Source organism: Pseudomonas sp. S44 (genome assembly GCF_016624805.1).
GTDB classification, from domain to species: domain Bacteria; phylum Pseudomonadota; class Gammaproteobacteria; order Pseudomonadales; family Pseudomonadaceae; genus Aquipseudomonas; species Aquipseudomonas machongensis.
Genome location: NZ_JACVTY010000002.1, coordinates 1 through 55,416, shown reverse-complemented (window position 1 = coordinate 55,416; position 55,416 = coordinate 1). Strand labels below are relative to the sequence as shown.

The 55,416-nt window shown below is 64.3% G+C and carries 53 protein-coding genes and 2 pseudogenes (1 of these 55 only partly in view); 20 read left to right on the top strand and 35 right to left on the bottom strand.

The window, feature by feature from the left end:
* Positions 1-266, top strand: partial view of a LysR substrate-binding domain-containing protein gene (locus IAE40_RS03370; RefSeq protein WP_153772604.1) — the 3' end only. It extends 652 nt beyond the left edge of the window; 266 of the gene's 918 nt are visible here — the last part of the coding sequence; its start codon lies off the left edge, out of view; it ends in the stop codon at positions 264-266.
* Here IAE40_RS03370 and IAE40_RS03365 read toward each other — a convergent pair.
* Entirely contained in the window at positions 206-790 is a 585-nt protein-coding gene (locus tag IAE40_RS03365) for a D-Ala-D-Ala carboxypeptidase family metallohydrolase (RefSeq protein ID WP_200602667.1), read from the bottom strand. The two genes, IAE40_RS03370 and IAE40_RS03365, sit on opposite strands and share 61 nt — an antisense overlap.
* A 65-nt stretch (positions 791-855) precedes the next feature.
* On the opposite strand from IAE40_RS03365, the gene IAE40_RS03360 reads away from it, so the two are divergent.
* A complete protein-coding gene (locus IAE40_RS03360) occupies positions 856-2,013 on the top strand; it encodes a hypothetical protein (protein WP_153772605.1) in 1,158 nt (385 codons plus the stop codon).
* A 10-nt stretch (positions 2,014-2,023) separates the two neighbouring features.
* Here the strand turns inward: IAE40_RS03360 and IAE40_RS03355 are convergent, their stop codons facing one another.
* The 4 genes from IAE40_RS03355 to IAE40_RS03340 form a co-directional block, all read right to left on the bottom strand.
* Positions 2,024-4,036, bottom strand: coding sequence for a methyl-accepting chemotaxis protein (locus IAE40_RS03355; protein WP_200602666.1), 2,013 nt, complete (start codon positions 4,034-4,036; stop codon positions 2,024-2,026).
* 125 nt (positions 4,037-4,161) lie between these two features.
* Entirely contained in the window at positions 4,162-4,992 is an 831-nt protein-coding gene (gene ampE, locus IAE40_RS03350) for a regulatory signaling modulator protein AmpE (protein ID WP_112897311.1), read from the bottom strand.
* Positions 4,989-5,549, bottom strand: coding sequence for a 1,6-anhydro-N-acetylmuramyl-L-alanine amidase AmpD (gene ampD, locus IAE40_RS03345; RefSeq protein WP_054895216.1), 561 nt, complete (start codon positions 5,547-5,549; stop codon positions 4,989-4,991). Before ampD ends, ampE begins: the two co-directional genes overlap by 4 nt.
* An 83-nt stretch (positions 5,550-5,632) precedes the next feature.
* Positions 5,633-7,783, bottom strand: a complete 2,151-nt coding sequence (locus IAE40_RS03340) for a DUF1631 domain-containing protein (RefSeq protein ID WP_200602665.1) — start codon at positions 7,781-7,783, stop codon at positions 5,633-5,635.
* Positions 7,784-8,000: 217 nt separating this feature from the next.
* On the opposite strand from IAE40_RS03340, the gene nadC reads away from it, so the two are divergent.
* A complete protein-coding gene (nadC, locus tag IAE40_RS03335) occupies positions 8,001-8,849 on the top strand; it encodes a carboxylating nicotinate-nucleotide diphosphorylase (protein WP_200602664.1) in 849 nt (282 codons plus the stop codon).
* A gap of 12 nt (positions 8,850-8,861) precedes the next feature.
* Here the strand turns inward: nadC and IAE40_RS03330 are convergent, their stop codons facing one another.
* Complete coding sequence (locus IAE40_RS03330) at positions 8,862-9,890, bottom strand: SDR family oxidoreductase (RefSeq protein ID WP_200602663.1); 1,029 nt, start codon at positions 9,888-9,890, stop codon at positions 8,862-8,864.
* A 113-nt stretch (positions 9,891-10,003) separates the two neighbouring features.
* Between IAE40_RS03330 and IAE40_RS03325 the strand changes: the two genes are divergently transcribed.
* Entirely contained in the window at positions 10,004-10,924 is a 921-nt protein-coding gene (locus IAE40_RS03325) for an AraC family transcriptional regulator (RefSeq protein ID WP_197892613.1), read from the top strand.
* A 49-nt stretch (positions 10,925-10,973) separates the two neighbouring features.
* Here the strand turns inward: IAE40_RS03325 and trxB are convergent, their stop codons facing one another.
* Positions 10,974-11,936, bottom strand: a complete 963-nt coding sequence (gene trxB, locus IAE40_RS03320; RefSeq protein WP_054895213.1) for a thioredoxin-disulfide reductase — start codon at positions 11,934-11,936, stop codon at positions 10,974-10,976.
* Positions 11,937-12,298: 362 nt separating this feature from the next.
* Here trxB and cysZ point away from each other — a divergent pair, with 362 nt between their 5' ends.
* Positions 12,299-13,027, top strand: coding sequence for a sulfate transporter CysZ (gene cysZ / locus IAE40_RS03315; RefSeq protein ID WP_200602662.1), 729 nt, complete (start codon positions 12,299-12,301; stop codon positions 13,025-13,027).
* 175 nt (positions 13,028-13,202) lie between these two features.
* Here the strand turns inward: cysZ and IAE40_RS25965 are convergent.
* Positions 13,203-13,637: pseudogene (locus tag IAE40_RS25965) on the bottom strand (methyl-accepting chemotaxis protein); the annotation flags it as partial.
* A 159-nt stretch (positions 13,638-13,796) separates the two neighbouring features.
* Positions 13,797-14,429 (bottom strand): annotated as a pseudogene (locus IAE40_RS25960) (PAS domain-containing protein); the annotation flags it as partial.
* A 269-nt stretch (positions 14,430-14,698) separates the two neighbouring features.
* On the opposite strand from IAE40_RS25960, the gene IAE40_RS03305 reads away from it, so the two are divergent.
* Positions 14,699-15,913, top strand: a complete 1,215-nt coding sequence (locus tag IAE40_RS03305) for a glycosyltransferase family 4 protein (RefSeq protein ID WP_197892623.1) — start codon at positions 14,699-14,701, stop codon at positions 15,911-15,913.
* On the opposite strand, the gene IAE40_RS03300 is transcribed toward IAE40_RS03305, so the two are convergent.
* The 3 genes from IAE40_RS03300 to IAE40_RS03290 all read right to left on the bottom strand — a co-directional run bounded on the left by IAE40_RS03300 (position 15,882) and on the right by IAE40_RS03290 (position 18,252).
* Positions 15,882-16,985, bottom strand: a complete 1,104-nt coding sequence (locus tag IAE40_RS03300; protein ID WP_200602661.1) for an NADH:flavin oxidoreductase — start codon at positions 16,983-16,985, stop codon at positions 15,882-15,884. The genes IAE40_RS03305 and IAE40_RS03300 overlap by 32 nt on opposite strands.
* 156 nt (positions 16,986-17,141) lie before the next feature.
* Positions 17,142-17,624, bottom strand: a complete 483-nt coding sequence (locus IAE40_RS03295) for a glutathione peroxidase (protein ID WP_200602660.1) — start codon at positions 17,622-17,624, stop codon at positions 17,142-17,144.
* Positions 17,625-17,766: 142 nt separating this feature from the next.
* Positions 17,767-18,252, bottom strand: coding sequence for an FKBP-type peptidyl-prolyl cis-trans isomerase (locus IAE40_RS03290; RefSeq protein ID WP_200602659.1), 486 nt, complete (start codon positions 18,250-18,252; stop codon positions 17,767-17,769).
* On the opposite strand from IAE40_RS03290, the gene IAE40_RS03285 reads away from it, so the two are divergent.
* On the top strand, positions 18,251-18,553 hold the full coding sequence (locus tag IAE40_RS03285; protein ID WP_054895124.1) for a DUF3565 domain-containing protein: 303 nt from the start codon (positions 18,251-18,253) through the stop codon (positions 18,551-18,553). The genes IAE40_RS03290 and IAE40_RS03285 overlap by 2 nt on opposite strands.
* Before the next feature lie 31 nt (positions 18,554-18,584).
* Complete coding sequence (gene pta / locus IAE40_RS03280) at positions 18,585-20,675, top strand: phosphate acetyltransferase (protein WP_054895123.1); 2,091 nt, start codon at positions 18,585-18,587, stop codon at positions 20,673-20,675.
* Between the two features lie 70 nt (positions 20,676-20,745).
* On the opposite strand, the gene IAE40_RS03275 is transcribed toward pta, so the two are convergent.
* The 9 genes from IAE40_RS03275 to rluD form a co-directional block, all read right to left on the bottom strand.
* Positions 20,746-21,468, bottom strand: coding sequence for an OmpA family protein (locus IAE40_RS03275; RefSeq protein ID WP_065863405.1), 723 nt, complete (start codon positions 21,466-21,468; stop codon positions 20,746-20,748).
* A gap of 95 nt (positions 21,469-21,563) precedes the next feature.
* On the bottom strand, positions 21,564-22,208 hold the full coding sequence (locus tag IAE40_RS03270) for an MBL fold metallo-hydrolase (protein WP_054895121.1): 645 nt from the start codon (positions 22,206-22,208) through the stop codon (positions 21,564-21,566).
* 28 nt (positions 22,209-22,236) lie between these two features.
* Entirely contained in the window at positions 22,237-22,584 is a 348-nt protein-coding gene (locus tag IAE40_RS03265) for a type II toxin-antitoxin system ChpB family toxin (protein WP_063542834.1), read from the bottom strand.
* Positions 22,581-22,835, bottom strand: coding sequence for an AbrB/MazE/SpoVT family DNA-binding domain-containing protein (locus IAE40_RS03260; protein WP_063546635.1), 255 nt, complete (start codon positions 22,833-22,835; stop codon positions 22,581-22,583). The genes IAE40_RS03265 and IAE40_RS03260 overlap by 4 nt, the downstream gene beginning before the upstream one ends.
* Positions 22,836-23,003: 168 nt before the next feature.
* Positions 23,004-23,696, bottom strand: a complete 693-nt coding sequence (locus tag IAE40_RS03255; protein WP_054895119.1) for a sensor histidine kinase — start codon at positions 23,694-23,696, stop codon at positions 23,004-23,006.
* Positions 23,693-25,300 (bottom strand): tetratricopeptide repeat-containing response regulator, encoded by a 1,608-nt coding sequence (locus tag IAE40_RS03250; protein WP_054895118.1) that lies wholly within the window; start codon positions 25,298-25,300, stop codon positions 23,693-23,695. The genes IAE40_RS03255 and IAE40_RS03250 overlap by 4 nt, the downstream gene beginning before the upstream one ends.
* Before the next feature lie 155 nt (positions 25,301-25,455).
* Positions 25,456-28,173, bottom strand: coding sequence for a LuxR C-terminal-related transcriptional regulator (locus IAE40_RS03245; protein WP_153774749.1), 2,718 nt, complete (start codon positions 28,171-28,173; stop codon positions 25,456-25,458).
* 192 nt (positions 28,174-28,365) lie between these two features.
* Positions 28,366-29,106 carry a peptidoglycan editing factor PgeF gene (gene pgeF, locus IAE40_RS03240; RefSeq protein ID WP_063542826.1) on the bottom strand — a complete coding sequence of 247 codons (741 nt, stop codon included), beginning with the start codon at positions 29,104-29,106 and terminating at the stop codon, positions 28,366-28,368.
* The gene (gene rluD / locus IAE40_RS03235) at positions 29,103-30,065 is read right to left on the bottom strand and encodes a 23S rRNA pseudouridine(1911/1915/1917) synthase RluD (protein ID WP_063542824.1); all 963 of its coding nucleotides are present in this window, start codon (positions 30,063-30,065) and stop codon (positions 29,103-29,105) included. The genes pgeF and rluD overlap by 4 nt, the downstream gene beginning before the upstream one ends.
* Positions 30,066-30,212: 147 nt before the next feature.
* Here rluD and IAE40_RS03230 point away from each other — a divergent pair, with 147 nt between their 5' ends.
* From IAE40_RS03230 to IAE40_RS03185, 10 genes are all read left to right on the top strand, one after another.
* Positions 30,213-31,232, top strand: a complete 1,020-nt coding sequence (locus IAE40_RS03230; protein WP_054895114.1) for an outer membrane protein assembly factor BamD — start codon at positions 30,213-30,215, stop codon at positions 31,230-31,232.
* 94 nt (positions 31,233-31,326) lie between these two features.
* Positions 31,327-31,557, top strand: a complete 231-nt coding sequence (locus IAE40_RS03225; protein WP_063542822.1) for a PP0621 family protein — start codon at positions 31,327-31,329, stop codon at positions 31,555-31,557.
* Between the two features lie 202 nt (positions 31,558-31,759).
* Positions 31,760-32,524: a FadR/GntR family transcriptional regulator gene (locus tag IAE40_RS03220; RefSeq protein ID WP_054895112.1), complete on the top strand. Its 765-nt coding sequence runs from the start codon at positions 31,760-31,762 to the stop codon at positions 32,522-32,524.
* A 91-nt stretch (positions 32,525-32,615) separates the two neighbouring features.
* On the top strand, positions 32,616-33,818 hold the full coding sequence (locus tag IAE40_RS03215) for an ABC transporter substrate-binding protein (RefSeq protein ID WP_054895111.1): 1,203 nt from the start codon (positions 32,616-32,618) through the stop codon (positions 33,816-33,818).
* 65 nt (positions 33,819-33,883) lie between these two features.
* A complete protein-coding gene (locus IAE40_RS03210; RefSeq protein WP_151926499.1) occupies positions 33,884-34,744 on the top strand; it encodes a branched-chain amino acid ABC transporter permease in 861 nt (286 codons plus the stop codon).
* 3 nt (positions 34,745-34,747) lie between these two features.
* Positions 34,748-35,752, top strand: coding sequence for a branched-chain amino acid ABC transporter permease (locus tag IAE40_RS03205; RefSeq protein ID WP_153774751.1), 1,005 nt, complete (start codon positions 34,748-34,750; stop codon positions 35,750-35,752).
* Positions 35,752-36,504, top strand: a complete 753-nt coding sequence (locus IAE40_RS03200) for an ABC transporter ATP-binding protein (protein ID WP_054895108.1) — start codon at positions 35,752-35,754, stop codon at positions 36,502-36,504. The genes IAE40_RS03205 and IAE40_RS03200 overlap by 1 nt, the downstream gene beginning before the upstream one ends.
* A complete protein-coding gene (locus IAE40_RS03195) occupies positions 36,504-37,199 on the top strand; it encodes an ABC transporter ATP-binding protein (protein WP_063542818.1) in 696 nt (231 codons plus the stop codon). Before IAE40_RS03200 ends, IAE40_RS03195 begins: the two co-directional genes overlap by 1 nt.
* A gap of 111 nt (positions 37,200-37,310) precedes the next feature.
* Entirely contained in the window at positions 37,311-38,588 is a 1,278-nt protein-coding gene (locus IAE40_RS03190) for a Zn-dependent hydrolase (protein WP_112897294.1), read from the top strand.
* Between the two features lies 1 nt (position 38,589).
* A complete protein-coding gene (locus IAE40_RS03185; protein ID WP_200602658.1) occupies positions 38,590-39,999 on the top strand; it encodes an amidase in 1,410 nt (469 codons plus the stop codon).
* 53 nt (positions 40,000-40,052) lie between these two features.
* Here the strand turns inward: IAE40_RS03185 and thiO are convergent, their stop codons facing one another.
* Genes thiO through IAE40_RS25955 form a run of 5 tightly spaced genes read right to left on the bottom strand, consistent with a single transcriptional unit; the run spans position 40,053 to position 43,076 of the window.
* Positions 40,053-41,150 carry a glycine oxidase ThiO gene (gene thiO / locus IAE40_RS03180; RefSeq protein ID WP_200602657.1) on the bottom strand — a complete coding sequence of 366 codons (1,098 nt, stop codon included), beginning with the start codon at positions 41,148-41,150 and terminating at the stop codon, positions 40,053-40,055.
* A 31-nt stretch (positions 41,151-41,181) separates the two neighbouring features.
* Positions 41,182-41,571 (bottom strand): type IV pilin protein, encoded by a 390-nt coding sequence (locus tag IAE40_RS03175; RefSeq protein ID WP_200602656.1) that lies wholly within the window; start codon positions 41,569-41,571, stop codon positions 41,182-41,184.
* Between the two features lies 1 nt (position 41,572).
* Complete coding sequence (locus tag IAE40_RS03170; protein WP_125930790.1) at positions 41,573-42,055, bottom strand: hypothetical protein; 483 nt, start codon at positions 42,053-42,055, stop codon at positions 41,573-41,575.
* Positions 42,052-42,717 carry a PilW family protein gene (locus IAE40_RS03165; protein ID WP_200602655.1) on the bottom strand — a complete coding sequence of 222 codons (666 nt, stop codon included), beginning with the start codon at positions 42,715-42,717 and terminating at the stop codon, positions 42,052-42,054. Before IAE40_RS03165 ends, IAE40_RS03170 begins: the two co-directional genes overlap by 4 nt.
* Positions 42,714-43,076, bottom strand: coding sequence for a prepilin-type N-terminal cleavage/methylation domain-containing protein (locus IAE40_RS25955; RefSeq protein WP_371105618.1), 363 nt, complete (start codon positions 43,074-43,076; stop codon positions 42,714-42,716). The genes IAE40_RS03165 and IAE40_RS25955 overlap by 4 nt, the downstream gene beginning before the upstream one ends.
* Before the next feature lie 110 nt (positions 43,077-43,186).
* Between IAE40_RS25955 and IAE40_RS03155 the strand changes: the two genes are divergently transcribed.
* The gene (locus tag IAE40_RS03155) at positions 43,187-43,675 is read left to right on the top strand and encodes a GspH/FimT family pseudopilin (protein WP_200602654.1); all 489 of its coding nucleotides are present in this window, start codon (positions 43,187-43,189) and stop codon (positions 43,673-43,675) included.
* Here IAE40_RS03155 and ispH read toward each other — a convergent pair whose 3' ends face one another.
* From ispH to murJ, 6 genes are all read right to left on the bottom strand, one after another.
* Positions 43,676-44,623 carry a 4-hydroxy-3-methylbut-2-enyl diphosphate reductase gene (gene ispH, locus IAE40_RS03150; RefSeq protein WP_063542800.1) on the bottom strand — a complete coding sequence of 316 codons (948 nt, stop codon included), beginning with the start codon at positions 44,621-44,623 and terminating at the stop codon, positions 43,676-43,678.
* Between the two features lie 14 nt (positions 44,624-44,637).
* Positions 44,638-45,075 carry an FKBP-type peptidyl-prolyl cis-trans isomerase gene (locus IAE40_RS03145; RefSeq protein ID WP_054895098.1) on the bottom strand — a complete coding sequence of 146 codons (438 nt, stop codon included), beginning with the start codon at positions 45,073-45,075 and terminating at the stop codon, positions 44,638-44,640.
* A complete protein-coding gene (gene lspA / locus IAE40_RS03140; RefSeq protein ID WP_063542798.1) occupies positions 45,068-45,583 on the bottom strand; it encodes a signal peptidase II in 516 nt (171 codons plus the stop codon). Before lspA ends, IAE40_RS03145 begins: the two co-directional genes overlap by 8 nt.
* Positions 45,576-48,407 (bottom strand): isoleucine--tRNA ligase, encoded by a 2,832-nt coding sequence (gene ileS, locus IAE40_RS03135; protein WP_063542796.1) that lies wholly within the window; start codon positions 48,405-48,407, stop codon positions 45,576-45,578. The genes lspA and ileS overlap by 8 nt, the downstream gene beginning before the upstream one ends.
* Positions 48,404-49,354 carry a bifunctional riboflavin kinase/FAD synthetase gene (gene ribF, locus IAE40_RS03130; protein WP_200602653.1) on the bottom strand — a complete coding sequence of 317 codons (951 nt, stop codon included), beginning with the start codon at positions 49,352-49,354 and terminating at the stop codon, positions 48,404-48,406. The genes ileS and ribF overlap by 4 nt, the downstream gene beginning before the upstream one ends.
* 118 nt (positions 49,355-49,472) lie before the next feature.
* Positions 49,473-51,011 carry a murein biosynthesis integral membrane protein MurJ gene (gene murJ / locus IAE40_RS03125; RefSeq protein ID WP_197892652.1) on the bottom strand — a complete coding sequence of 513 codons (1,539 nt, stop codon included), beginning with the start codon at positions 51,009-51,011 and terminating at the stop codon, positions 49,473-49,475.
* Positions 51,012-51,264: 253 nt separating this feature from the next.
* On the opposite strand from murJ, the gene rpsT reads away from it, so the two are divergent.
* Positions 51,265-51,543 carry a 30S ribosomal protein S20 gene (gene rpsT, locus IAE40_RS03120; protein ID WP_029614579.1) on the top strand — a complete coding sequence of 93 codons (279 nt, stop codon included), beginning with the start codon at positions 51,265-51,267 and terminating at the stop codon, positions 51,541-51,543.
* A 117-nt stretch (positions 51,544-51,660) separates the two neighbouring features.
* Here the strand turns inward: rpsT and IAE40_RS03115 are convergent, their stop codons facing one another.
* The 3 genes from IAE40_RS03115 to IAE40_RS03105 are packed head-to-tail and all read right to left on the bottom strand — an operon-like array spanning position 51,661 to position 55,223.
* Entirely contained in the window at positions 51,661-53,961 is a 2,301-nt protein-coding gene (locus tag IAE40_RS03115) for a PqiB family protein (protein WP_054895093.1), read from the bottom strand.
* The gene (locus IAE40_RS03110) at positions 53,954-54,577 is read right to left on the bottom strand and encodes a paraquat-inducible protein A (RefSeq protein WP_200602652.1); all 624 of its coding nucleotides are present in this window, start codon (positions 54,575-54,577) and stop codon (positions 53,954-53,956) included. Before IAE40_RS03110 ends, IAE40_RS03115 begins: the two co-directional genes overlap by 8 nt.
* The gene (locus IAE40_RS03105; protein WP_200602651.1) at positions 54,564-55,223 is read right to left on the bottom strand and encodes a paraquat-inducible protein A; all 660 of its coding nucleotides are present in this window, start codon (positions 55,221-55,223) and stop codon (positions 54,564-54,566) included. Before IAE40_RS03105 ends, IAE40_RS03110 begins: the two co-directional genes overlap by 14 nt.
* Positions 55,224-55,416: the final 193 nt, after the last annotated feature.

Here is a 55,416-nt window from a genome sequence, read left to right as displayed (position 1 = left end):
AGGCCGCCAGTGCCGGGCTGGGCATGGCCATCGCCTCGGCGCTGATGGTTGGCGATGAACTACGCAGCGGCCAGTTGCAGGCGCCCTACGGGTTTCTGCGCGACGGCTCGGCCTATCATCTGCTCAGCCCCCAGCCCCTGGACGATGACAGCAAGCGCCAGCGCTTCGCCGAATGGGTCTTGCACCAGTGCCAGGGCAGCCTCGATCACCTGGGCCTGGCACAGAACGACGACCCCGCACTGCCGTCGCCACCCCAGGTGCGATAGCCCGCGGTATCGAGATGGATCCGGCCTGACGGATAGCGCCCCAGCCCCATGTTCCAAGCCTGTCCCTGCTGCTGCCAAAAGGTGCACAGCGGATTGGGATCGGCCCAGTCGGGCAGCAACAGGTCGACAGCGAAGGCGCGGGTATGGGCGCTGCCCACTGCGCCCCCGGCACAGGCGTTGAGCTTGGGCTCGCGGTAGGCGGACACCACCTCGAACTGGCGCAGGATGCCCTGCTGCTCGAGGGTGCGGATCAGTGCCAGGGTCGAGCGCACGGTCGGCCATTGCGCGCTCGGCGCCACGGCGAACGGCGAGGCGCGGCACAGACGCCAGTCCGATGCCGAACGCAGCAACTGATGGATCGGCACCACCCCGTACAGCCGCGCATCCACCAGCATCTGGCGAAACGCGCGGGTCTCGTGGTCCCCCGCCCAATTCGCGAACATCCGCACATCACGCTCATCGGCGCAGACCCCTGTCATCGCCAGAAGCGACGTCGCCAACAGCCATGTTCCGACGCTTTTCATCCCCCACCTCTTCATCCAGTATGAGCAGCCCGCCGACCCTGGCGGCCACTGACAAGGAGTTAAGCATGCAAAAGATGGCTGTATCGGGCCTGGCCGCCCTCGCCTTCAGCGGCCTGGCACTGGCGGATGCACAGATCGACCTGGGCGATGCGCAACGGGTCACCCGCTTGTTCGCCTTCCCCAACAACTGCCACGTGATCTGCTTTCGCGACTGGACGCTGGAGCAGACCGTCGAGCACTACCTGACCCAGAGCGTACGCCGCGACGGCTATGCCGACGCCCAGGTGCAGGTGCGTCGCGACAACGACAGGCTGCATGCCCATATCAGCGCCGTTCCAGCCAGCTATGCCGAGCCGTTGCGCAAGCTACTCGACAGCGGCGAACTGGCCTACCAGGGCGCTACCCGTCTGAACAACGATGGCAAGTGGGCCTACGACTGGTACCTGTTCCTGCCACTGGGCATGGCCCTGGAAAATCGCCGCAGCATCGAGCTGCTGCACTTCCCGCCGGATTATTCGCTGACCCAGGCCCAGGACTACCTGCGCTCCAACACCACCGATCGCTGGGCGCAGTTGCTGACCTTCAACGGTGTCGAGGCCAGCCAGACCCCGGCCTACCAGACCATCGTCGACATCGCCCCGATCGCTGCGCCCGCCAGCGCCGGCAAGGACCTGGAAGGCACCTACAGCTACTTCGCCGACTATCAGACGCGCATGGTCAAGGAGATGACCCTGCGCCACGACGCCAAGCCCCTGCCGATGGTGGCTTTCGGCGCACCGGTGCGCAGCTGGATCCAGCAGCAGTACGGGCCGAAGGTCAATGTGCTGGGGCTGGTCAGCATCAGCCCGGAAGCGGGCACCCAAGTGCCGGTGCTGGGCTCCAACCACCCGAGCGCGATCTGGTATGCGGCCGACAAGAACAACACCGGCGGGGATCAGGACAAGGCGGACGCCGCAGGCCTGAAGATGATGGGCCAGGACCTGACCGCCGCCTGCTGGCAGGCCGGCATGGGCCGCAACCCGCAGGCGGACGCCAAGCTGACACTGGAGGCCTGCTCGGCCAAGTGGCAGGTGACCCAGAAAAAACAGACCTGCGAACTGTTCTACCGCACCATCCGCGACATGACCCCGGAGCAGGCGGCGGCCAAGTGCAACACCGGCACCGTGACCCGCAGCCTGAGGGATCTGCGCAAACCCGTGGAGATCACAGCGCCGCAGGGCTGACAGGGGCCATCTAGACTCTAAAGGCCCCGATCAGCCGCTTCAGCTCCACTACCTGGCTCGACAGCGCGCGGCTGGCGTCCTCCGTCTGGCAGGCGCCCTGCGTGGTGTCCTGCGCTGCGCGGTTGATCGCCACGATGTTCTGGTCGATGTCATGGGCCACGGCCGTCTGCTGCTCGACGGCCGCGGCGATCTGCTGGTTCTGCTCGACGATACCGCCCACCGCGCCCAGGATATTGGCCAGCGCCTGCTGCACCTGCCGCGCTTCATCCACGGTACCCGCCGCCATCTGGTGGCTGCTGCCCATGGCTCGCACGGCAGCACCAACCCCTTCCTGCAGGCGCTGGATCATCTGCGCGATCTCCTCGGTGGAGTCCTGGGTGCGGCGTGCAAGGGTACGTACTTCATCGGCAACCACGGCAAAGCCCCTACCCTGCTCGCCCGCACGCGCCGCCTCGATGGCTGCGTTCAGTGCCAGCAGGTTGGTCTGCTCGGCAATACTGCGGATCACTTCCAGCACCCGGCCGATGGCCTGGCTGTCGCCGACCAGCTGGTTGACCGCAACCACCGTCTGGTCGATCTCGCCGGCCAGGCGAGCAATGCTGTCCTGCTGGTGCGCCACCAGGCTGCGCCCGTTGGCACTCTCGCGGTTGACCTGCTGCGCGCCATCGGCGGCCAGCGCCGCGCTGCGGGCCACCTCTAGGGCGGTGGCGCTCATCTGGTTCATCGCCGTGGCCACCTGCTCGATCTGTTCGCGCTGGCCACTCACGGCCTGGTTGCTGCGTGTCGACACCGAAAGCACCTGCCCGGCCTGCTCCTCGACGGTCGCCACGGTACGCCCCACCTGCTCGATCAGCACGCGGATGCGCCGCACGGTCTCGTTGAAACCCTGGCCCAACTCGCCCAGCTCATCCTGGCTGCGCACCTCGAAGCTGACCGTCATGTCGCCACCGGCCACCTTGTCCATGGCCGCACCGAGATTGCCAAGGGTACGCCGGGTCGACACATAGAAGCCGCTGTAGAGGTAGAGGATCGACAAGAACACGATGGCCAGCGCCGCGACCAGCGCCAGCATGTGCAGGCGGTGCTCGCCCAGGCGTGCCTGCAACTGCTGCTGCAGGTGGGCGATCACTGCATCGTTGAGGCGGTAGGTTTCGCCCATCAGGGCACTGACCTGCTCGTAGAAGGCAGGCCAGGGCGCATCGAGGGTCTCGGCCACCACGACCTGGTCCTCGAACAGCGCCGCAGCCCGGCGCACCGTCGCCTGGCTGGCCTGGGCCTGCGCACCGAGGCTGGCCTTGGCCTGGGCATCGGCAGCCAACGCATCCTCCACACGCAGGGCGTAGTCGGCCGACAGACGCTCCAAGCGTTGCAGCAAGTCTTCGAACCGCGCACTCCCCGCCGAATCGATGAAACCGCGCCCCAGGGCAACAGCGCCGATGGCCCGTCCTTCGCCGAGCATCTGGGTGACCTGGGCGGTGCTGGCACCGATCAGGTCGCTCAACTGGCGTACCGACGCCTGATTGTCCTGGCTCAAGCCCGCCTGGCTGGCCACCAGCTTGCCCAGCACCTGAGCCTGGGCCAGCAGCTTGTCGAACAGCGCGGTCTTGTTTTGCAGGGAGGTTTCGGCGCGAGCCTTGGCGAAGGCGTCGGCCAGCTCGACGCGCTTGGCTTCGAGTTGCGGATCCTGGCTCGCCAGGGCCTGGAGCTGGGCCTGGACCTTGTCCTCGAGGGCATCGATACGCGCTTCGACATCCCCGGCCTGGCCCGACTGGCCGAGCACGGCGTTGATCTGCAGAAGATTGCCCAGGCTTTCGAGGTCGCCACGCAGGGCCAGGCTGCCAGCCACAGGGCCAAGGCCGCTCAGCTCGACGCCTGTGACATGGAACTGGCGATAGGCATCGCGAACCAGATAGAAGCTGGTGACCAGCATGGGCAGGAAGAACAGGACGCTGATCAGGCTGAACTTCATGCCGAAGCTCAGCCGGTTCATCAACGCGATGGCCGGATGGAGCAGGCGCTTCATGGGTCACCTCCTTGGATTTTTATTGTTCTGCGGGGTAGCACAAGGCCATAACTGGCCGAGGCTCTGTATAGCGCAGAATCAATCCAAGGTTTGTAACTTAAGGTTAAGCGGCTTCGGCGTTCAGTTCACAGCAGCACCGTCCACAGCGCAAACACCGCGTACCACAGCACCGCGCTGCGCAGCAGCAGTTCCCACAGGCTGTCCAGGCGCGCCAGCGCACTCTGCGCCTCTTCTTCCTCGGGAATGTCATCGGCCACCCGTCCGACACGGGCGATCAACTGCCCCGCGCTGATGTGCCAGTTGAGCACCTCGTGCAGCATCACCCGGGCCACCGAAACGAAGTTGCCGACCAGCGCGAAGCTCAATGCCAACACCCGCACCGGCAACCAGTCCATGGCATGGCGCAGCTGCGCCGCGCGCTCCTTGAGCGCTGGTTGATGGCTGTTTGCTGCACTCAGCGCCAGCAAGCGATACCCCAGTGCTGCGGCCGGGCCGAGCAGGAAATACCAGAAGATCACGGCAAAGAAGCTCTGGTACGCCTGCCACACCAGGTTGCCCTGCACCCGCGCCAGCAGGTCACGCGGATCGTCTGCAGCCAGGCCCAGATCGCGCTCGGCCACATGCAGCGCCGCCTGTTCATCACCCCGACGCCAGGCGTCGCGGAACGGGCCGAGCGCCGCCTTGGCATCTCCGCGCCCAAGGCTGTAGATCAGCACCAGCAGGTGCACTGGCAGCGCCAGCAAGCCGTAGGCCACCGGCTGCAACACATGCAGCAGCAACGCCAGCACCAGCACCGGTGCCAGCACCAGGATCGCCAGGCTCCACCAGGGGTGCACCTTGCCGCTGCGCTCCAGACGCACCAGCTCACCGAGGAAGAACCCGTCACGCTGCAAGCGATGGCGCAGGGACGAGAACTGCTCGACCCACAACACCAGTACCAACACCAGGAAACTCATGCCTTGTCCTCGTTCAGCGCGGCGCGGTAGCGGGGCCAGTCGAAAGCTGGCCCGGGATCGGTCTTGCGTCCCGGCGCGATATCGTCGTGACCCTTGATGCGTTCGGGGCCGATCGCAGGCCAGAGGCTGCGGATCTGCCGCGTCAGCTGTTGCAGGGCCGTGTACTGGGCATCGGTGTAGGGCATATCGTCGGTGCCTTCGAGCTCGATGCCGATAGAAAAATCGTTGCATCCCTCACGCCCGTCGAAGCACGACACCCCGGCATGCCAGGCGCGGTCGAGCAACGACACGAACTGGGTGACCGCACCATCGCGCTCGACGAACAGGTGCGCCGACACGGTCAGGTGCTGGATGCTTTCGAAGTAGGGATGCTCTGCCGGGTCAAGCCGGTTCTGGAAGAACTGCTGAACCTTGCCCGTACCGAAACAGGCTGGCGGCAGGCTGATGTTGTGGATCACCAGCAGGGAAATCGCCTCGCCTTCGGGGCGGGCGTTGAAGTTCGGCGAGGGGCAGTGGGTGACACCGGAGAACCAGCCAGTGGCGCGGTCCAATTGCATGGGCAGATCCTGAAAAACGCCGGATACGAGGCTTCAGTATGCCCCGCCGACAGCGCGCTTGCATGTAAATGATTGTGGGTACCTCAACGTGCCTGGGCAATGCGCAGGCTGTCGAGCACCGCATCGAGGGCGCGCTCGAACAGCAGCCCGTCGTCCAGCACCCGTGCCTCGCCACGATGCAGGGCAAGGGCCAGGCCAATGCTGTTCCACTCGCGCACCTTCATGCCGGTGCGGTTGGCGAAGACCAGCCGATCACTGCTGTCGATACGCGCCACCAGCTTGCAGCGCAGCGGCTCGTCATCGTCGCTGAGCTCGATCCAGGTGCCCAGGCGCAGGCGCTGAACCTGGCGCAATTGCGGGCTGTGCTCGTCCAGGACCGGCGCCCGGCCACCTGCCGACTCCTCGGCGACGGCCAGGACGATATCCGTCTCCACCCGCACATCGTCAGCCTCGTCCTGCCATTGGCCGGGCTCGGCACAGGCGCGCAAGTGCAGACGCTCCAGTTGCAGGAAGAATTCGCGCAGCGCAGCCGAATCCAGTGCCACACCCGCCAGCCCATCACGCAAAGCCTTGAGCAGCCCCGGCACCTGTTCGAGCAGGGCCTGGCGCGCTTGCGGCCCCGGGTGCGGGGCGATGCTGTCCAGCAGCGCGTCCATGGTCGCCAGGCCATCGATCCAGGCCGCGGACGCCTCGCCCTGCTTGAGCCAGGCGAGCAGCAGCACCTGGCTCCAGGAGTCCACCAGCATCTGCACCACCACCCGCGGCAATACGCGCCCGCGCAGGCGTTGGTTGAGCGCGTGCTGGACCTGCTGACGTGCCTGCAGCGTCCGCGCCCGCCCCTCTTCGGCATCGCGGGTGCGCTGCTCCAGCAGCTCGTTGCGCCGACGCTCTTCGGTGCTGAAGAGCAGGAACTCCTCGAGCACCTCGGCGAACAGCCGAGCATCGTCGGTGAAATCGCTGAGCAGCCGCAGGACGATACGCTCAACCCGCGCCTGCAACCCTTCACCCGCTCCTTCCCAACCGATGGCCATGGCAGCGATCTCGTTGAGCAGGCGGCGCGCTGGATGACTGGCACGGCTGAACAGGCTCTTGTCGAGCAAGGCGACCTTGAGCAGTGGGATGTGCAAGCGTCCAAGCAGGGCGCGCAGGGGCGGGGGCAGGTTATCGTCGTGCTGGATGTGGTCGAACAGCAGGTCGACCAGGTTGATCATGTCTTCGTCGGCAGTGGCCAGGCGGCGGCGCGTGCCACTGCGAACGCTGACCCGCAGCAACAGTTGTTCGAGCTGCTGGCCGAGGTCGAAATCGTCGGCCTCGAACGGCCCGGGCACGTAATGCTGCAGGTGAGTGAGCAAGCGCAACAGGTCGGCGCTACCGATCGGCTGCGCCGCCGAGACACTCTGCAAGCGCGGCGCCAGCCTGCCGCGTACCGGTGCCAGCAAGCCTTCCAGAGAGGCGAAATACGCCTGGCCAGCGCTGTCCGCACCAATGTCTTCACCCGCGATCAACGAGGCAGGGGTGCGTCGTGCGGCCAGACCACGATCCTCGGCACGCCGACGCGGAGCGGGGGCAAGTTCGCCCAGCACGCCCGCCGCGGCCAGCAACTGGTTGGCCTCGCCATAGAGCAGGTCGACGTCGCGCAGCACATAACGCTCGAACAGCTTGAGCAGGACCAGCTTGACCTTGAGGTCTACCCCCAGGCTGCGTCCGGCGTCCAGAAAGTAGCCACACAGGCACGCAGGCCCCAGCGGATTGCACCGCACATCCAGGGGGATTTCGAGCAGGGCGGAAAAGCGCTGGCCGAGTTGCTCGAGGGCAAAGACGTCGCGCGCCAGCACGCGCTCGACCATGGCACCGACCGCCAGGGTTCGCTCGCGCTGGGCCTTGCCGACGGGCAGGTCGATAGAGCCCAGCGACCCTAGCGGGTCGGCCTGGCCGATGCGGCTGAAGGTTTCATGAAAGATATCGAGAAAGGCACGTTCAATGCTCTTGCGCTTGAGACGCAAGTCGCGCATGGCTTCGAAATAGAGATGTTGCTGATCGCCCGCACAAGCCTTGTCGGCCATTTCGAAGAGCGTGTCGTCTGCGTTGTCGAACAGGGCACGCAGCCCTTGGCGCAAGTGCAGTGCCGCTTTGTCACGTACTTGCAGGAGCACGACGGGAAGGCAAGGCAAGGGCGTGCGCACCCCTCTGTCGATGGCGGCCACCAAGGGCCCCATCTTGCCTTCTTCATGCATCCCGAACTCCTTGCAGGGTATTGGTCGACTGGCGAGGAAACATCGTCAAAGCTATGACGCCAAATACAAGGCGCCATTATCAGTGAAAAAGATGACAGCTGCCAACACGCCATTTACAAGACGCGACCAGACGCACACTTCCCGCCTGCAGGGTCGAAGGCTGTAAACCGCGCCCCCCTGCCCTATAATCGCCGGCACTTAGCTTGTGGAGCCGACCATGCCGAACCTACGTCTCGCCGATCTCACCGCCGAAATCGAATCCAACGTGCGCCGCGCACTGCTGGAAGACGTCGGCAGCGGCGACATCACCGCCCAGCTGATTCCGGCCGAGCGCCTGGCCAAGGCCACCATCATCACCCGCGAAGACTGCGTGATCGCCGGCACCGCCTGGGTCGATGCCGTGTTCCGCCAGCTCGACCCGCGGGTGGCCGTGCACTGGCAGGTGGCCGATGGCGAACGCGCCACCGCCAACCAGGTGCTGTTCCACCTCGAAGGCCCGGCCCGTTCGCTGCTCACCGGCGAGCGCTCGGCATTGAACTTCCTGCAGATGCTGTCGGGCGTGGCCACCCGCGCACGCTTTCTTGCCGACCTGGTCGAGGGCACCCAGGTGCGCTTGCTCGATACCCGCAAGACCCTGCCAGGCCTGCGTCTTGCGCAGAAGTACGCGGTCACCTGCGGGGGTTGCCACAATCACCGCATCGGCCTGTATGACGCCTTCCTGATCAAAGAGAACCACATCGCTGCCAGCGGCGGCGTGGCCGAAGCCGTCGCCGCCGCGCACCGCATCGCGCCGGGCAAGCCGGTGGAAATCGAAGTGGAAAGTCTGGACGAACTGCGCCAGGCTCTGGCGGCTGGCGCAGATATCGTCATGCTCGACGAACTGACCCTGGACGAGATGCGCGAAGCGGTGCACATCACCGCAGGCAAGGCCAAGCTCGAAGCCAGCGGCGGGGTCAACGAAACCACCCTGCGGGTCATCGCCGAAACCGGTGTGGACTACATCTCCATCGGCGCGATGACCAAGGATGTGAAGGCCGTCGACCTGTCGATGCGCCTGAGCCTCTGATTCCGCTGCCCGTCAGCCGACCAGCCCGAGGCTGACCAGGCTGCGGGCGGTCGCGACGATCGCCTCCTCACGTGAGCGCGGTGACCAGCCAAGCAGGCGTCGCGCCTTCTCGCTGGTGCAGTTCATGTTCACGTCCAGCAACGGCGCCATCGACTTCATGTTCGGGTTGCTGCGCGCAGCCAGGCGCACCAACCAGTTGGGCAGCTCACGGGTCGAGACCTTGCTGGCCACCTCGCCCATGTGATGGCGCAGCACCTTGGCGACATCGGTCATCCACATGCTTTCACCGGCAATCGCCAGGAAGCGCTCGCCCTTGGCTGCAGAGTGGGTCATCGCCAGCAGATGCAGGTCGGCAAGGTCGCGCACATCGACGAAGCCCGAGTTGATCCGTGGGCAACCGGCCTGCCCCTGGAGCAGGCTGACGATGATGCGGATGGAGTGGGAATAATCGGCCCCCAAAGCAGGCCCGAGCACCGCCACCGGGTTGATCGCCGACAGCTCAAGATCACCGCCTTCACGTTTGATGAAGTCCCAGGCGGCACGCTCGGACAGGGTTTTCGATTTCTGGTAGGGCGCGACATTGCCACTCAGGTCGCTCCAGTCGGTTTCATCGAAGGGGCGTCGATATTCGGGGCTGTGCCCAACGCCCACCGCACCAAAGGCGGAGGTCAGCACCACACGCTTGACCCGGGCATCACGCGCCGCACGCAGTACCCGCAGATTGCCGTCAACGGCTGGCCTGACCCAGTCCTCTTCGCGCTGCTGATCGCCCGAAGGGGTGGGTGAGGCGCCGTGCAGCACATAGCAGCAACCCTCGCACGCCTGGGCCCAGCCGGCATCGTCGGCCAGGTCGGCGACGACGAACTGCAAGCGCTCGCCCGCCTCGACACCGCCAACCTTCAGATAGTCGCGCACCTCGTTTTCACGGGTGGCCGAACGGATCGTGGTGCGCACCCGGTAGCCCTTGTTCAGCAGGGCGATGATGCAATGCTGGGCGATAAAGCCGGTGCCGCCGGTGACCAGAACCCTGGGTTCGCTCATGTTGCCTTCCTCTCTCGATTGGTCGCGCCAAGCGCGAATACAGGAAAGGTTAAGGCGCACACTGCGTACTGTTAATGCTTGAACGTGCGCATTAGTTGCGCGAGAGTACGGCGATGAACATCGACCCTTTCTCCGAGATTCTGCGCCTCACCAACGCCACTTCACTGACCACCGGCGGCTTCAGCGCGGGCGGGCATTGGGCGCTGCGCTTTCCGCCGCCCGACAAGATCAAGTTCTTCGCCGTGGTCAAGGGCAGTTGCTGGGTACAGATCGATGGCGAACCCCAGGCCGTGCAGTTCAATACCGGGGACGTCGGCCTGCTGACTGCCAAGCGCGGCTTCGTCCTGGCCAGCGACCTGGATACCGAACCTGTCGATGCGATGAGCGTGTTCAGCGCCTCCGGGCAGTCGCCGGTGGTGCTCGGCGACGGCAACGATTTCACCCATATTGGTGGGCATGTGCTGCTTGATCCCGGCAGCGGACGCCTGCTGGCCGATGTCCTGCCGGGGTGGATTCACGTACCGGCAGCGTCCAAGCAGGCGAGCAACTTTCGCTGGTTGCTCGATCAACTGGTCGCCGAGCGCAGCACCGGGCAACCGGGCGCACAGCTCGCTTCGGCGCAGTTGTCACAGCTGCTGTTCATCCAGATCCTGCGGGCTCACCTGCAGACCGCCGCGCCCATGCCGGCCAGTTGGTTGCGCGCACTCGGCGCACCACGCCTGGCCCCGGCATTGCGCCTGATGCATGGCGATCCGGCGCGGGCCTGGCATCTCGACGAACTGGCCCAAGCCTGCGCCATGTCGCGCACCACCTTTGCCCTGCATTTCAGGACGGTGGCGGGCGTGGCGCCGCTGACCTACCTCACCGAATGGCGCATGCGCCTGGCCGAGCGCGCCCTGCGTGAAGAGAGCACGCCACTGGCAGTGCTGGCAGGCTCGCTGGGCTATGGTTCGGAAAGCGCCTTCAGCAATGCATTCAAGCGCGTGACCGGGCTCTCGCCGACGGCGTTTCGCAGTGCAGCGCCGGCACGCTGAAACGAAAGAACCGGCCAAAGGGCCGGTTCTTTCGTGATCAGGCAGCGACTCAGAACGAGGCGTTGGCCAAGCCGTCCAGGTAGCGCTCGACGTCCAGTGCTGCCATGCAGCCGGCACCGGCCGAGGTGATCGCCTGGCGGTAGACGTGGTCGGCCACGTCACCGGCAGCGAACACACCTTCGACGTTGGTGGCGGTGGCATTGCCTTCACGGCCGCCGTTGACCACCAGGTAGCCGTCTTTCAAGGTCAGCTGGCCTTCGAACAGCGAGGTGTTCGGGGTGTGACCGATGGCGATGAACACGCCGTCGACCTTGATCTCGTCGCTGCTGCCATCGTTGTTCTTCAGGCGCGCACCGGTCACGCCCATGTTGTCACCGAGCACTTCGTCCAGGGTGGCGTTGAGCTTGAGCTCGATCTTGCCTTCGGCGACACGGGCATTGAGCTTGTCGATCAGGATCTTCTCGGCGCGGAAGGTATCGCGACGGTGCACCAGGGTCACCTTGCTGGCGATGTTGGCCAGGTACAGCGCCTCTTCCACGGCGGTGTTGCCACCACCGACCACGGCAACCGGCTTGTTGCGGTAGAAGAAGCCGTCGCAGGTGGCGCAGGCCGACACGCCCTTGCCCATGAACGCTTCTTCCGACGGCAGGCCCAGGTAACGGGCGCTGGCACCGGTGGCGACGATCAGCGCATCGCAGGTGTAGGTGCCGCTGTCGCCGGTCAGGGTGAACGGCTTGCTGGCCAGGTCGACGGCATTGATGTGGTCGAAGACGATCTCGGTCTCGAAGCGCTCGGCGTGTTCCTGCATGCGCTGCATCAGTGCCGGGCCGGTCAGGCCATGGGGGTCGCCCGGCCAGTTGTCGACTTCGGTCGTGGTGGTCAGCTGGCCGCCAGCCTGCAGGCCGGTGATCAGCAGCGGCTTGAGGTTGGCACGGGCAGCGTAGACTGCGGCGCTGTAACCGGCAGGGCCGGAACCGAGGATGATGACCCGGGAATGACGAACTTCGGACATGTCGTGCTCCTGTCGAGCCGGCCACATGAGGCCGACACCGGTGTGCCGGCGACGCCGGCTGGAAAATAAAAAGGACCTGCGCAGCACTTGGGGAAGGCTACAACGCACAGGTCCGAAAACCTGGGGGCCACCTCCCACTGAGGGCTCGCGGCGTTTCACGGCGTTCAGAAATTGAACGCACTGTAGCGAGGTGGCAAAGATTAAGGAAATATCCTTCGACAATCCACCTTATAGACAGGCTCTATCCAGGGACGAAACCGATCTGTGATTGTCCCTATGCTTTGTTACAGCCGGTGTCGCGCCTTTCGTCGGCGCCGCAAACTCGGTAAGGTCAGCCCGTTTTCCTTTTGTGGAGCATCCCGATGCAAGCCCCCGTCCTGTCCGGCCCCCAGTACCTGCGCGAGGGCCTGAAGCTGGTCCTGAGCCCGAACCTGCGGTTGTTCGTGCTGTTGCCTCTGGCAGTCAACCTGCTGCTGTTCGGCGGCCTGATCTATTTCGCCGGCCACCAGTTCAGCCTGTGGGTGGATGCGCTGATGCCGACCCTGCCCAGTTGGCTGAGCTTTCTCACCTACATTCTGTGGCCACTGTTCGTCGCCCTGGTGGTGCTGATGGTGTTCTTCACCTTCACCCTGTTCGCCAACATCATCGCCGCGCCGTTCAACGGTTTTCTCGCTGAGAAGGTCGAGGTGGTGGTGCGCGGTGAAGACACCTTCCCGGCGTTCAGCTGGGGCGAACTGGCGGCGATGGTACCGCGCACCTTCAGCCGCGAGATGCGCAAGCTCGGCTACTTCCTGCCACGCGCCATCGGCTTGTTCATCCTGTCGTTCATTCCGGTGGTGAACGTGGTGGCTGCGCCGCTGTGGCTGGTCTTCGGCATCTGGATGATGGCTATCCAGTACATCGACTACCCGGCCGACAACAACAAGATGAGCTGGCAGGACATGCTCGCCTGGCTGCGCAGCAAGCGCTGGCAGTCGATGGGCTTTGGCGGGATCACCTACCTGGCGCTGCTGATCCCGGGGGTGAACGTGCTGATGATGCCGGCGGCGGTGGCGGGGGCTACGTTGTTCTGGGTGCGGGAGCGCAACTGAGGCATCCGGGCTCTTGTGCCGAAACTGAGACCCCGTTGGATGGCCCCGGCGATGCCGGTGATCGCGGGACCAGCCCGCTCCCACAGGAATTGGGCTGGCCTTGGATTTTGAGCAAGACAGTTGCCTGTATGGTAAGACCTGAAGGGAAAGGGCAGCGCAAAGCACCGCCCGTCAGTCAGTGACTCAACTGGCTGGAGAATTGCCCCACCGCATTGACCACCTTCTTCGCCCCGTCCTGGATCTCGACGATCACGCTGCCGGTTTCCCCGGCCAGCGTCAGGCCCTGCTCGGCCTGGCGCTTGCTGGTGTCGATGATGTCCACCGCCGCCTGGGCCAGTTGCTCGTTCTGCTGCACCACCCGGGCAATCTCCTCGGTAGCACTGCTGGTACGCGAGGCGAGCTGGCGCACTTCGTCGGCAACCACTGCGAAGCCCCTGCCCTGCTCGCCCGCCCGGGCGGCTTCGATCGCGGCATTGAGCGCCAGCAGGTTGGTCTGCCCGGCAATGTCGCTGATGGTCTTGATGATCGAGCCGATCACCTTGGATTGCTTGTCCAGCGCCTGGATGCCCTCGGCCGCCTCCTGCATCGAACTTTCCAGGCCACGCATCACCTCGACCGTCTGGGTGACCACGTCGGTGGCCTTGCGGGCGCTGGCGTCGGTGTCCTGCGAGGTGCTGTAGGCGATATCGGCGGCCTGGGCCACGGCGATTTCCTGATTGACCTGGTCAGTGATCACAGTGGCGAACTTCACCACTTTGTAGAGCACGTCATGGGCATCGATGATCGGGTTGTACGAAGCCTCCAGCCAGACGACTCGGCCATGTGAATCAATGCGCTTGAAGCGCTCGGCCACGTATTCTCCGCGGCGCAACTTCTCCCAGAACTGCTGGTAACCTGCCGAGCTGGTTTCCTCAGGGTCGCAGAACATGCGGTGATGCTTGCCGCGCACCTGCTCCAGGCTGTAGCCCATGGTGTGCAGGAAGCGGTCGTTGGCGGTCAGCACCTGCCCGTCAAGGTTGAACTCGATCACGGCCGTGGAGCGCATCAGCGCCTTGATCAGGCTTTCATGCTCGCGGGAGGTCTCGATGGTGCGGGTCAGGTCGCTCGAGTGCAGGGTGAAGTACTTGATCCGCCCGTCGACACCTTTGACCGGTTGCAGGATCGAGCGCAGCCAGGCTTCTTCGCCATTGCCCCGCAGCAGGCGGAACGCGCCGTTGAGGTGCTCGCCACGGGCGATCGCAGCCTTCATGCGCAGGCAGAAATCCAGCTTCTTCACGTGCTCCGGGACGATCTCTTCGATGTTGCGGCCGATCAGACGATCGCTGCTGTAGAGCATTTCTTTTTCGAAATTGGCATTGGCGGACTCGATGCGCCCCTGGGGATCGAGTTGCAGCACGAGCATTTCGCTATCGAGGCTGTTTTTCACCTGCTCGATGGATTGCAGTTCCTCGCGCAATTGCTGGATTTCTTTTTTCAGTTTGCTGTTGAACATCACCGCTCTCCCGGAGCGCAATCCACCCGTCGAATGCTTCTGCATCGGCTGAGGACAGGTGGTTCTTGAGGACCCGACGAGGAAATATTCGAGTGACAGACAAACCTGGAAAACACACGTCACCAGGGGATCATTTTCATGTCACATAACGGCAACCAAGCAGGCGGAAACTTTTTGACATGAATACGCCGCCTCTACGCATCACCCTCGTCAGCGAAACCTTCCCGCCGGAGATCAATGGTGTGGCCAATACCCTTGGCCGCCTCAGTGAAGGCTTGCGCGTGCGCGGGCATCAAGTGGAAGTGGTGCGCCCACGCCAAGCCAGCGATGCACCGGGCAATAGCGACGACTCGCTGCTGCTCTGTCGCGGTTGGCCACTGCCCGGATATCCCGGCCTGCAGTGGGGTGAGGTATCGATGCACAAACTGTGGCGCCGCTGGCGTCGATTGCGCCCTGATGTGCTGTACATCGCCACCGAAGGCCCGCTCGGGCTCAGCGCCCTGCGCGCCGCACGGCGCCTGGGGATTGCCGTGGTCAGTGGTTTTCACACCAATTTCCCGCAGTATTCCGGCCAGTACGGCCTGGGTCTGCTGGCACGCCTGCTCACCCACTACCTGCGCTGGTTCCACCGCCGCACCGCGACCACCCTGGTCCCCAGCGCCAGCCAGCGCCTGGAGCTGGAGCGACGTGGTTTCGAACGCCTGGCACTGATGGCGCGTGGCGTCGATGCGCAACTGTTCAACCCGGCACGGCGCAGCCAGGCGCTGCGTGAGCAGTGGGGCCTTGGCCCGGATGACATCGCGGTGCTGCACGTCGGACGCCTGGCGGCGGAGAAGAACCTCGCGCTGCTGCTGCCTTGCATGCAGGCGCTGCAAAAGACTTATCCACAGCGGCGCCTGCGCCTGGTCGTGGTCGGCGACGGGCCACTGCGTACCCAGATGCAGCAGCAGTTCCCCGATGCGATGTTCTGTGGCGTGCAACGCGGCGAAGCACTGGCCGAACATTACGCCAGCGGCGACCTGTTCCTCTTCCCCAGCCTCACCGAAACCTTCGGCAACGTGGTGCTCGAAGCACTGGCCTCGGGCCTTGCGGTAGTGGCGTATGACGAGGCCGCCGCAGCCCAGCATATTCGCCACGGACACAGCGGCGCGCTGGCCATGCCGGGGGATCAACCCGCGTTCATCGACGCCGCATGCTGGCTGCTCGAGGACGCCGAGACCCTGCGCAGGGTGCGTCTCAATGCCCGCCAGCACGCCAGCCGCCAGGGCTGGCAAGCGATCGTCGAAGAGTTCGAGGCGCACTTGTACAGCGCCTGTCGGCAGACCGCCGCCCAGAGTAAGCGCGCGGCCACGCCGCTGACGATCAAGTCAGGCTCGACAGCGCCTCGCGGCTGAACGGCAGAATCTCTTCCTCACGCCCCTCGCGGACTTTCTGCGCCCACTGGGCATCCACCAGCAACGCACGACCGACCGCCACCAGGTCGAACTCATCATCGCCCAGGCGCTGCAGCAGGCCCTCCAGGCTGGCCGGCTTGGCCACCTTGTCGGTGTCGACCATGAACTGCAGGAACTCGCCATCCAGACCAACGCTGCCAACGGTGATGGTCGGCTTGCCGGTGAGCTTGCGGGTCCAACCGGCCAGGTTCAGCGGCGAGCCGTCGAACTCCGGCTCCCAGAAACGGCGGGTGGAGCAGTGGAAGATATCCACACCGGTGTCGGCCAGCGGCTGCAGGAAGGCTGCCAATGCCTCGGGCGTTTCGACCAGGCGCGCGCTGTAGTCCTGCTGCTTCCATTGGGAGAAGCGGAAGATGATCGGGAAATCCGGCCCCACCGCAGCACGCACGGCCTGGACCAGCTCGATGGCGAAGCGCGAGCGTTGCGCCAGATCGCCGCCGTATTCGTCATTGCGCTGGTTGCTGGTGGCCCAGAAGAACTGGTCGATCAGGTACCCATGCGCGCCGTGGATCTCGACGCCATCCATACCGATGGCCTTGGCATCGCGGGCAGCTTGTGCAAAGGCCGCGATGACCTCGCGGATGTCGTCTTGGGTCATTTCATGGACCACCACCTGGCCATCCTTGCTTTTACCGCTCGGACCGTAGCCCGGCACGCTGGCGTCCGGCTCGGTACCCAGGCGGCGAACGCTGCCCACATGCCACAGCTGCGGAACGATGCGCCCGCCTTCGGCGTGTACGGCCTCGACCACCTTTTTCCAGCCAGCCAAGGCATCTTCGCCATGGAAGCGCGGCACATTCGGATAACCGTTGGCAGCCTTGTGATCGACCGTGGTGCCCTCGGTGATGACCAGGCCCACGCCAGCCGCAGCGCGGCGGCGGTAGTACTCGATGACGCCCTTGTGCGGTACGCCGCCAGGGCAGAAGGTGCGGGTCATCGGCGCCATGACCACACGGGTCGGCAACTCGAGGGTGCCCAGGGTGAAGGGCTGAAACAGTGGGTTGCTGGACATGCGGCGCTCCCGATGAGGTAAGGAAATGCGCCTGAGCTTAGAGCCAGCCGAATGGCGGGCACAGCATTATTGATTGGAGTGATTGAACAGGATATGGCGCAGCTTGTTACTGCGCCTGTGGGAGAACTCAGCGGCGATTCGCCGCTCCAGCATGCTTCAGGCCAGCGCCTTCTCGACCGCTTGAATCACCGCCGGATCGTCCGGCGCAGTGCGTGGCGCGAACCTCGCCAGGACGCGGCCGTCCTTGCCCACCAGGAACTTCTCGAAATTCCAGGTGATATCGCCAGGGAACTCCGCACCCTCGCCCGCCAGCAGACGATACAGGGAATGACGTTCAGGCCCGTTGACTTCGAGCTTGGCGCTCATCGGGAAAGTGACACCGTAGTTCAGGCTGCAGAACTTCTGGATCTCGTCTTCGGTGCCCGGTTCCTGGCCAGCGAACTGATTGCACGGCAGGCCGAGCACGCTGAAGCCCTGGCCCTTGAACTGCTGGTGCAGCTTTTCGAGCGACGCGTACTGAGGCGTCAGGCCGCACTTGGATGCGACATTGACCACCAGCACCACCTGGCCCTTGAACGGTGCCAGCGGCAGGTCCTGGCCGTTCAGCGCCTTGAGCGTCAGATCGTGAAATGCACTCATCTTGATTCCCCTCTCAGGTTGCCGGTTGCCGCTGGGGCGAATTGCGCCCACTAAAAAGGCGCGCGACCAAGCCGTACACCCGCCCGTGGGGGTGGGTCGGCTTGCTCGAGCGCCTGACGACTCTCAGAGCTTAGCTGAGAAATCAGTGGTGATGGCCACCTTCACCGTGGATGTGACGGTGAGCGATTTCTTCTTCGCTGGCGTCACGCACGTTGACCACCTTGACCTGGAAGTTCAGGCGCTGGCCTGCCAGCGGGTGGTTGCCGTCGACGGTCACGTCGTCGCCGTCGATGTCGCGGATGGTGACGATCTGCATCTGGCCGTCCGGCGCCGAGGCATGGAACTGCATGCCGACTTCCAGTTGGTCGACACCTTCGAACATGCTGCGGTTCAAGGTGCTGACCAGCTCGGCCAGGTACTCGCCATAGGCGTCTTCCGGCTCGATGGCAACGTTCAGTTCGTCACCGGCCTGCTTGCCTTCCAGGGCTTTTTCCAGGCCCGGGATGATGTTGGCGGCACCGTGCAGGTAGACCAGTGGGGCGCCACCGGCGGAGCTGTCGATGGTCTCCCCGGCGTCGTTGGTCAGGGTATAGTCGATGGAGACTGCCTTGTTGGCGGCGATCAGCATGGGGCAAGACCTTTTGCAAAAGAATGTAGAGCGCACAAGTGTAACCAAGGCCTCGCCCGATTGCGAACGCGCGGCGGCTGGCGAACGGCCCATCAGTCGGATCATCGGCTTTCACCAGGACGAGGAAGGCCATTGGGTGGTCGAGCTGTCCTGCGGTCATACCCAGCACCTGCGCCACCAGCCGCCGTGGCAAGCGCGCCCCTGGGTGCTCGATGCGCACGAGCGCACCCGGCGCATCGGCCAGGCTTTTGCCTGCGGCTGGTGCGCGAACGGGGCCGATAGCGCTACCCTTGGCCGTTGATTCCTTGCACCGCTTATTCCGAGAAGCACGCATGCAGACATTTTTCATCGCGCCGACCGACTTTGGTGTCGGCCTGACCTCCATCAGCCTCGGCCTGGTACGCGCCCTTGAGCGCGGCGGCCTGAAGGTGGGTTTCTTCAAGCCAATCGCCCAGCCGCATCCCGGCGATACCGGCCCCGAGCGGTCCAGCGAGCTGGTCGCACGCACCCACGGCATCAAGCCACCCACGCCGCTGAGCCTGGCCCAGGTCGAGCGCATGCTGGGCGATGGCCAACTCGACGAACTGCTCGAAGAAATCATCCGCCTGTACCAGCAAGCCTGCATCGGCAACGACGTGGTGGTAGTCGAGGGCATGGTGCCGACCCGTCATGCCAGCTACGCGGCGCGGGTCAACCTGCACCTGGCCAAGAGCCTGGATGCCGAGGTGATCCTGGTCTCGGCACCGGAGAACGAGGTGCTCAGCGAGCTGTCCGGGCGCGTCGAGTTGCAGGCCCAGCTGTTCGGTGGCCCGCGTGATCCGAAGGTGCTCGGGGTCATTCTCAACAAGGTCCGCACCGACGAAAGCATGGCCGATTTCGCCACGCGCCTGCGCGAGCATTCGCCACTGCTGCGCGGCAACGACTTCCGCCTGCTCGGCTGCATCCCCTACCAGGCCGACCTCAACGCCCCGCGCACCCGCGATGTCGCCGAGTTGCTAGGCGCCCAGGTACTCAATGCCGGCGACTACGAACAGCGGCGGATGAACAAGATCATCATCTGCGCACGCACCGTGGCCAACACCGTGCCGCTGCTCAAGCCTGGCACCCTGGTAGTGACGCCCGGGGATCGCGACGACATCATCCTCGCCGTGAGCCTGGCGGCGATCAACGGCGTTCCGCTGGCCGGGCTGCTGCTGACCAGCGACAGCAAGCCTGACCCGCGCATCCTCGAACTGTGCCGCGGCGCCCTGCAGGCCGGCCTGCCGATCCTTTCGGTGAGCACCGGATCGTACGACACCGCCAACCAGCTCAACTCGCTGAACCGCGAAATCCCGGTGGACGACCGCGAGCGTGCCGAGTTCATCACCGACTTCGTCGCCAGCCACCTCGACGCCCACTGGTTGCACCAGCGTTGTGGCACGCCGCGAGAGATGCGCCTGTCGCCAGCGGTGTTCCGCTACCAGCTGATCCAGCGCGCGCAGCAGGCCAACAAGCGCATCGTGCTGCCCGAGGGCGCCGAACCGTTGCTGGTGCAGGCCGCCGCCATCTGCCAGGCGCGCGGCATCGCCCGCTGCGTATTGCTGGCCAAGCCCGAGGAAGTCGAGGCGGTGGCCCGTGCCCAGGGCATTACCCTGCCGGCCGACCTGGAAATCCTCGACCCCGAACTGATTCGCGCACGCTACGTCGAGCCGATGGTCGAGCTGCGCAAGAGCCGCAACCTCAACGCCCCGATGGCCGAGCAGCAGCTGGAGGATCCGGTGGTGATCGGCACCATGATGCTTGCGCTGGATGAAGTCGACGGCCTGGTTTCAGGGTTGGTGCACTCCACCGCCAATACCATCCGCCCGGCCCTGCAACTGATCAAGACCGCGCCGGACTGCAGCCTGGTGTCGTCGGTGTTCTTCATGCTGTTCCCCGAGCAGGTGCTGGTGTACGGCGACTGCATCATGAACCCGCACCCCAGCGCCGTGGAGCTGGCGGAGATCGCACGGCAAAGCGCCGAATCGGCGCAGGCCTTCGGGATTGCGCCGCGCGTGGCGATGCTCAGTTATTCGAGCGACTCGGCGGCCAGTGACGAGGAAGTGGAGAAGGTGCGCGAAGCCACGCGCCTGGCGCAGCAGGCGGAACATGACCTGCTGATCGACGGGCCGTTGCAGTACGACGCCGCAGCCAACCCGGAGATTGCCCGGCAGTTGGCACCGCACAGCCAGGTTGCGGGCCGCGCCACGGTGTTCGTGTTCCCGGACCTGAACACCGGCAACACCACGCACAAGGCGGTGCAACGCAGTGCCGACTGCGTAAGCCTTGGGCCGATGCTGCAGGGGCTGCGCAAGCCAGTGAACGACTTGCCGCGCGGTGCGCAGGTGGACGATATCGTGCACACCATCGCGTTGACGGCGATCCAGGCCAGTCACGTGCGCTGAAACGCATCGCGGGACAAGTCGGTGCGCCGACTTGTCCCGCGACAGGGCCGCAAAGGGGCTGCGTTAAGGGTCAGGGGTACTGCTGAACGGTGCCCTGCTGGTCATACTGCTGGCCAGGGATCGGCTTCAGGTTGACCTCTACGCGGCGGTTCTGCGCCCGACCATTGGCATCGGCGTTGCTGGCGATCGGCTGGTCCGGGCCCATGCCACGTACCGACACCCGCGAAGCATCGACACCCTGCGAGGTCAGGTAGGTGCTGACGGCCTGCGCGCGACGCTGCGACAGGTCCATGTTGTGCTGGCGGCTGCCGGTGCTGTCGGTGAAGCCAACCACTTCGATGGTGTTCTGGTTGAACTGCTTGAACGAGCTGGCGAGGTTGTTCAGCGGCGAGTAGAAGCTTGGGGCGATGTTCGCCGAATCGGTCGCGAAGGTGATGTTACCTGGCATGATCAGCTTGATCTGGTCACCCTGGCGCTGCACTTCGACACCGGTGTTGGCCATCTGTGCACGCAGCTCGGCTTCCTGCTTGTCGGCATAGTAGCCATAACCGGCGGCGGCGGCGCCTACCGCAGCAGCGCCGATCAGCGCACCCTTGCCACGGTTGTTGTGATCGATGGCCGCACCCGCGATGGCACCGGCCAGTGCACCCAGGCCACCGTACTTGGCAGTCTTGCTCATCCCTGTGGAGCCGCCCTGCGCCTGGCCCTGGTTGTCGTAGGGGTTCTGGCCGGCACAGCCGGTCATCAGGGCAGCAGCGGTAGCGACGATAATCAGACGACGCATGGTGAACATGGACAAGCTCCTGGTGAAATTCGAAAGTGCAGCGGATCGTATGCGGATCAGTGCCAGCCTTGGATTGCAGCGACGCGGAAAAATTCCATGAAACTTCACGCCCGCACGAACGGGTTCTCACGCATCTCTTCGCCGAGGCGAGTATCCGGACCATGGCCGGTCACCACGATCGCCTCTTCATCCAGGCGGTACAGCCGCTCCTTGATTGAACGAACGATAGCCCGTTGATCGCCCCCCCACAAATCGGTGCGCCCCACACCACGCCGGAACAGGGTGTCGCCAGCAATCAGCAGCTTGTGCTCGGCAAACCAGAAACTCATCGAGCCCGGCGTATGCCCGGGCGTGTGCAGCGCCACGCCACAGCCGCAGGCCAGCGCTTCGTCATCGGCGAGCCAACGGTCCGGGGCAGGTACCGGCGTGTAGGGCACACCGAACATCTGGCACTGCATCTCCAGGTTGTCCCACAGCGGCTGGTCGTCCTTGTGCAGGTGCAGGGTCGCACCGGTCAGCTCCTTGAGCCTGCCGGAAGCCAGGAAATGATCGAAGTGGGCGTGGGTATGGATGATGCTCACCAGCGTCAGGCCATGCTGTTGCAGGCGAGCGAGAATCTTCTGCTCGTCGCCCCCCGGATCGACGACGATGGCCTTCTTGCTGACCGGGTCGCCGATCAGCGTGCAGTTGCACTGCAGGGGGCCTACGGGGAAGGTTTCGCGGATCAGCGATACAGGGATAGGGGTCATGGGAGTCCAGCTCCAAGCGACTTCACGCTCATTCAAATAAGGTTTGTACGCGCGCCAGCGCATCATCAATGACAACGTCGGGAACAGACTCGATACGTCGGGCACCACGTGCCTCGAGATCCAGCGTACGCAACTGGTTGCACAACACCACGCCCTGGGTTCGCGTACCTGCCCCACTGAGCGTGACTGCAAACCCGGCATGTCGGGCGAAATCCCCACCTTGAGTGATCGGGACTACCACCGCCAGGCCCGCGGCATTGTAGGCAGCCGGTGTGAGCACCAGAACCGGACGCATCGCACCTTGCTGCTCGCGTCCGACCACAGGCTCAAGATCGACTCGCACAATATCGCCCCTGGCGAATCCCACCCGCCTCATACCTCACGACCAACAGGACGAATGGCGTTCCACGCCGCGAGCTCATCCGGCTCGGGTGCATCGAGATCGCACTGGGCCATCAGCTCCTCAAGCTTGTACTTGGGTTTTGATCGGACGGGCTTGAGAACCAGCGACCCGGTGGCGGTATCCAGGCTGAGGACGGAGCCCACGCTCAGGCGCATCTGCTTGAGAATGGTCGATGGCAGGCGAATGGCAGCACTGTTGCCCCACTGTTGAATCTTGACTTCCATAAGTATCTCCAAAGGTAGATACATAGTAGAAACCCTCCAGATGATTGCAAGTAACTCGTAGAAACAACGTGTCTACATTGTCATCTGAAGCGCTGCTCTTGAAGTCATGAGCTCGAGGTCAGGAGCTATCCCACAACGCAGTGGGAAGTGACACTCAAATAGCCAGAGTCAAGGCAAATACAACCTGAACAACCCGCCACCCAGCGCACCACCGTTGGCGATTTCGATCCGCCCACGCACGCCGTTGCGCTCGTGCAGGGCGGCGATCCTGGCGGCGAAGTACAGGCCAAGGCCGGTGCTGCCGCTCTGCTGGTCGATGCCCTGCACGTAGTCCTGCTGACGCTCGAGCAAGCGCTGCGGATAACCGGCGCCATCATCGTTGACGCTGATCACCAACTGCTCGCCCTCCTCTTCGACGCTGATCAGCAGCGTGTGTCCGGCGTAGCGAATGGCGTTGGTCAGCACGTTGGCGACCACCGAGGCGACCAGTTCACGGTCGAAGAAGCCCAGCGGGCTTTCGGTGTCGATGCGCCAGGTCGCCAGCACGTCGCGGTGGCGGATGACTTCCTGTTGCGCCGCCAACTGGGCTTCGACGAAATCCTCGAGCTCGTGGTAGTCGGGGCAGATCGGCAACTGGTTGATGCCCAGCTTGTACAACCCCAGCAACTGCACCAGCATACCGTTGAGGTGGCGGAACTCGTGCTCCATCACCCCTTGTTCGCTGCCACTGCGGGACTGTTCGGGCAAACGCGCCAGCCACTGGTCGTGGGCCTGGATCAGGGCCGAAAGCGAGTTCTTCATGTCGTGCACGGTGGAGGCGATCACCGTGGAAAAATCCAGCCCCTGCTCATCACGGCTCATGCGCCGAACACCCGCACGTGCAGCTTGCGGTAGCGGTCGAAGCGGTTGTCGCTGGCGGGGATGCCGGCCACGCGGTTAAGGCAGTTGCGACATTCCTGCATAAGCGACTCCGACGGACTTTCGCCGCCGATACGCAGCAGCGCCTGGGCGGTATTGAGGGCGATACTGATGTTCTTCGGTTGCAACGACAGGGCCTTGCGGAACATCTCCAGAGCCTCGTTCAACTGGCCGCCCTGGTAACTGCGTACTCCCTGGCGGTTGAGGTCCACGGCTTCGGTGACAGCGCCGAGCACGCTCGGGTCGTCAGTCACCTTGGCCACACTCTGCATCACTTTCGGGTCATCGCCATAGGTTTCCACGCAGCCCTTGAGGATCGAAGTCCCGGCCGACTCCTGGCCCAGCTCCTTGAGCTGCCTGGCCACGGTCAGTGCGGCATCGACCGAGAAGAACTGGTCCATCTTGTCCAGGCGCTGCATGGCCTGCTCGGTGAGCTTGGCCGCGGTTTCCGCATCGCCGGCCTGCTGCAGGCTGGCAGCCTTCATCAGCCGGGCGCGCACCTGCAGGCCCTGGTCCTCGGTGTTTTCCTTGGCGACTTCGCTGAGCACGGTATTGATCTCGACCCGCGTGCGCGCATCGAGGCCATTGCCGGCGTTCTTGTTCATCAGCGCCTGGACCAGGCCCAGGTTGCTCTCGGCGCTCTTGTAACGCGAGCTCTGCCCCTGGCTGACGGCATGCCGGTATGCCTTGGAGGCGCCTTCGTAGTCTTCGTTGTCCAGCGCCAGCTTGCCCAGCGCGGCTTGGCGACGCACCGCAAGCGGCGATAGGCGCACCGCCTCTTCGAGCATGTGCTGGGCGCGCTTGTTGTCGCCCTTGGCCACCAGCACTTCGGCCAGCCCGTCGTACAGCCCAGGCATGATCGGGAACGCTTTGAGCGCTTGCTCATAGACGCCCTGGGCCTGTTCGTACTGGCCACGCTTGTGCATCAGGCTGCCCAGCGCCGCATACACCCAAGGCTGCGGGCGGCTGGCAAGAATGTTGGTAAGAAACTTTTCCAGGTCGTCGAAGCGATTGAGGTCGCGCAACGCATCGGCCCGGTAGCGCAGGCACAACGGCGCGAAACGCGGATCCTGCTTGCACAGCTCGGCGCAGGCCGCCAGCACCTCGGCCGGGCGCCCACGGTCCAGCGCCTGGAGGATCGGCTTGAGCAGGGTCTTGCGCTGCACCAGCTTTTCCAGCCGCTGGGCCAGGCCCAGGCGGTTGAACGGTTTGGTCAGATAGGCGTCAGGTTCATGCTCGATGGCGCTAAGGACAATCGACTGGCTGCTTTCGGCCGTGACCATGATGAACACACATTCATGGCTGATGAGCTTGTCCAGCAGCAGGTCCTCGAGCACCTGCTGGCCGTTCTTCTTGCCATCGCCCAGGTGGAAGTCCTGGAGAATGAAGTCATAGCGCTTCTGCGCGCACATCCGCAGGGCCTGCTCGCCACTGTCGGCGGTGTCCACGTCGCGCACACCCAGCTCGCGCAGCATGGAGCGCGTCGAGGTGCGAAAGTCGGTGAAGTCGTCGACGATCAGAAAGCTTTTTTGCCCATACTGCAGCATCAACACGACCTGTATTGAGAAGAGGTGGAAAAAGACCTGCGGCGACTGTGCCCGGCGAATGCTGTATCGGCCGGGCGGCGGGAAAGATGAGACTGGGAAGTCAGCGCATGACAAGATAATGTCAACTAGCCATCATTTTAACTGCAAGGCGCTTTCTAGACCAGCAGGCCAAGCGATTTGGCCCGTGCCACGGCTTGCGTGCGGCGCTCCACGCCCAGCTTGCTGTTGATATGGCTGGCGTGGGTCTTGACGGTGTGCAGGGAGATGAACAGGCGCTCGCTGATCTGCTGGTTGGAGCAGCCTTGGGCGATCAGTTCCAGTACCGCCAGCTCACGGCCGCTGAGCGCCTCATTGCTGGCCACGGTAACAGGCTGGGTCTGCGGCAGGCGTGCCAGCAGTTCGGCCTGGACCGGGCACACGGGGCTGGCGGCGAGCTGCTCGCGCAACCATATCGGGCGTTCCTCCAGCAGCCGCTGGAAAGCATGCAAGGCGCCGCCACGCGCGGCCTCAAGCGCTTTGCCCAGCAACTTGCCCGCTTCCTGTTCGCGCCCCTGCGCCAGCAACAGCTCAACCAACTGGCAGAGCGCGCTGACCGCCAGCATCATTCCACCACTGGCCTGCCCCTGCGCGACCAGCGCCCGCAAGCGCTGCTCGGCAGGCTCCGGTCGTGCCAGGGTACGTTCCAGCAACGCTTGTTGAAGCTCGATATGCAATGGCAGCAATGGATGAAATTCCGGTGCCGCGGCCGGTTGCTCGCCGCCGTAGGTCTGCCCCAGGCGCAGCAGCCAGGACTCGGCAAGGTCGGTGCGGCCCTGGGCCAGCCAGAGCTCGCATTTCACCAGCGTGATCATGGCCAGATAGAAGATCGGTGGCACGTCCCAGATATGCATCAACCGCTCGGCCTCGGCGAGCTCCGCAAAGGCCTCGGCGAAGCGCCCGTCGCGCCCCTCCAGCGAGGCGATCACGCAATGGCCGATCAGCACGCTGATATCACGGCAGGCCCGTGCTTCGCTCAGCCCGGCGCGCAACCGCGCCCGCCCCTGGCCTGGTTGCAGGCGCGAGGCATACAGGTAGCCTTCGTAGAGAATCAACCGGGCGCGCACGGCGTACAGGCGCTGCCCCGACAACCCCTGCAGACGCTGCAACCCCTGACGCACCTCGTCCAGGGCGCGCAACACTTCGCCCCGGGCGTGCAACACCCTGGCGCGATCGTAATGGGCCAGGGCCTCGAACAACGGATTGCCAACACGCTGGGCCAACTCCAGCGCCTCACGGTTCCAACCCCGCGCCCGCCAGAAGTCACCGTCGGCAATGGCCAGGTTGGACAGCGTCGACAGGCACACCAGACGCTGGCCATAGCGCTTGCAGGGCAGGCTCTGCAGGGCTTCCTCGCAGTAGGCCAGGGTCCGCTCGCGATCGCCGCGGCCGCGTGCGATCACGCCGCTGAGCGCCAGCCACTGGGCGAGCATGGACTTCTGTGCGGTCGCCGACGGCGCTGGCAGGAAACGGCTGAGATAGGCCGCCAGTTCTTCGGCAGCATCCAACTGGCAGGCCAGGCCCAGTGCCCAGCTGTACAGCACGATCAGGCGTGGCGTGCTGATCAGCAGGCTGTCTGGCAGGTCCATCTTCCAGCGCAGCAGCATGCCGACGTTCTGTTCGGCCAACAGCTGCTCTTCGGAAAGGCTCTGCACCAGATCGGCGGCGACATCCAGAGAACCCGCACGCAAGGCCTGCTCCACCGCTTCGTCGAGCAGCCCCTGGCGCTCGAACCAGCGGCAGGCACGCAGATGCAGCGCCGCCGAAGGCTCGCTGGCCTGGCGACTGCGCAGCAGGTCGGAGAACAGGTGGTGATAACGGAACCACCGGCCGTGCTCATCCAGCGGCACCAGGAACACCTGGTGAGCCTGCAAGTAGCGCAGGATCGCCGCGCTGTCCTCGCGCTCGCGCAGGGCGTCGCACAGTTCGGTGCAGAAGCGCTCCTGGCAGGCGGTGTCGTAGAGGAAAGCCTGGACTTCTGCCGGGAGGATCTCGATGACCTCTTCGAGCAGGTAATCGCGGATCAGCCCTTCGCCACCGTGCAGCGCCTGGGGCAAGGCATGGTCCTCGCCCGACTCGCTGGTCGCCAGCTGCCAGAAACGCAACCCGGCGACCCAGCCGTCGCTGCGCTGGATCAGGTTGTCCAGCGCCTGGCCACGCAGGCCGGTGGGCTGGCAGCCAATCACGGCAAGGGCTTCATCGGAGGTCAGGCGCAAGTCTTGTTCGTTGAGCTCGGCCAACTGGCGCGACAGACGCAGCCGCGCCAGGTGCCAGTCGGGGCGCTGGCGGCTGGTGACCAGCAATGCCAGGCCCGGGGGCAAATGGTTGAGGAAGAACTGCAGGCAGCGATCGAGAACCGGCCCCTGGGCAAGATGGTAGTCATCCAGCACCAGCAGCAGCGGCGTGTCGGCGTTCAGGTAGAGCGCCAGCTCGTCGAGCAGGCTGTCGAGCCACTCCTCGAAGGCAAACGGCTGATGACGCTGGCGCATCTTCAGCAGACCCATGGCCTGACCGCCCAATGCCGGGCAGAACTGCTGCAAGCCTTCGAGCAGACGCTCGAGGAAACGACCGGGGTCGGCGTCGCGCTGGCTCAGGCCCAACCAGAGGCTGCGCCAGTGGCTGGGCAACTGCTGGCAGAACTCGATGGCCAGCGAACTCTTGCCGAACCCCGCCGGCGCGTTGACCAGCAGCAGCCGCCCATCCAGCCCCGCTTCGAGACGCTGGCACAAGCGCCCGCGCAGCACATGCCCGTCCGGCAGCGGTGGCCGGAAGAAACGCCCGTCCAGCAGACCAAGGGCCTGGCTGGCGACTCCATGCGTACGGGACAAATCTGTCATGGCCGACTCGTTCTGGTTGGAAGATCACGGCGATACGGATTGTTGCGAGCCTAGCGGCTATTGCGACGCATTTGAAGATGATCAAAACGCTTGAGAAGGAAAAGACTACGACAAAAAGCAACAACACTGATGGACATCAGTGAGATCTATTGCACGGCATAGCACAGACCGCCCCAGAACGGGTGCAGAGGCTCAGCGAGGTTCGAGCCAGACCAGCGAAGCGAAGCGCCCGCCCTGCGGGGTGCGCCGATAGGAGAAGAAACGCGGGTCGCTGACCGTGCAGAACCCTCCGCCATAGACGGCCGTCACGCCGCGCGCGGCCAGGCGGATACGCGCCAGGGCATAGATGTCGGCGATCAGCTTGTCGGGGCGTTGGCCCGCGACGAAGGCACTGGCGGCCTCTGGATGCACGGCGGTGAAAGCATCGCGCACTTCCAGGCCCACTTCGAACGCCTGCGGGCCGATAGCCGGGCCCAGCCACACCAGCACCTCTTCAGGCGCCAGCGCCAGACGATCAAGGGTGGCTTCCAGCACGCCACCGGCCAGCCCGCGCCAGCCAGCATGTGCGGCCGCCACACGCGTACCGGCGCGATCGCAGAACAGCGCAGGCAAACAATCGGCGGTCATCACGGTACAGGCGATACCGGGCTGGTCGGTCCAGCTGGCATCCGCTTCGGCCACCACGGCCGGATCGGCGTCGGCCACGACCAGGCCATGCACTTGCTTGAGCCAGGCCGGCTGGATAGCGAACTCAGCGCCCAGGCGACGGCGGTTCTCGGCGACCGCTGCAGGATCGTCGCCCACGTGGTCACCCAGGTTGAAGGTTTCGTAGGGTGGCAGGCTGACGCCGCCCTCTCGTGTGGTGACGCAAGCGCGAACCGAGGCCGGGGCCGGCCAGTCGGGGAAGATCAGCGATTGCGTCAGCTCACTCATCCGATAAAGCTCTCGCGGTCCTGATCGAGCAGCGACAGCAGCCACATGAAGTCGTCCGGCAGAGGCGATTTCCACTCCATGCGCTCACCGGTCGTCGGATGATCCAGCGCCAGGAAGCGCGCGTGCAGGGCCTGGCGAGGGAAGTGCTTGACCGCCTCGACCATGGCCACACTGGCGGCAGGCGGGATGCGGAAGCGACCGCCGTAGGTCTGGTCGCCCACCAGCGGGAAGCCGACATGGGCCATGTGCACACGAATCTGGTGGGTACGCCCGGTCTCCAGCTTGACCCGCACGTGGGTGTGCGAACGGAAACGCTTGAGCACGCGATAGTGGCTGACCGCCGGCTTGCCGCCATCGGTGACCGCCATGCGCTGACGCATGCCGCCGTGGCGACCGATCGGTGCGTCGATCTTGCCACCGGCCGTCACCACGCCAACCACGATGCATTCATAGATGCGGCTGACCGAGCGTTTCTGCAACTGATCGACGAGGTTGGTCTGCGCCTGCAGCGTCTTGGCGACCACCATCAGACCGGTGGTGTCCTTGTCCAGGCGGTGGACGATGCCGGCGCGCGGCACGTTGATGATGTCCGGCACATGGTGCAGCAGGGCGTTGAGCAGGGTACCGCTGGCATGCCCCACAGCCGGGTGGACCACCAGCCCGGCAGGCTTGTTGATCACCAGGATCTGGTCGTCTTCATAGACGATGTCCAGCTCGATGTCCTCTGCCTCCCATTCACCCTGTGCCTCCTGTTCGGCCTCCAGGGCGAGAACGGAGCCGGTGTGGACGGTATCGCGCGGGCGCAGCACCGCACCATCGACGGTCAGGCGGCCTTCCTTGATCCACGAAGTCAGGCGCGAACGCGAGTACTCGTCGAACAATTGGGCGGCGACCTGGTCGAGGCGTTGGCCGCCCAGCTCGGACGGGACCTCTGCACTAAGTTGAATGATCTCGGACATGCTCGAATCGATGGGCTTACAGCCTTTGGTTTCGGCTGCGTGCTTGTGGTTAAATACGGCTTCTTTTGCCCCGGGGTTGGCCGGGGGCGCTCATCATAACAGGACGGCACCGCCCAAGACAGCGGCCGTCAAAGGACGCAAGCCGCCATGCAAGTGAAACACCTGCTGCTGATCGCCATCCTCGGGCTCACTGCTGCCTGTTCCTCGAACAAGGAAGTCATTGACGAGAACCTCAGCGAAGCCGAGTTGTACCAGCAGGCGCAGGCCGACCTGGACAACCACAGCTACACCAGTGCCGTGAACAAGCTCAAGGCCCTGGAATCGCGCTACCCGTTCGGCCGCTACGCCGACCAGGCCCAGCTCGAGCTGATCTACGCCAACTACAAGAACACCGAGCCCGAGGCCGCGAAGTCCGCTGCCGAGCGCTTCATCCGCCTGCACCCGCAGCACCCGAACGTCGACTACGCCTATTATCTGAAAGGCCTGACCTCGTTCGACCAGGACCGCGGCCTGCTGGCGCGCTTCCTGCCGCTGGACATGACCAAGCGTGACCCAGGCGCGGCGCGCGACTCGTACAACGAGTTCGCCCAGCTCACCAGCCGCTTCCCCAATAGCCGTTACGCCCCGGACGCCAAGCAGCGCATGATCTACCTGCGCAACCTGCTGGCCTCCTACGAAATCCACGTCGCCGACTATTACCTGAGCCGTGAGGCTTACGTCGCCGCCGCCAACCGTGGCCGCTACGTGGTGGAGAACTTCCAGGAAACGCCATCGGTTGCCGACGGCCTGGCCGTGATGACCGAGGCCTACCAGAAAATGCACCTGGACGACCTGGCCGCCACCAGCCTGGAAACACTCAAGCTCAACTACCCGAACCACCCGAGCCTGGTAGACGGCCAGTTCGTACCCAAGCAGGGCGAGTCCGACGGCCGCTCCTGGCTGTCCAAGGCCACCCTGGGCCTGATCGAGACCGACACGCCGCTGCCACCGGGTGAAACCCGCGCCAACCAGGACGTGGTCCGTCAGTTCAAGGACGCCCGTTCGGAAATGCCAGCCGACCTGCTGCCCAAAGACGAAAACGGCGACCCGATCTTGCCGGAAGGTCCGAAGGACGCCGAGGTGGATCGTTCCTGGTTCAGCTACCTGACCTTCGGTCTGTTCGACTGACAGATCGCGCAACGAGAAAGGGAGGCCCAGGCCTCCCTTTTTTCATGGCCGCGCCCTAGACTGTGGCCTCTTCATTCACGACAAGCTGGACACCATGGTTCGCCTACTCTTCTGGATCGCCCTGATCGCCGCCGCGTTCTGGCTGTGGCGCAAATTCAAGATCAGCCAGCAATCACGTCCCGAGCCACGCCTCGAAGACCCCTTGACCATGGTGCGTTGCGCCCATTGCGGCGTACACCTGCCCAACGACCGGGCGCTCAAGCTCGGCAAGGACTGGTACTGCAGCCAGGCCCACCTCGAACAGGGTCCTGGCCGACAAGGCTGATCGCACAGAACGAGCTCTCCCTTGTGGGAAAGCGGGTTTGCCCGCGCCCACGGGGGGCGGTTTCAGATTTTCGAGCCCGCCTCACTTATCCCTCCCCGACCCTTTCACTCCATTTGCGACCCCTGCTCCCCCGCCACCATTGACCCCTTCCAGCAAAACTCGCTAAATCCTATTTATCCGCATAAATATGAAAAATAGCGAAATGCTCAAACCCAAACGCAAGCGCCAGAAGCTCTCCGACGTCATCGTCGAATCGGTCAAGCGCTCGATCGTCACCGAGGCCCTGCGCCCAGGCGATCGCCTGCCCACCGAACGCGAGCTGATGGAGCACTTCGAATGCTCCAAAGGGACCGCCCGCGAGGCGCTCAAGGCCCTGGAGGTCGAAGGGCTGGTCAACACCCGCACCGGCCCTACCGGCGGTGCCTATCTCGCTGAAGTCGGCACCGAGCCCGCCAGTCGCGCGCTGCGCAACTACCTGCACTTCCAGCATCTGGACGGCGAACAGGTCTACCAGCTGCGCAAAGTCATCGAGGTCGAGCTGGCAGTGGCCGTGATGGGCCAGCTCAGCGACGCCGACTACGCCGCGCTGCAGGCCAACATCGACTTCTGCAGCACCCCGGAAGACAGCGAACAGGGCCAGCGCGAACAGCGCCTGGCGGAGATCGAATTCCACACCTTGCTGGCGCGCCGCTGCCCCAATCCACTGCTGCGCTTCATGGCGGTGTTCCTCAACGACCTGCTGCGCGACCTGGTCGTGCTGAAGAAGGCCTACCTGCCCAAGCGCCAAGCGTTCGCCGCTGCCAACATCGACTACCACAAGCAACTGCTGGTCGCCCTGCGCGCCAGCGACGAGAAGGCCGTGCGCCGGCTGATGCACGAACACATGTGCGACGCCGAACACCATATGACCGCGCTGGAGGGCGAGGTCGAACGCAACTTCCTGCTGGAGTTCGAACACCACCACTGATCCAGCCTGCACAGAGGCCTGCTCAAAGGCCCGGCCGTACCCGCTTTGCCATTGCCACTCCTGCCTAATAACCAGAATCAAGGAGTTATCCATGCAAAGACGTACCCTGCTCAAGGCAGGTCTTGCCCTGGGTGCCCTCGGCAGCCTCCCACTGGGGGCGCAGCGGGCATTCGCCGAACAGCCGCTGGTCTTCTACGGGCTCAAGTCGATGTCCGGCGCCTTCGCCAGCTATGGCAAGTACGCCGACATGGGCTCGCGCCTGGCCATCGCCGAGCACCCGCAACTGCTGGGGCGGCCGCTGCAGTACAAGGTCATCGACACCGAAGGCAATGCCGGCAAGGCGGTGCGCAAGGTGCAGGAAGCCATCGGCCAGGACGGTGCGAGATTCTTCCAGGGCTGCACCCTGTCTTCGTCGGCCCTGGCCGTGTCCAAGGAAATCAACAAGGCCGGCGGCGTGTTCATGACCCCGGTCGGCGCCGACGAGATCACCGGCAAGGATTGCAATCTCTCGACATTCCGCTGGTCGGTCCCGACCTACGGCGCGATCCGCGAAACCCTGGTGCCGATGATTCGCCAGCTGCCGCAAGCCAAGCGCTGGTACACCATCACCCCGCAATACGTGTTCGGCGATGCGCTGCTGGACAATGCGCGCAAGGTTTTTGCCGAGTTCGGTGTCGAGCACATCGGCAACAGTTACCACTCACTGCAGGAGCAGGAGTTCTCCGGGTACCTGACCAACGCCATCGCCGCCAAGCCCGACGTGCTGGTGCTGCTGAACTTCGGCAGCCAGTCGTCCAACGCCCTGCGCCAGGCGGTCAATTTCGGGATCAAGGAGCGGATGAAGGTGCTGCTGGTCTGGTCGGCAGGGCTCGACCAGTTCCAGGAGCTGGGCAGCGACGTGCTCGAAGGGGTCTACCTGGGTGCCCAGTACTGGCATCAGGTGGATACGCCGCTGAACAAGGCACTGGTCGCCGCCACGCAGAAGGCCTACGGGATCAACCCCAACTATCCACTGGCCGCCGACTACATCGGCACCAAGGTCATGCTCGACGCCATCGTCCAGGCTGGCACCTTCGACGGCGCCAGCGTCGCCAGGGCCTTGCAGGGCATGCGTTTCCAGGGCCCTACCGGCGAAGAGCTGATCCGACCTGGTGACCACCAGGTGCTCAAGGACTACTACCTGCTGCGCGGCAAGCCCCAGGGCCAGTTGCGCGACGAGGACGACCTGGCTGAAGTCATCAGTTCGGGCCGCTCGTTCGTCGAGGTCGATCACACCGGTTGCGCCTTGGCCTGAGGCCACGGCGCCAGTCAAACACACCTGTACAGGCAGCCGCGCCGCGCGCTGTCGAGGGCACGCTCATGCTCGAATTGTACCTGTTCCAACTGCTCAACGGCCTGGGCCTGGGGATGATCTACTTCCTCATCGCCGTGGGCCTGACGATCATTTTCGGCCTGCTGAACTTCGTCAACTTCGCCCACGGGGCGTTCTTCCTGCTCGGCGCCTACCTCTGCTACACCGCCGTGGCCCTGACCGGCAACTTCTGGCTGGCACTGCTGGTCGCACCGTTGGTCGTGGCAGCGCTGGCCTGGGCGGTCGAGCGCCTGCTGATCAAGCGCATCTACCACCTGCCGCACACCTTCCAGATCCTGGTCACCCTGGGCATCGCGCTGATCATCCAGGAAGCCTCGGTACTGATCTGGGGGCCGGTGGGCAAGAACATCGCCGTACCGCCGGAGCTTCGTGGCGTGATCATTCTGGGCGACTTCATCTACCCCTACTACCGCCTGTTCCTGATCGGCTTCGCCGCGCTGATCGGCCTGGCCCTGTGGCTGCTGCTCGAACGCACGCGCTTCGGTGCCCTGGTACGCGCCGGCAGCGAGAGCACCGAAACCGTGTCGCTGCTGGGCACCAACATCTTCCGCCTGTTCTCCCTGACCTTCGCCCTCGGCGTGGGTCTGGCCGGTGTCGCCGGGGTGCTGTTCGCGCCGTTGCGTGGTGCCCAGCCCTTCGTCGGCCCGGAGATCCTCGGCATCGCCTTCGTGGTGGTGGTGATCGGCGGCATGGGTTCGTTCGGCGGCGCGCTGGTCGGTGGACTGCTGGTCGGCGTGGTGCAAAGCATGATGACCAGCCTCTGGCCGCAAGGTGCCAGCCTGATGATCTACGGGGCGATGGCCGCGGTGATCCTGGTCCGTCCCTATGGCCTGTTCGGGAGAGCATGACTGATGAGCGAGAAGAATCCACTACCGGCCGGGCCGCGCACGCCCGTCCTGCTGTTGCTGGTGGTCGCCAGCCTGGTGCTGCTGCCGCTGGTGCTGCCCTCGGCCACGCTGGCCACCGAGATCCTGATCTTTGCCCTGGCGGCGCTCGCCTGCAACCTGCTGTTGGGCTACACCGGCCTGCTGTCATTCGGCCAGGGCATTTTCTTCGGCGTGGGTGCCTATGGCGCGGCACTGCTGATGATCCACCTGAAATGGGGGCTGTTCGCCGCGCTGCTGGGCGCTGCGGTATTCGGTGCGTTGCTGGCGCTGCTGGTCGGCGCACTGGCGATCCGGCGCAAGGGCATCTACTTCGTCATGCTGACCCTGGCCTTCAGCCAGATGGCGTACTTCCTGGCCTACACCCTCAGCGGCTGGACCGGTGGCGACAACGGCCTGCTCGACGTGCCACGGCCGAATGTCGAAGTCTTCGGCCACGTGCTGGTCGACCTGGGCAACCCTCGGCACTTCTATGCCTTCGTCGCCGTGCTGTTCCTGCTGATTTTCGCCTTCGCCCTGCGGGTGATCCGCTCGCCCTTTGGCAGCACCTTGCTGGCGATCCGCGAGAACGAGACCCGCGCGGCGGCGATCGGCTACGACACCCGCCACTTCAAGATCCTGGTGTTCATGCTGTCCGGCGCCATCACCGGTATCGCCGGGGCGCTGTACGCCATGCTGCTGCACTTTGCGCCGCTGTCGAACATCGACCTGATGATGAGCGAGAACATCCTGATCATGACCATCATCGGCGGCACCGGCTCGCTGTTCGGCTCGCTGCTGGGGGCCGGCGCCATCGTGGTGCTGGGCGATGTGCTGTCGGAGCTGTGGCCACGCTGGCTGATGCTGCTCGGGCTCATCCTGATCCTGGTGGTGGTATTCATGCGTGGCGGCCTGTGGGGCGGCCTGGCCGAGCTGGGCAAGCGCTTGCGTCCGGGGCGTGCGTTGTCGACCAAGACCAAGGAGACCTTGTGATGAGCGAGTTCCTGCTGGAAACCCGCAACCTGGAGCTGGCCTACGGGCCGTTCCGCGCGGTCGGCGGTGTCGACCTGAAAGTCCGGCCTGGCACCATCCACACGGTCATCGGCCCTAATGGCGCCGGCAAGACCAGCCTGTTCCACTGCCTGACCGGCGAACGCCAGGCCACCGCCGGCAGCATCCTGTTCAATGGCCGCGACATCGTCCGCAAGCCCTCCCATGGCCGCGTGGCCCTGGGCATGGCGCGCTCGTTCCAGCTCACCAGCCTGTTCCAGAACCTCTCGGTGCGCGAGAACCTGCGCCTGGCCGCCCAGGGCCGCGATGGCCTGGGCGCGCTGAACTTCTGGCGCAGCGTCGAGCACAAGCGCAGCCACTGGGACACCGCCGACCAGGTGCTCGAGCGCCTGAAACTCACAGGCCGTGCCGACACCCTCGCCGGCGAACTCTCCCATGGCCAGCAGCGCGTACTGGAAGTCGGCATGTCGATCTGCGCCAAGCCGAGCCTGCTGATGCTCGACGAGCCCACCTCCGGCATGGGCATCGACGACATCCCGCTGATGACCGAACTGATCAGCGATCTGGGCCGCGACCACACCGTGCTGCTGATCGAACACAACATGAGCATCGTCATGTCGATCAGCCAGCGCATCACCGTCATGAGCCACGGCCAGATCCTGGTCGAGGGCACCCCGGACTTCGTACGCAACGACGAACGCGTGCGCACCGCCTACCTTGGAGAGGCCGCCTGATGCTCAACGTCGACTCGATCCATTCCTACTACGACAAAAGCCACGTGCTCGAAGGCGTCTCCCTGCAGGTCGGCGCCGGGGAACTGGTGACCCTGCTCGGGCGTAACGGCGCTGGCAAGACCACTACCTTGCGCAGCATCCTCGGCATTGTCCGACCTCGCCAGGGCCAGATCAGCTTTGATGGTCAGCCCCTGGTCGGCCGCGAAATCTTCGATATCGCCCGCCGGGGCATCGCTCTGGTGCCGGAACATCGCGGCATCTTCCGCCAGCTCAGTGTCGAGGAAAACCTGAAGATCGCCACGCGCAAGGAGAGCCGCTGGCAGTTGCGCGACGTCTACGCGATGTTCCCGCGCCTGGAAGAGCGCCGCCGTAACGGTGGCTTCGCGCTGTCGGGCGGCGAGCAGCAGATGCTGGCGATCGCCCGCGCCCTGCTCAACGGCCCGCGCCTGCTGATCCTCGATGAGCCGACCGAGGGGCTGGCGCCGGTGATCGTCGACGAGCTGGTGAAGATCCTGCGGCGAATCAAGGACGAAGGGCTGTCGATCCTGTTGGTGGAGCAGAACCTGATGGTCTGCGATGCCTTGGCCGACCGTCACTACGTGCTCGAACAGGGCCGCGTGGCCTACCAGGGCACCGCCGCACAGTTTCGCGACGACCCGAGCATCAAGAACCGTTACCTGGCGCTGAGTGCCTGATTTCAGGCCTTGCTCTGTATCGGCCTCTTCGCGGGCAAGCCCGCTCCCACTGGGATATCGCCACAAGCAGCCCGCGAAGAAGGCCTCTAATTGCTACAGGAGAGACGCACCATGAACACCCGCATCGATCCCTCGCAACACCTGCTCGGCCAGGGCGCCCTGGTCAACCGAGAGCGCCTCTGGCAATCGCTGATGGACCTGGCCCGGCTCGGTGCCACGGCCAAGGGCGGTGTATGCCGCCTGGCGCTGACCGATCTCGACCGCCAGGCCCGCGACCTGTTCGTGCGCTGGTGCGAAGAGGCTGGCTGCACGGTCAGTGTCGACGCCATCGGCAACATCTTCGCCCGCCGCGCAGGACGCAACCCGGCACTGGCGCCGGTCATGACCGGCAGCCATATCGATACCCAGCCCACCGGCGGCAAGTTCGACGGCTGCTACGGCGTCATGGCCGGGCTCGAAGTGGTGCGCACCCTCAATGACCTTGGCCTGCAGACCGAGGCCCCGCTGGAAGTGGTGGTGTGGACCAACGAAGAAGGCTCGCGCTTCCCACCGTGCATGATGGGATCGGGGGTGTTTGCCGGTAAGTTCGGCCTGCAGGAGACCCTCGACAAGGTCGACGAACAGGGCCTTTCGGTGGGCGCGGAGCTCCAGCGCATCGGTTACGCCGGCCCGCGGGTGCCCACCGGGCATCCGGTCGGCGCTTATTTCGAAGCGCATATCGAGCAGGGGCCTGTGCTGGAGGACCAGCGCACCACCATCGGTGTGGTTCAGGGCTGCCTGGGCCAGAAGTGGTTCGACCTGGTGTTCACTGGCGTCGAGGCCCATGCAGGCCCGACGCCGATGCACCTGCGCAAGGATGCGCTGGTGGGCGCTGCCGAGGTGGTGGCCGCAGTCAACCGCGTGGCCCACGCCCACCAGCCACATGCCTGCGGCACCGTCGGCTGCCTGAACGTGCACCCCGGTTCGCGCAACGTGATTCCCGGCCAGGTGCAGATGACCCTCGACCTGCGCCACCTCGACCCCGCCCACCTGGATGCGATGGTCGCCGAGGTGCGCGAGGTGATCGAGGCCAGCGCCGCCCGCCATGGCCTGAGTTTCGAGCTCACCCCCACCGCCGACTTCCCTCCGTTGTACTTCGCCGAGCAGTGCGTCGATGCGGTACGCCAGGGTGCGCGCGAATTGGGCTTGAGCCACATGGACATCGTCAGTGGCGCTGGCCACGATGCGATCTTCCTCGCCGAACTGGGCCCGGCCGGGATGATCTTCGTGCCGTGTGAAGGCGGCATCAGCCATAACGAAATCGAGAACGCCGCGCCGCAGGACCTGGCAGACGGCTGCGATGTGCTGCTGCGCGCCATGGTCCAGGCCGCCAACCCGGGAGCCCATTGAGATGACAGGCAAGACCGCCATCGGTGAATTCAGTGCCACCGAGCTGCTCGAACTGTACCGCCGCCGCCAGTTGTCGCCCCTCGAAGTGATCGACGACGTGCTGGCCCGCATCGACCTGCACAACCCCGCCGTCAACGCCTACTGCCATGTCGACGGCGAAGGCGCACGCGCCGCTGCCCGCGCCAGCGAACGCCGCTGGCAGCGTGGCGAGCCGTGCGGACGCCTGGACGGATTGCCCACGTCGATCAAGGACCTGACCTTGACCCGCGGCATGCCGACCCGCAAAGGCTCACGCACCAGCTCAGGCGTCGGACCATGGGAAGTCGATGCGCCCTTCAGCGCCTTCATGCGCGAGGCCGGCGCCGTGCTGGTGGGCAAGACCACCACGCCGGAGTTCGGCTGGAAAGGGGTCACCGACAACCCGTTGTACGGCATCACCCGCAACCCCTGGGATACCCGCCTGACCGCGGGCGGGTCGTCTGGCGGTGCGGCAGCAGCAGCGGCGCTCAATCTCGGCGTGCTGCACCAGGGCAGCGATGCCGGTGGCTCGATTCGAATCCCCTGCGCCTTCACCGGTACCTTCGGCATCAAGCCGACCTTCGGCTACGTACCGCAGTGGCCAGCCAGCGCCATGACCGTGCTGTCGCACCTGGGGCCGATGACCCGTACGGTGGATGACGCCGTGCTGATGCTCGACTGCGTAGCCCGCCCCGACCCGCGCGACGGCCTGGCCGGAGCCCCACGCCAGTCGCCCTGGCTGGACGACTCGACAGACCTGCGCGGCCTGCGTATCGCCTACAGCGCCGACTTCGGCTACATACAGGTCGATCCGCAGATCCAGGCACTGGTGGCCCAAGCCGTACAACGCCTGTCGCGCCTGGGGGCGACGGTGGAGGAAGTCGATCCAGGGTTCAGCGACCCGCTGCAGACCTTCAATACCCTGTGGTTCGCGGGCGCGGCACGCTTGGCCAGTGGACTGAGCGAGGCACAACGGGACTTGCTCGACCCGGGCCTGCGCGGGATCGCCGAGCAGGGGGCTGGCATCAGCCTGGCCGATTACACCCAGGCACTGGAAGCACGTGCCGAGCTGATCGCGCAGATGAACGCCTTCCACCAGCGTCATGACGTGCTGCTCTCACCGATGCTGCCACTGGTCGCATTCGAAGCCGGGCACAACGTGCCGCCATGGTCGGGCATGGCGCAGTGGATGGAATGGACGCCCTTCAGCTACCCGTTCAACCTGACCCAGCAGCCTGCGGCGTCGGTCCCCTGCGGCTTCACCCGCGAGGGGTTGCCGGTGGGGCTGCAAGTAGTGGGCGCGCGCTTTGCCGATGAACAGGTGCTCAGGGTGTGCAAGGTGTACGAACAGCATTACCCGAGTCGGCACCTGCAGGCGCCGCACCGGCACTGAGGTCTGTGCAAAACACGCAGCGGCCTTGCGCGACGCGAGGCCGCTGCGTGTTGTCAGCCCAGACGCCCGGCCGGGGCGTAGGGGGCAGGATCGATTATCGGCTCGGCGCCGGTCAGCAGGTCGGTAAACAACTGGCACGAAGCAGGCGCCAGCACCAGACCGTTGCGGTAATGCCCGCAGTTGAGCCACAGCCCGGCGTGCCCAGGCACCGGCCCGATGTAGGGAATACCTTCAGGCGAGCCCGGTCGCAGCCCGGCCCAATGCCCCACGACCGGTGCGTCCTTCAATTGCGGCAACAGCTCGATCGCCGACGCCCGCAGACTTTGCAGCGCAATCTCGGTCGGGGTCTTGTCGTAACCCTCGTGCTCAAGCGTGCTGCCCACCAGGATATGCCCGTCGCGCCGCGGAATCGCATAGCGCCCCTTGGCCAGTACCATGCTCGGCAGAAAGTCGGCATCGCACTTGAACAGGATCATCTGGCCCTTTACCGGCTCAACCGGCAACTCCAGCTCGAGGGTGCGCAACAGGTCGCCACTCCAGGCACCGGCACTGAGCACCACTTCGTCGGCGGCCAGCACGCCTTCATCCGTCAGAACGCCGGTCACGCGCCCGTCTTTCTGGGCGAAACCGCTGATCTGGCAGTGTTCGCGCAGGCTGACGTTGGGCAGTGCCAGCAACGCGGCTTTCAGCGACTTCACCAGGCGCGGGTTGCGTACGTTGGCCACGCCCGCCATGTAGATGGCGTGCTGATAGCCTGGGCCGAGCACCGGCACGGCGTCATAGGCCGCCGAGATGTCGACGGCGCTCAAGGGACGGTGTTCGCGTGCAGCCCAGGCCAGGGCCTGGGCTTCATCGTCGAGGTCGAGCCAGTACAAACCGGTGGTGTGCACTTCAGGGTCGACACCCGTGCTGGCGAACAGACGCTCGCCCAACTGTGGATAGAAATCCTGCGACCAATGAGCCAGGGCGGTCACCGCCGGGCTGTAGCGCCACGGATACAGGGGCGAGACGATACCCCCGCCGGCCCAGGACGACTCACGACCGACCTCGCCCTGGTCGCACACCACTACATGGTCAACCTTTGCGGCCAGGTTGAAGGCAGTCAGCAGACCGATCACCCCGCCACCGACAATCACTACGTGCTTGCTCATCTGTCGATCCAACACCTGAAGTAAAAACGCCTCACCAACAATCCGCCTCATCCAGCGCTCCGGGGTTTGCGCGCGCACCGGCCTGGTCAAGCTGGTAGTCGCCACAACGATCACGCGCCATCAGCCCCTGGGGCTGACGCTCGGCCAGCAGCCGATACTGGCCGTGCTCGCGCCAGGCTCGCAGGCGATAGAAGCGGCTACCCTCGGGCAGCGGTGTCTGCCACTGCTCGCTGTCGGCATACTGGCCGGTACGGGCGTAGTGGGATTGCAGACGCTGGGCGGTATCGTGCAGCAGGCCGACCGCTTCGCCGCGCGCGGCACGCCGAAGCTGGTCGCTATAGCTGGGATAGGCAACGCTCGCCAGAATGCCGGTCACGGCCACGACAAGCAACAGCTCCATAAGGCTAAGGCCACGCTGCATCTCAAGACTCCCTGAATCGCTGGCGCCAGGCGATACGCCGGGGTGCCTGGGCCTGTCCGGGCTCGACCGCATAGATCGCCTCCAGTACCTGCCGTGCGCGGGCCTGACGGCTTACCGCAGTGATCCGGAACAAGACCACCCTCGCCCCTTCCGGCATGTGCGCAGCGCGGGTGCTCACCCCCAGTTGCTGCACCAGAAAGAAACCGTGCTCGCTGGCCTGCCACGGTGGCTGCCCATCGATCAGGTCATGGGGTGCGGGCGGCGGGGCGCACACCTGGCAGGGCGAGGGGGGCGCCAGGGCAAGCTGCAGCGCGCCCGCCAGCAGGCTCGCCTCGGCCTCTTCAAAGGCGCGCGCCGCCGCCAGCGCGCTGCCCGCCAACGCTATCTGCTGCAGCGTGTCACGCAGGGCCGAGATGGAGAACAGACCAAGCAGCAGGCTCAGCACCAGGGCCAGCAGCAAGACCATTCCGCGCTGGGCGCTCATGACGATGGCAACCGGTTGCGCAGGGCAACGCTCAGCGCGTAGTTTCGCTCGACGCCCAGCACAGGATCGCCCAGGGTCAACTGCAGGTCCACGCGCTCCCCCTCATTGCCCACGACACGGGTGACACGAAAAGCACGCACATTGTCGATGAGCACGGCATTCATGCCGCCGCCGCTGAGCATCAGGCCGTCGCCTTGAAAGCGGTAGGTCTGCCGCCGCACCGGGAACGCCAGCGTAGTGCCGCTACCGGCCTGGCGTGCCGGATGAACCTCGGCCCAGGTGAGGCAATCGGTGAGCAGCGTCCAATCCGGGTTGCCTCCTGCCCCTCGCACATCGGCCGTCACCAGGCTGAGCGTGACCTCGCGACCATCGCCGGCATGGGATATCTGCAACGGCTGGGCGAAGGCCTGTGCAGCAGTGGGGTCGATGAACTCGATGGCTTCGGGTGCCAGGCAGCCGAACATGCCGGTCATGCGAATGTCCTGCGCCAGCCGCTGAAAGGCGAGCGAGGCGTCATCCTGCATCCGCGACAGCGCGCCTTGCACGCGCCAGGCTTGCTGGGCCGACACCAGAGCTTGCCCCGCAGCGGCCAGCAGTATCAAGCCCAAGGCCAGTGCCAGCAGGGCCTCCAACAGGCCGAAGCCTCGTTGTCGAGGCGTCATGGCAGCACCCTGCCCTGCAGAGCGATGACCTGCGCCTCGCTGCTGCGTGGGTCGTGCCAGCGAATCTCCAGCTGCAACCACTCTCCGGCCACGACCGCCCGCCCCTCGCCGCGCGGGTCCAGCAGCGAACCTATCAGTGCGCGCCAGCCGTGCAGCGCCTCGGGTTCAAGCGTACCGCTCGCCCTCACACGCTCGAACAACAGGTGCGCCAACTGCACCGCCTGTGCATCGCGCCGCGCGCCCTCGCCGGCCTGCACTGCGCGTATCTGCGATGCCGCCGCGGCGAACAAGCCGAGCGACAGCACCAGCACTGCCAACACCACTTCCAGCAAGGTCATGCCCTGCTCCCTGTGCACCATGGTTTCGCCTCCTGCGAAATTTCCCGCCAAGCCTGATCGGCCTGGCTGACTGGACCTTCTGGTCCGCAGCACCGAAGCTACAGCGAAGCACTTCCAGGGAGGAATGCACGATGCGGCAACAGGGAGTAACACTGATACAAATGATGAGCGTACTGGCCATGGCCGCGCTTCTGACACAGCTCGCGGCACCGGCCTACGCCAACTTGACCGAAGACCTTCGCCAGGCCGCAGCCGCCCGCGACCTGGCACAGAGCCTGCGAAGCGCACGTGGCGACGCATTGCTGCAGAACCGGAGCGTTGTGGTGCAACCGCTGGAGGGGGATTGGGGGAAGGGTTGGCAAACAGTGCTGGAAGGCAACCAACAACTGCTGCGCGAACATCGGCTGGGCCGCCCCATGAGGATCGCTGCCAACCTGGAAAAACTGAGGTTCAGTGGCCAGGGTGTCCCGCTGCGCGACAATGGCGCATTTTCCGGCGGCACCTTGCAGATCTGCCAACGTGCGCAGGGCAGCAGTCAGCATCGGGTCGTTGTCGCACCTAGCGGGCGAGTCAGCCTGCGCAGCGGGGCGAGCGAAGCGCCGCGCTGCGCAGGCCCCTGATCAGATCAGCGAGCGAACCCGCAGCTCCTTGGGCATCGAGAAGGTGATGTTCTCTTCACGTCCATCAAGCTCCTCAGCGCCCGTAGCACCCCAGGCCTTGAGCTGCTCGATCACCCCACGCACCAGCACCTCGGGCGCAGAAGCGCCTGCAGTGATGCCGATGCGCTGGACGCCGTCGAACCAGGCACGCTGCAGGTCTTCGGCACCGTCGATCAGGTAGGCCGGCGTGCTCATGCGTTCGGCCAGTTCGCGCAGACGGTTGGAGTTGGAGCTGTTCGGGCTGCCGACCACCAGCACCACATCACACTCATCGGCCAGTTGCTTGACCGCATCCTGACGGTTCTGGGTGGCGTAGCAGATATCGTCCTTGCGCGGACCACCAATGTTCGGGAAGCGTGCACGCAGGGCATCGATGACGCGACTGGTGTCGTCCATCGACAGCGTGGTCTGGGTGACGAACGCCAGGTGGTCAGGATCGCGGACCTGCAGGGTGGCGACATCCTTTTCGTCCTCGACGAGGTAGATGGCGCCGCCGTTGCTGGCGTCATACTGGCCCATGGTGCCTTCGACTTCCGGGTGTCCGGCATGACCGATGAGAATGCATTCACGGCCATCACGGCTGTACTTGGCCACCTCGATGTGCACCTTGGTCACCAGCGGACAGGTGGCGTCGAACACCTTCAGGCCACGACCGGCCGCTTCCTGGCGTACGGCTTGCGAGACACCGTGGGCACTGAAGATGACGATCACATCGTCCGGGACCTGATCCAGCTCTTCGACGAAGATCGCGCCGCGGTTGCGCAGGTCCTCGACGACGAACTTGTTGTGCACCACTTCATGGCGCACGTAGATCGGCGGCCCGAAAACTTCCAGGGCACGGTTGACGATCTCGATCGCCCGGTCCACACCCGCGCAGAAGCCACGCGGGTTGGCGAGTTTGATTTGCATGCTCGGCTCCAGGCTCACAGCGCCTTCACATCGAGGATCTTGACCTCGAAGTTCAGGGTCTTGCCAGCCAGCGGATGGTTGAAGTCGATGGTCACCTGGTTGTCATCGAAGGCTTTCACCACACCCGGAAGCTCGGTGTTGGCGGCATCGTTGAAGATCACCAGCAGGCCCTCTGACAGCTCCATGCCGTCGAACTGCGAACGGGGCATCACCTGCACGTTCTGCGGGTTGGGCTGACCAAAGGCGTTCTCAGGGGTGATGGTCAGCTTGCGCTCGTCGCCGGCCTTGAAGCCGAACAGTGCAGTCTCGAAGCCCGGCAGCAGGTTGCCATCGCCGACCTTGAACACGGCGGGTGCCTTGTCGAAGGTGCTGTCGACGGTGTCGCCGTTTTCCAGGTGCAGCGCGAAGTGCAGGGTGACTTCGGTGTTCTGGCCGATACGGGTCTCAGTCATGGACCGGCTCCTCGCTTTTCTTGCTCTTGAACATGTCCAGCGCCAGCATCACCGCACCGACGGTAATCGCACTGTCGGCCAGGTTGAAGGCCGGGAAGTAGTGGGTGTTGCGCCAGTGGACGAGGATGAAGTCGACCACATGCCCCAGCACGACGCGGTCCCACAGGTTGCCGATGGCACCACCCAGCACCAGGGCCAGCGCGACCGCCAGCCAGGTCTCGTTGCGCCCCAGGCGCTTGAGCCAGACCACCAGTACGGCGCTGACCACCACGGCGATCAGGGCGAACAACCAGCGCTGCCAGCCCGAGCTGTCGGCCAGGAAGCTGAAGGCCGCGCCCGTGTTGTAGGCCAAGGTCCAGCTGAAGTAGTCGGGAATGACCACGATCTGCTGATACATGGTCAGGGCGTTGTCGAAATACAGCTTGGTGGCCTGGTCGAGGACCAGGACCACCAGGCTCAGCCAGAGCCAGGCAAGGCGCCCGAAGCGCCCCGCTGCAGGATTAGGCATAGTGGCGCACCTCACCGTTGCCGCTGATGTTGTCGACGCAGCGAGCGCAGATCTCCGGGTGTTCCGGGTGGCTGCCGACGTCGGCGCGGAAGTGCCAGCAACGGCCGCACTTGGCGTGGCCGGACTTGACCACTTTCAGCTTGAGGCCTTCGACTTCGGTTGTCACCGCCTCGGCCGGCGCCTGGACGAACGGCACCACGCTGGCGGCAGAGGTGATCAGCACGAAGCGCAACTCGTCGCCCAGCTTGGCCAGGTCGGCGCTCAGGCTTTCCTCGGCGAAGAGCGTGACTTCGGCTTGCAGGTTGCCACCGATGACCTTGGCCACGCGCTGGTTCTCCAGCTCCTTGTTGACCGCCGCCTTGACCGCCATGATGCGGTCCCAGTAGGCGCGATCCAGCTCGCTGTCCTGTGGCAGCTCGCTCAGGCCCTGGTACCAGGTGTTGAGCATGACCGACTCGTTGCGCTCGCCCGGCAGGTACTGCCAGATCTCGTCGGCGGTGAAGGCCAGGATCGGCGCGATCCAGCGCACCAGCGCCTCGCTGATGTGGTACAGCGCGGTCTGGCAGGAGCGGCGCGCAACGCTGTTGGCGCCGGTGGTGTACTGGCGGTCCTTGATGATGTCGAGGTAGAAGCCGCCCAGCTCCTGCACGCAGAAGTTGTGCACCTTGGAGTAGACGTTCCAGAACCGGTACTCGGCGTAGTTCTCTTCGAGCTCACGCTGCAGCAGCAGGGTGCGATCGACCGCCCAGCGGTCCAGGGCCAGCATGTCTTCGGCCGGCAACAGGTCGCGCGCCGGATCGAAGCCGGACAGGTTGGAGAGCAGGAAGCGCGCGGTGTTGCGGATACGCCGGTAGGCGTCGGCGCTGCGCTGCAGGATCTGCTCGGAAACGGCCATCTCGCCGGAGTAATCGGTGGCGGAAACCCACAGGCGCAGGATGTCGGCGCCCAGGGTGTTGTTGACCTTTTCCGGCTCGATGGTGTTACCCAGCGACTTGGACATCTTGCGGCCGTTCTCGTCCACGGTGAAACCGTGGGTCAGCAGCTCGCGGTACGGCGCGTGGCCGTCGATGGCGCAACCGGTCAGCAGGGAGGAGTGGAACCAGCCGCGGTGCTGGTCGGAGCCTTCCAGGTACAGGTCGGCGCGCGGGCCGGTGGTATGGCCGATGTCGTGCGAGCCACGCAGCACGTGCCAGTGGGTGGTACCGGAGTCGAACCAGACGTCGAGCGTGTCGGCGATCTTGTCGTACTGGCCGGCCTCGTCACCCAGCAGCTCCTTGGCGTCGAGCTTGAACCAGGCCTCGATGCCTTGTTTCTCGACGCGCTTGGCCACTTCTTCCATCAGCTCGACGGTGCGAGGGTGCAGCTCGCCGGTCTGTTTGTCGAGGAAGAACGGGATAGGTACGCCCCAGTTGCGCTGGCGCGAGATGCACCAGTCAGGACGGTTGGCGATCATCGCGTGCAGGCGAGCCTGGCCCCAGGACGGCACGAACTTGGTGTCCTCGATGGCCTTGAGCGCACGCTCACGCAGGTTTTCACCGTTGTTGGGCTGCTTGTCCATGCCAACGAACCACTGTGCGGTGGCGCGGTAGATCAACGGGGTCTTGTGGCGCCAGCAGTGCATGTAGCTGTGGCTGATGGTTTCGGTGTGCAGCAGCGCACCGACTTCCTGCAGCTTCTCGACGATGGCCGGATTGGCCTTCCAGATGAACTGGCCACCGAAGAACTCCAGCGATGGCGCGTACACGCCGTTGCTCTGCACGGGCGTGAGAATGTCGTCGTTGACCATGCCGTAGCGCTTGCAGGTGACGAAGTCGTCCTCACCGTAGGCCGGCGCGGAGTGGACCACGCCAGTACCGGCGCCCAGCTCGACGTACTCGGCCAGGTAGATGGGCGACAGGCGCTCGTAGAACGGGTGGCGGAAATTGATCAGTTCCAGCGCCTTGCCTGGCGCGGTGGCCACTACCGAGCCTTCCAGCGCGTAACGCTTCAGGCACGACTCGACCAGTTCCTCGGCCAGCACCAGCAGGCGCTCGCCGGTATCGACCAGGGCGTAGTTGAAGTCCGGGTGGATGTTCAGCGCCTGGTTGGCCGGAATGGTCCAGGGGGTGGTGGTCCAGATCACGATCGCGGCAGGCTTGTTCAGCGAAGCCAGGCCGAAGGCGGCGGCCAGTTTGTCCTGGTCGGCGATCGGGAAGGCGACATCGATGGTCTGGGATTTCTTGTCGGCGTACTCGACCTCGGCCTCGGCCAGGGCCGAACCGCAATCGAAGCACCAGTTCACCGGCTTGAGGCCCTTGAACACGTAGCCTTGCTTGACCATCTCGGCCAGGGCGCGGATCTCGCCAGCTTCGTTGGCGAAGTCCATGGTCTTGTAGGGGTTGTCCCAGTCGCCCAGCACGCCCAGGCGGATGAATTCGCTCTTCTGCCCTTCGATCTGCTCGGCGGCGTAGGCGCGGCACAGCTCGCGGGTCTGGTCGGGCGTCAGGTGCTTGCCATGGGTGACCTCGACCTTGTGCTCGATCGGCAGGCCATGGCAGTCCCAGCCCGGCACGTAGGGTGCGTCGAAGCCCGACAAGGTCTTGGACCGGACGATCATGTCCTTGAGGATCTTGTTCAGCGCGTGACCGATGTGGATTTTGCCGTTGGCATAGGGCGGGCCGTCGTGCAGGACGAACTTCGGACGATCCTTGCCAATCTCGCGCAACTTCCGGTACAGGCCAATGCTGTCCCAGCGCTGCAGGATCTGCGGTTCGCGCTGAGGCAGGCCGGCCTTCATGGGGAAGGCGGTGTCCGGAAGGTTAAGCGTGGCTTTGTAGTCGGTCATTTCAGGCTCTTGGTTAGCGGTTGAGCGTGCCAGTGGGCACGTGCGGCGGCGATGTCCGCGTCGATCGCCGACTTCAGCGCCTCCAGGGAGGCGAATCGCTGCTCCTCGCGCAGCTTGTGGTGGAACTCCACTGTCAGACGCCGGCCATAGAGGTCGCCGGTGTAGTCCAGGAGATGGATTTCCAGGTGGGGACGCCCATCACCCTTGACGGTGGGACGAACCCCGATGTTGCCGACACCCGGCCAACGCGTGCCGTCGATTTCGATGCTGGTCAGGTAGACCCCGGACAGCGGCACGCGACGGCGCTTGAGCTGGATGTTGGCGGTGGGCGTGCCGAGCTGGCGGGCCAGTTTCTGGCCGTGCAGCACGCGCCCGGTAATGCGATACGGACGGCCCAGCAAGTGCTCGGCCAGCTCGAAGTCGGCTTCGGCCAGGGCCTTGCGCACTTCGGTGCTGCTGACGCGCAGGCCGTCCTGGATCACGGTGTTGGCCGCCTCGACGGTGAAACCGTACTGCTGGCCGGCCTGCACCAGGAAGTCGAAGTCGCCGGCACGATCGCAGCCGAAGCGGAAGTCGTCGCCGACTTCCAGGTGACGCACGCCCAGGCCATCGACCAGCACCGCCTTGACGAACTGATCGGCGCTGAGCTGGCTAAGGCGCTGGTTGAAGGCCAGGCACAACACCCGGTCAATGCCTTCGTCGGCCAGCAGCTCGATTTTGTCGCGCAGACGCGCCAGCCGGGCCGGCGCGGTGTCCGGGGCGAAATATTCCCGCGGCTGCGGCTCGAAGATCACCACGCAGGTGGGCAGGCCCAGCTCCTGGCCGCGCTCACGCAGGCGCGCCAGGATGGCCTGGTGGCCCCGGTGAACCCCGTCGAAGTTGCCAATGGTGGCGACACAGCCCCGGTGCTCGGGGCGCAGGTTGTGAAGACCTCGAACCAGCTGCATAACGCGCTTCTTGCTCATAAAGTGGCCGATTATAACCACACCGGGGCGCTGGTGACAGGCAGCAGTGCCACTGTGGGCCGTGGAATGCGAAAAACCGACGCCTGGCCCTGCCCCGACCTCAGTGCAGCGCCTTGCGGACAAAGTGCCGAGGGCGGAAACCGCACAGGAACAGGCACCCGAAGTAGGTCACCACACCCGCGCCGATCAATGCGCCGAGGCGCAGGAAACGCTCGAGCATGTTGCCCTGCTCCCAGGCTGGCATGAAGTGCATGCCCAGCAGCAGCACGCCAGACATCAGCCCAACTGCCAGTACCAGCTTGAGCAGGAACATCGCCCAGCCCGCCTGGGGCTGGAACATACCGTGGCTGCGCAGCTTCCAGAACAGCAGACCGGCGTTGAGACAGGCTCCCAGGCTGATGGCCAGAGCCAGACCGGCGTGCTGCAGCGGGCCGATCAGCGCGAGGTTGAACAATTGCGTGCAGATCAGGGTGAAGATGGCGATCTTCACCGGCGTACGGATGTTCTGCTGCGCATAGAAGCCAGGCGCTAGGACCTTGACCAGGATGATCGCCAGCAGACCGACCGAATAGGCGATCAGTGCGCGCTGGGTCATGGCGGCATCGGTGGCGGTGAACTTGCCGTACTGGAACAGCGCCACGGTCAGCGGCTCGGCGAGGATCGCCAGGGCCAGGGTGCAAGGCAGCACCAGCAGGAAGCACAGGCGCAGGCCCCAGTCGAGGATCCGCGAATACTCTTCACGGTCCTTGTTGGCGTAGGTCTTGGCCAGGGTCGGCAGAAGAATGGTGCCCAAGGCTACGCCCAGCACACCGGAAGGAAGCTCCATCAGACGGTCGGCGTAGTACATCCAGGACACCGAGCCGGCCACCAGGAAGGAGGCGAAGATGGTGTTGATGATCAGCGAGATCTGGCTCACCGACACCCCGAGGATCGCCGGCAGCATCTGCTTGAGCACGCGCCATACCCCGGTATCGCGCAGGTTCAGCCGTGGCAGCACGAGCATGCCGATCTTCTTCAAGGCTGGCAGCTGGTACAGCAGCTGGGCCAGCCCCCCCGCCAGCACGCCCCAGGCCAGGGCCATGATCGGCGGGTCGAAATAGGGGGTGAGGAACACGGCGAAGGCGATCATCGCCACGTTCAGCAGGGTCGGCGTAAAGGCCGGCACCGAGAAGCGGTTCCAGGTGTTGAGGATCGCCCCGACCAGCGACGACAGGGATATCAGCAATATATAAGGAAACGTCACCCGCAACAGTGCGGTGGTGAGTTCGTATTTCTCGGCACTGTCGACAAAGCCGGGGGCCGTGACCCAAACCACCCAGGGCGCGGCGAGTATGCCCAGGGCAGTGACCAGAGCCAGGACCAGCGTGAGCAGGCCACTGACATAGGCGATGAAAGTGCGCGTGGCCTCCTCGCCCTGCTGGGTCTTGTATTCGGCAAGAATCGGCACGAAGGCTTGGGAAAACGCGCCCTCGGCGAAGATACGCCGCAGCAGGTTGGGCAGTTTGAAGGCAATGAAGAAGGCGTCGGTGGCGATGCCGGCGCCGAAGACCCGCGCCAGAATGGTGTCGCGCACGAAACCCAGCACCCGCGAAATCATGGTGATGGAGCTGACTGCAGCCAGGGATTTGAGCAGGTTCATCGAAAAGTTTTACGCCTGGGACTTGAGAGCGCTGCCAGATGACGCCCGGATGTGCGATAATCCCGCTTCTTTGCAGGGGTGCCAAAAACTCCCGAGTTTACAGGTCGTTGCGTAGAAAGGAATCTCTCCTTCCGCGCACACATGCCACTCGGCAGATCCTTGCAACTGGCCTTGACATCCGTCCGACTCATCGGCATGATTCGCGGCCTTATTTGTTTGCTATTTACCCAAAAGTCTTTCGAGGAGCTCGACGGTGGCCAACACACCTTCCGCCAAGAAACGTGCAAAACAGGCTGAGAAGCGTCGCAGCCACAACGCCAGCCTGCGTTCCATGGTCCGTACCTACATCAAGAACGTAGTCAAGGCCATCGACGCTAAAGACGCCGAAAAAGCGCAAGCTGCTTACACTCTGGCTGTGCCTGTAATCGACCGCATGGCCGATAAAGGCATCATCCACAAGAATAAAGCTGCTCGCCACAAAGGCCGTCTGAATGGCCACATCAAGGCGCTGAAAGAAGCTGCAGCTGCCTAAGCGACGCGCTTTAACAAAAACCGACCCTAGGGTCGGTTTTTTGTTGCCTGCGATTTAGCTGGCCATCGACAGGCAACCCAGAAGTCCGGGCCGCGATAAGCGGCCCTGGACTCATTGCTACTTGCCCACCGGGATCTTCGGCGCCCACTGCAACCAGGCATCATCCGGTTTATCGAACAGGGCGAAGGTCTGCTGCGGCCGCGCAGGATTGCCCATCTGCTCGCCATCCGGCGTTGCAAAGGCAATCCCTCCATCGATGAGGGTTTCCAGCGATTCGGTCCGCACCGTGGCCCCCTTGAATAGCCCCCAGTCAAAGCCGAAACCACTGCTGTTCCAGAAGCGGCTGCCGCCCCGCACCAAGGCGGCATAGCGTGGCTCGATCAGAATATGGATCAACACCCGGTCCGCACTCTGCCCCAGTTCGTAGCCCGTGACCTTGCCAACCTGTACTTCACGATAGGTGACTGGTACACCCGGCTTTATCGAACCACGACGCGAGGCGCTCAACGTCAGCGGCAAACCGACCTCCTGACCAACCACCTCCGGCGCTTCGGGCAAGGCGATGAAATCCCGCTGCGGGCCCTGGCTCTTCAATGCCGGCTGTACCTCCAGGTACTGACCGCCGATCAGGGTATCCAGGTTCTCTGTGCGCACCAGCCCGAATGCCGGCTTCACCACCCAGAATTGCGTGCCTGCCCGGGCAATGCGGTCCGCAGCATCGGTGATCCGCGCACGCAGCAGCACAGCCTGCAAGTCGGAGGTCAGGTCGACGCTTTCAATGCTGCCTACGTCCAGGCCACGGAAGCGGATCGGCGTACCGGGCTTGAGACCATCGGCACGCTCCACACGGATGGTCACGAGAGTGCCGGCACGGTTGGCTGCCTCCTCGTTCTCCAGCAGGCGGAAACGTGGAATGTGTCGTTTGAGCGGCACGTTCTGCTGCGGCGTGTCAAAAGCGATGCCACCAGCCATCAGGGTCTGCAACGACTCACTCTTGATCTTGATACCCGACAGGCCGCCAGTGAGCGTGATACCGCTGGCATTCCAGAAGCGCGTCGAACCGTTCACCAGGCCGGCATACTCTTTCTCGATATGGACACCAATCAGGATACGCTTGCTGTTGCGTGCGAACTGGTAGCTCTGCACGCTACCGACCTTGACCTGGCGATAGGTTACTGGACTACCTACCTCGAGCGAGCCGAGCGTGTCAGCGAACAGCACCAGGTGCAGGCCCGGCGCCTTGAGATCGAGCGGTGGCGCCTTGGCCCTGGCCTCGAACTCACGCTGCGGTCGCGCGCCTTTCTCGCCCGGACGAATGGCGATGTAGTTACCCTTTACCAGCGCCTCCAGGCCGGTGATGCCCGCCAATGAAATGGACGGTTTGACCACCCAGAACTGGGTACCTTCCACCAGGTAGTCTTCGGCCAGCGGGTCCAGCGTGAGCTCGGCCATGGCGCCATCGAGGCCATCATCGATCTTCAGCGTTTTCATGGAGCCCACCTGGATACCCTTGTACATCACCGGGGTACGTCCAGCCTGCAGGCCTTCGTAATCGGTCAGGTGCACCTTGATGCGGATACCAGCCTGAGCTGCCTCGAAGTCCTCATAGAGACGGAACGGAAGGCTCGGATCGGTGGGCGGGCTGTCCTTGCGATGCTCTGGAGTAGCGAAGGCGATGCCCCCAGCCACGATGCTCGACAGCGATTCACTGCGCACCTTGACGCCCGACAGATTGGCATCGATGCTGATGCCGCTGGCATTCCAGAAACGCGTGTGTTTGCGCACCAGACCAGCGTATTCAGGCTCGATGAACAGCTTGATCTCGACCGTTCCGTGGTCGTCTGACAGGCGATAGCTTTTTACCTTGCCCACCTGGATCTGCTTGTAGAACACCGGGCTCTCACGATTGAGCGAGCCCAGGCGCTCCGCCTTGAGCGTCAGGTGCAGGCCGGGCTCCTTGTCAGAAAGCGGTGGTGCCTCGGCCAGTGCGGTGAAGCGACGGGTAGGTTCGCCCTGCCCTGGATCAACGGCGATGTAGTTGCCGGAAACCAGCGTCTCCAACCCGGAGATCCCAGCCAGGCTGACGCTCGGCTTGACCAGCCAGAAGCGCGTGCCTTTATTCATGTGCGGCTCGGCCGTCTTGTTCATCTCGATGGTGGCGATCACACCCGTGTTGCTGCCCTCGGCATCCAGCACCAGGCTGGTTACCTTGCCCACCGACATGCCCTTGTAGATCACCTCGGTCTTGTTGGCGACGATTCCCTCGCCAGTTTCGAAACGAACCTGAATCTCCACGCCAGCGTCACGATAGGCCTGCCAGGCAAGCCAGCCCCCGATCATCAGGGCGATCAGCGGCAGAATCCAGATGGCCGACCAGTTCGAGGCTGGGCGTGTTTTGGCCGTTGGCAAGTCACTCATGGTCGTCGTCCGACTCCGTGTTATCCCAGATCAGTCGGGGATCGAAAGTTAAAGCAGCAAGCATCGTCAGGATCACCACACTGGCAAAGGCGACGGCGCCCAGGTTGGCTTCGACACTGGCGATGCGACCGAAATTCACCACCGCCACCAGAATGGCGATGACGAAGATGTCGAGCATCGACCAGCGACCGATGAATTCGATAAAGCGGTACATCAGGATTCGCTGCCGGGCCGAGAGCGGCTGATGACGCTGCACCGAGTAAAGCAGCAGGCCAATGCCCACCAGCTTGAAGGTCGGCACCAGAATACTGGCAATGAATACCACCGCGGCTATGGGCAGCATGCCGTGCTTCATCAGGGTGATGACCCCGGACATGATGGTGTCCGGGCTGCCCTGGCCCAAGGTGCTGACGGTCATGATCGGCAGCAGGTTGGCCGGGATGTACAGGATCATCGCAGTGACGAGCAGCGCCCAGGTGCGCACGATACTGTTGGGGCGACGCGCATGCACGATGGCACCACAACGAGTGCAGGCCTGCGAGTCGCAGCCCGGCTCCTGGCGATTGAGCTCGTGACACTCGTTGCAGACCAGGATACCGGCATCAATCGCCCGCATGGGTATTCTCCCCGGAGAGCGCTACCCATATCTGATGCGGCGACATCACCACCTCCAGCCAGACCTGCACCAGCAACAGGCTGATAAAGCAGAACAAACCGAGCCCGACGGTCAGTTGCGCCAGGTCGACCAGCTTGACGATCGCTACCAGCACGCCCATGAAGTACACCTCGAGCATCCCCCACTCCCGCAGGTGATGATAGATGCGATAGAACAACAGGCCATGGCCACGACCGATATTCAGGCGAATGCTCAGCAGGACCAGGAGTTGGCACAGCAGCTTGAGCAACGGAATAGCCATGCTGCACAGGAACACCACAACGGCGACGCCACGCATTTCAGAGTTGTACAGGCCCAGAACACCACTCCACACCGTGTCGTCAGCGGTCTGGCCGAGCAGGTGCAGCTGCATGATAGGCAGGAAATTGGCCGGGATATAAAGAAACAGCGCGGTCAGCACCAGCGCGAGGCTGCGATTGACGACATTGTAACGATGCGCATAGAGCTCGTAGCCACAGCGCGGACACTGGGCTTTCTCGCCATGCTGCAGCACAGGCTTGCGCAGCAGCAGGTCACACTCGTGACAAGCCACGAGGTCTTCCAGCGGCAGGCTGGCCAGCGCTTCGGGATCGGCAGGGTTGGACATAGGGAGTTCTGATAGGAAAGTCGGCTCTATTCTAGTGTTCAGACTCGAAATGTGGGAGATGGTGCTTTGCAAAGGCGGTTACGAATGGTGTCGGCCACCTGCTTGCTCTCGGCAGTGAATGCTGCCGGCTCGTGGCCGCGGAAAAGACAAAACCCCTACCTGCTCGCGCAGATAGGGGTTTTGCGAAATGAAT

Excerpts from the sequence above, each read along its gene's own strand:
- IAE40_RS03365 (WP_200602667.1), bottom strand. The coding sequence starts at position 790 with ATGAAAAGCGTCGGAACATGGCTGTTGGCGACGTCGCTTCTGGCGATG.
- IAE40_RS03360 (WP_153772605.1), top strand. The coding sequence starts at position 856 with ATGCAAAAGATGGCTGTATCGGGCCTGGCCGCCCTCGCCTTCAGCGGC.
- IAE40_RS03355 (WP_200602666.1), bottom strand. The coding sequence starts at position 4,036 with ATGAAGCGCCTGCTCCATCCGGCCATCGCGTTGATGAACCGGCTGAGC.
- ampE (WP_112897311.1), bottom strand. The coding sequence starts at position 4,992 with ATGAGTTTCCTGGTGTTGGTACTGGTGTTGTGGGTCGAGCAGTTCTCG.
- ampD (WP_054895216.1), bottom strand. The coding sequence starts at position 5,549 with ATGCAATTGGACCGCGCCACTGGCTGGTTCTCCGGTGTCACCCACTGC.
- IAE40_RS03340 (WP_200602665.1), bottom strand. The coding sequence starts at position 7,783 with ATGCATGAAGAAGGCAAGATGGGGCCCTTGGTGGCCGCCATCGACAGA.
- nadC (WP_200602664.1), top strand. The coding sequence starts at position 8,001 with ATGCCGAACCTACGTCTCGCCGATCTCACCGCCGAAATCGAATCCAAC.
- IAE40_RS03330 (WP_200602663.1), bottom strand. The coding sequence starts at position 9,890 with ATGAGCGAACCCAGGGTTCTGGTCACCGGCGGCACCGGCTTTATCGCC.
- IAE40_RS03325 (WP_197892613.1), top strand. The coding sequence starts at position 10,004 with ATGAACATCGACCCTTTCTCCGAGATTCTGCGCCTCACCAACGCCACT.
- trxB (WP_054895213.1), bottom strand. The coding sequence starts at position 11,936 with ATGTCCGAAGTTCGTCATTCCCGGGTCATCATCCTCGGTTCCGGCCCT.
- cysZ (WP_200602662.1), top strand. The coding sequence starts at position 12,299 with ATGCAAGCCCCCGTCCTGTCCGGCCCCCAGTACCTGCGCGAGGGCCTG.
- IAE40_RS03305 (WP_197892623.1), top strand. The coding sequence starts at position 14,699 with ATGAATACGCCGCCTCTACGCATCACCCTCGTCAGCGAAACCTTCCCG.
- IAE40_RS03300 (WP_200602661.1), bottom strand. The coding sequence starts at position 16,985 with ATGTCCAGCAACCCACTGTTTCAGCCCTTCACCCTGGGCACCCTCGAG.
- IAE40_RS03295 (WP_200602660.1), bottom strand. The coding sequence starts at position 17,624 with ATGAGTGCATTTCACGATCTGACGCTCAAGGCGCTGAACGGCCAGGAC.
- IAE40_RS03285 (WP_054895124.1), top strand. The coding sequence starts at position 18,251 with ATGGGGCAAGACCTTTTGCAAAAGAATGTAGAGCGCACAAGTGTAACC.
- IAE40_RS03290 (WP_200602659.1), bottom strand. The coding sequence starts at position 18,252 with ATGCTGATCGCCGCCAACAAGGCAGTCTCCATCGACTATACCCTGACC.
- pta (WP_054895123.1), top strand. The coding sequence starts at position 18,585 with ATGCAGACATTTTTCATCGCGCCGACCGACTTTGGTGTCGGCCTGACC.
- IAE40_RS03275 (WP_065863405.1), bottom strand. The coding sequence starts at position 21,468 with ATGTTCACCATGCGTCGTCTGATTATCGTCGCTACCGCTGCTGCCCTG.
- IAE40_RS03270 (WP_054895121.1), bottom strand. The coding sequence starts at position 22,208 with ATGACCCCTATCCCTGTATCGCTGATCCGCGAAACCTTCCCCGTAGGC.
- IAE40_RS03265 (WP_063542834.1), bottom strand. The coding sequence starts at position 22,584 with ATGAGGCGGGTGGGATTCGCCAGGGGCGATATTGTGCGAGTCGATCTT.
- IAE40_RS03260 (WP_063546635.1), bottom strand. The coding sequence starts at position 22,835 with ATGGAAGTCAAGATTCAACAGTGGGGCAACAGTGCTGCCATTCGCCTG.
- IAE40_RS03255 (WP_054895119.1), bottom strand. The coding sequence starts at position 23,696 with ATGAGCCGTGATGAGCAGGGGCTGGATTTTTCCACGGTGATCGCCTCC.
- IAE40_RS03250 (WP_054895118.1), bottom strand. The coding sequence starts at position 25,300 with ATGCTGCAGTATGGGCAAAAAAGCTTTCTGATCGTCGACGACTTCACC.
- IAE40_RS03245 (WP_153774749.1), bottom strand. The coding sequence starts at position 28,173 with ATGACAGATTTGTCCCGTACGCATGGAGTCGCCAGCCAGGCCCTTGGT.
- pgeF (WP_063542826.1), bottom strand. The coding sequence starts at position 29,106 with ATGAGTGAGCTGACGCAATCGCTGATCTTCCCCGACTGGCCGGCCCCG.
- rluD (WP_063542824.1), bottom strand. The coding sequence starts at position 30,065 with ATGTCCGAGATCATTCAACTTAGTGCAGAGGTCCCGTCCGAGCTGGGC.
- IAE40_RS03230 (WP_054895114.1), top strand. The coding sequence starts at position 30,213 with ATGCAAGTGAAACACCTGCTGCTGATCGCCATCCTCGGGCTCACTGCT.
- IAE40_RS03225 (WP_063542822.1), top strand. The coding sequence starts at position 31,327 with ATGGTTCGCCTACTCTTCTGGATCGCCCTGATCGCCGCCGCGTTCTGG.
- IAE40_RS03220 (WP_054895112.1), top strand. The coding sequence starts at position 31,760 with ATGCTCAAACCCAAACGCAAGCGCCAGAAGCTCTCCGACGTCATCGTC.
- IAE40_RS03215 (WP_054895111.1), top strand. The coding sequence starts at position 32,616 with ATGCAAAGACGTACCCTGCTCAAGGCAGGTCTTGCCCTGGGTGCCCTC.
- IAE40_RS03210 (WP_151926499.1), top strand. The coding sequence starts at position 33,884 with ATGCTCGAATTGTACCTGTTCCAACTGCTCAACGGCCTGGGCCTGGGG.
- IAE40_RS03205 (WP_153774751.1), top strand. The coding sequence starts at position 34,748 with ATGAGCGAGAAGAATCCACTACCGGCCGGGCCGCGCACGCCCGTCCTG.
- IAE40_RS03200 (WP_054895108.1), top strand. The coding sequence starts at position 35,752 with ATGAGCGAGTTCCTGCTGGAAACCCGCAACCTGGAGCTGGCCTACGGG.
- IAE40_RS03195 (WP_063542818.1), top strand. The coding sequence starts at position 36,504 with ATGCTCAACGTCGACTCGATCCATTCCTACTACGACAAAAGCCACGTG.
- IAE40_RS03190 (WP_112897294.1), top strand. The coding sequence starts at position 37,311 with ATGAACACCCGCATCGATCCCTCGCAACACCTGCTCGGCCAGGGCGCC.
- IAE40_RS03185 (WP_200602658.1), top strand. The coding sequence starts at position 38,590 with ATGACAGGCAAGACCGCCATCGGTGAATTCAGTGCCACCGAGCTGCTC.
- thiO (WP_200602657.1), bottom strand. The coding sequence starts at position 41,150 with ATGAGCAAGCACGTAGTGATTGTCGGTGGCGGGGTGATCGGTCTGCTG.
- IAE40_RS03175 (WP_200602656.1), bottom strand. The coding sequence starts at position 41,571 with ATGCAGCGTGGCCTTAGCCTTATGGAGCTGTTGCTTGTCGTGGCCGTG.
- IAE40_RS03170 (WP_125930790.1), bottom strand. The coding sequence starts at position 42,055 with ATGAGCGCCCAGCGCGGAATGGTCTTGCTGCTGGCCCTGGTGCTGAGC.
- IAE40_RS03165 (WP_200602655.1), bottom strand. The coding sequence starts at position 42,717 with ATGACGCCTCGACAACGAGGCTTCGGCCTGTTGGAGGCCCTGCTGGCA.
- IAE40_RS25955 (WP_371105618.1), bottom strand. The coding sequence starts at position 43,076 with ATGGTGCACAGGGAGCAGGGCATGACCTTGCTGGAAGTGGTGTTGGCA.
- IAE40_RS03155 (WP_200602654.1), top strand. The coding sequence starts at position 43,187 with ATGCGGCAACAGGGAGTAACACTGATACAAATGATGAGCGTACTGGCC.
- ispH (WP_063542800.1), bottom strand. The coding sequence starts at position 44,623 with ATGCAAATCAAACTCGCCAACCCGCGTGGCTTCTGCGCGGGTGTGGAC.
- IAE40_RS03145 (WP_054895098.1), bottom strand. The coding sequence starts at position 45,075 with ATGACTGAGACCCGTATCGGCCAGAACACCGAAGTCACCCTGCACTTC.
- lspA (WP_063542798.1), bottom strand. The coding sequence starts at position 45,583 with ATGCCTAATCCTGCAGCGGGGCGCTTCGGGCGCCTTGCCTGGCTCTGG.
- ileS (WP_063542796.1), bottom strand. The coding sequence starts at position 48,407 with ATGACCGACTACAAAGCCACGCTTAACCTTCCGGACACCGCCTTCCCC.
- ribF (WP_200602653.1), bottom strand. The coding sequence starts at position 49,354 with ATGCAGCTGGTTCGAGGTCTTCACAACCTGCGCCCCGAGCACCGGGGC.
- murJ (WP_197892652.1), bottom strand. The coding sequence starts at position 51,011 with ATGAACCTGCTCAAATCCCTGGCTGCAGTCAGCTCCATCACCATGATT.
- IAE40_RS03115 (WP_054895093.1), bottom strand. The coding sequence starts at position 53,961 with ATGAGTGACTTGCCAACGGCCAAAACACGCCCAGCCTCGAACTGGTCG.
- IAE40_RS03110 (WP_200602652.1), bottom strand. The coding sequence starts at position 54,577 with ATGCGGGCGATTGATGCCGGTATCCTGGTCTGCAACGAGTGTCACGAG.
- IAE40_RS03105 (WP_200602651.1), bottom strand. The coding sequence starts at position 55,223 with ATGTCCAACCCTGCCGATCCCGAAGCGCTGGCCAGCCTGCCGCTGGAA.